The following is a 47,872-nucleotide window of genomic DNA, read 5'->3' as shown; positions in this document are numbered from 1 at the left end:
GGAGGTGCTGGAACTGACCGCGCCGGTGGAGACGCCGGCCAAGGGTCTGATCATCGAAGCGCGCCTCGACAAGGGGCGCGGCCCCGTCGCGTCCCTGCTGGTGCAATCCGGAACGCTGCGCAAGGGCGACGTCATGCTCGTCGGCGCGACCTTCGGTCGTATCCGCGCGATGCTGGACGAGAACGGCAAGCCGGTCGACGAGGCCGGGCCTTCGATTCCGGTCGAAATTCTCGGTCTGTCGGACGTTCCGGCAGCGGGCGACGAGGCGATCGCACTCGCCGACGAGAAGAAGGCGCGCGAAATCGCGCTGTTCCGTCAGGGCAAGTTCCGCGAGGTGAAACTCGCGAAGCAGCAGGCCGCGAAGCTCGAAAGCATGTTCGAGCAGATGGGCGAGGGCGAAGTCAAGACGCTGCCGCTGATCATCAAGGCGGACGTGCAGGGCTCGCAGGAAGCGCTGGTACAGGCGCTGAACAAGCTCTCGACCGACGAAGTGCGGGTCAATACGATCCATGCCGCCGTCGGCGCGATCAGCGAGTCCGACGTCAACCTCGCCCAGGCGTCGGGCGCGGTGATCATCGGCTTCAACACGCGTGCCGATGCCGGTGCCCGGAAGCTCGCCGAGACTTTCGGTGTCGACATCCGCTACTACAACATCATCTACGACGCGGTCGACGAAGTGAAATCGGCGCTGTCGGGGATGCTGGCGCCGGAGCGGCGCGAGAACGTCATCGGTCTCGTCGAGGTGCGTCAGGTGTTCAAGGTGCCGAAGGTCGGTTCGGTGGCCGGCTGTTACGTCCTCGAGGGCATCGTCAAGCGCGGTTCGCAGATCCGCGTGCTGCGCGACCATGTCGTGATCCACTCCGGCGAGCTGGAATCGCTGAAGCGCTTCAAGGACGACGTCAAGGAGGTTCGTGCGAGCTTCGAATGCGGCCTGTCGATCCGCAACTTCAACGATGTCCAGGAAGGCGATCAACTGGAAGTGTTCGAAATCCAGGAAATCGCACGGACCCTTTAAGCAATGGCCAAGGAGTTTTCCCGAAGCCAGCGCGTGGCGGAGCAGATCCGCCGCGAGTTGGCGGAGCTGATCCGGTTGGAGGTGAAGGATCCCCGTGTGGGATTCATCACGCTGACGGACGTCGAAATCACACCCGATTACGCCCACGCGAAGGTGTTCTTCACTTCGATGCGCGGCGAGGAAGGACTCGACGAAATCCTGGTCGGCCTGCGTCGCGCGAGCGGTTTTCTGCGCCGCGAGCTCGGCAAACGGGTTCGCATCCATACGTTGCCCGAGCTGCACTTCCAGTACGACAGTTCGGTGGAGCGGGGCAGTCGCATGTCGCAGCTGATCGACGAGGTGGTTCGCGAGGATGATGCGCGCCACAAGGACGATGCGGAAAGCTGAGCCGTTTTGAAAGCATCCAAGCAATTCCGGCATCAGCGCCGGATTGTCGACGGCGTTTTGCTGCTCGACAAGCCACAGGGGATGACCTCGAACGCGGCGCTGCAGACCGCGCGGCGTCTGCTGAACGCGGTGAAGGCGGGCCACACCGGCACGCTCGACCCGATGGCGACTGGACTCCTGCCGCTGACGTTCGGCGAGGCGACGAAGTTTTCGCAGATCCTGCTCGACGCCGACAAGGAATACGAGGCGACGGTCCGGCTGGGGATCGAAACCGATACGGGCGATGCCGAGGGGACGCAGATCGCGACCGCGCCGGTGGAGGTGACCGAGGACGCGATCCGCTCGGCGCTCGGTCGTCTGACCGGCGAAATTGAGCAGATCCCGCCGATGTACTCGGCGCTGAAGCGCGACGGCAAACCGCTTTACGAATACGCGCGCGCCGGAATCGAGGTGGAGCGTGCGGCGCGGAAGGTGACGATCCACGCGCTCGAACTTCTTGCGGTCGGTCCGGACTGGTTTTGGGTTCGCGTCGCCTGTAGCAAGGGGACCTATGTGCGCACGCTGGCGATCGATCTCGGCCGAATCCTCGGTTGCGGCGGCCATCTCACCGCGCTGCGGCGTACCCGTATCGGGCCGTTCTCGATCGACCGCGGGACGACACTCGATGCACTCGAGGCGGCCGCGCCGGAGCAGCGAGATCGCTTGCTTTCCCCGGCAGACGCCCTCGTCTCGCATCTTCCGCGGATCGAGCTCGATGCCGGTCAAGGCGCGTTGTTGCTGCAAGGGCGGGTCATCGCCGCCCCAGCGGGCAGCGCCGGGCTGGCTCGCGTCTATTGCGACCAGCGCTTTCTCGGCTTGGGCGCGCGCACTGCGGACGGCAAATTGTGTGCAAAACGGCTTGTTTCGACGAACGCATCTCCTGTAAAAGTCGATAACGATTGAGTTTTAAGTCCGGCGTTCGGTATAATTCGCCGCTTCTGATTGGCAGAACGAAAAGAGTAAACACCCACATGGCTCTCGATACCGCATCCAAGTCGCAGATCGTCAACGACTTCCAGCGCGCCCAAGGTGACACCGGTTCGCCCGAAGTCCAAGTCGCGCTTCTCACAGCCCGTATCAACGGGCTGACCGGCCATTTCAAGGCCAACGCCAAGGATCACCACTCGCGCCGTGGCCTGCTCAAGATGGTCAGCCAGCGCCGCAAGCTGCTCGATTACCTGAAGGGCAAGAACGCCGACAGCTATCGCAACCTGATCGAGCGTCTGGGCCTGCGCAAGTAATTTTCCTGGCTGTGTCGAAGCCGACAGCGCCGAATAGGGCACTTTAAGCCAGCAAGCCGGTGCGGGTCCCGAGGGACCGCACCGGCTTTGTTTTTAGCCTGTCTCGTTCGCCGTCGTCGCAGTTGTCGTCCGCTGCCCCCAATTTCTTAAGGATATTCACCTTGCCTACCGCTATCAAAAAGACCTTTGCTTACGGCGACCACACCGTCACCTTGGAGACGGGTGAAGTCGCGCGTCAAGCTGGTGGCGCCGTTATCGTCAATATGGACGACACGATGGTTCTCGCGACGGTCGTCGCCGCGAAGGAAGCCAAGGCCGGACAGGATTTCTTCCCGCTCACGGTCGACTACGTCGAGAAGTTCTACGCCGCGGGCCGCATCCCGGGCGGTTTCTTCAAGCGCGAAGGGCGCCCGACCGAGAAGGAAACGCTGACCAGCCGCCTGATCGACCGTCCGATCCGCCCGCTGTTTCCGGAAGGCTTTTATAACGAAGTGCAGGTCATCGTCACGGTCCTGTCGCTGAACCCCGAAGTCGATCCCGACATGCCGGCGATGATCGGCGCCTCGGCTGCGCTCGCGATTTCCGGCGTGCCGTTCGACGGCCCGATCGGTGCATGCCGCGTCGGCTACAGTGATGGGCAGTACCTGCTGAATCCGACCGTCGAGCAACTCAAGGCTAGCGAATTGAACCTCGTCGTCGCGGGCACCGAAGCCGCGGTGCTGATGGTCGAATCGGAAGCGAAGGAGCTTTCCGAAGAGGTCATGCTGGGTGCGGTCGTATTCGGCCACCAGCAAATGCAGGCTGCGATCCGCGCGATCAACGAACTCGTCGAAGTCGCGGGCAAGCCGGAATGGGACTGGCAACCGCCGGCGAAGAACGAGCCGCTGATCGCCCGCATCAAGGAACTCGCGGGCGCCGAGCTCGAAGACGCTTTCCGCATCACGAGCAAGCAGGCCCGGACGCAGCGGATCGCCGAGATCCGCAAGAAAACAATCGCAGCCGTCACCGAGAACGTCGAAGTGCCGCCGTCCTCGAACGAGCTGAAGGACATCTTCCACGACCTCGAAGCCGGCGTCGTGCGCAGCCGCATTCTCGCCGGCGAACCGCGTATCGACGGTCGCGACACCCGTACCGTCCGGCCGATCGAGATCCGTGTCGGCGTGCTGCCGCGTACTCACGGCTCCGCGTTGTTTACCCGTGGCGAGACGCAGGCCCTGGTGATCGCGACGCTCGGCACCGGCCGCGACGAGCAGATCATCGACGCGATCGCGGGCGAATACCGCGAGAGCTTCCTGCTCCATTACAACTTCCCGCCGTTCTCGACCGGCGAGACCGGCCGTATGGGCGTCACCAAGCGCCGGGAAGTCGGGCACGGCCGCCTCGCGAAGCGCGCGCTGGTGGCGGCCCTGCCGGCCTCCGAGGATTTCAGCTACACGGTTCGCGTCGTGTCCGAGATCACCGAATCCAACGGTTCGAGCTCGATGGCCTCCGTGTGCGGCGGCTCGCTCGCGATGATGGACGCCGGCGTGCCGATGAAGGCGCACGTCGCTGGGATCGCAATGGGCCTGATCAAGGAAGGCAATCGCTTCGCCGTGCTGACCGACATTCTCGGCGACGAGGATCACCTCGGTGACATGGACTTCAAGGTTGCCGGCACCGAGAAGGGCGTGACCGCGCTGCAGATGGACATCAAGATCCAGGGCATCACGAAGGAAATCATGCAAGTCGCGCTCGCGCAGGCCGGCGAGGGGCGGATTCATATCCTCGCCCTGATGAAACAGGCGCTGGCATCGCACCGCGGGGAAGTGTCGGAGTTCGCTCCGCGCATGATCACGATGAAGATCAATCCCGAAAAGATCCGCGACGTCATCGGCAAGGGCGGCGCCGTGATCCGCGCGCTGCAGGAAGAGACCGGCACCGTGATCGAACTGCAGGACGACGGCAGCGTCACGATCTCGTCGGTGAGCGCCGACGGTGCCCAACTCGCGAAGGAAAAGATCGAGGCGATCACCGCCGAAGTCGAAGTCGGCAAGGTCTATAACGGGACCGTGGTCCGCCTGCTCGATTTCGGCGCCATCGTGAACATCATGCCGGGCCGCGACGGACTGCTGCATGTGTCCCAGATCGCCAACGAGCGGGTCAATAACGTCGCCGACTACGTCAAGGAAGGTCAGGCAGTGCGCGTCAAGGTGCTGGAGACGGACGAGCGCGGCAAGATCCGTCTGAGCATGAAGGCGCTGCTGGATCAGGCTGCCGAGTAAGTCGCATTTATCATCACGAAAAAGGGACGCCGCGGCGTCCCTTTTTTTTCAAGCCGCGGCCGGCCTCCGCCGCGCGCCGGAGACTCCGGCATTGTTACTTCGCGACCTGGCGCTCGCGCATTTCTTCGAGCGTCTTGCAATCGATACACATCGTCGCGGTCGGACGGGCTTCGAGGCGCTTCAGCCCGATCTCCACGCCACAGCTGTCGCAGTACCCGTATTCGCCGGCCGCGATGCGCCCGAGCGCTTCGTCGATCTTCTTGATCAGTTTGCGTTCACGATCTCGGTTGCGCAGTTCAAGTGCGATATCGGACTCCTGGCTGGCGCGGTCATTCGGATCGGCGAACACCGTCGCCTCGTCCTGCATCGTATGGACCGTGCGCTCGATATCCCCCATCAGTTCCCGCTTGACCGATTCGAGCATGTCGCGGAAGTGCGCCAACTGCTTCTCGCTCATGTAGTCCTCGCCTTCGGCGGGAACGTAAGGCGGGAATTGCTTCTGCAGTGTATCGTCGGGCATGACTTCGACTTCCGGTTGATTGTTGAAGGAAGCGAACTAATATCAGAATCCGCATCACCGAGCAAGCAATCGGAGGGCCACCCCCGGCGACCGCCGAAGTGTCAATTGCGCAAGGGGCGAAAGCAGGCCGAAAAAGCTTGACGTTCGCCTGAGGATGCACGGTTTTGTTTTTAAAATCGCCCATTCCGGAGGCAAATACTGCTAACCCGGTTATTAAGGAGGCAATTTTTTTCGTCATGAACTCGTCAGGTGGGTTTCGACAGGCACAGCCGGAACGGCCTTGAGTTGCTGCGCCAGAAGCGGTGCCGTGGTCAGAGGATCGTGAATTTCCCGCGTGTCTTCGGTCGTGTAACGCAGCGGTAGTCGGGGCGAAACAAGACCGCAGACACTCTGCCGCGTACATCGTGCATTCTGCGTTTGACGCACTCCGATTCGATGTGTATTATTCGCGGCTCTCGGGGTGTAGCGCAGTCCGGTAGCGCGCTTGCTTTGGGAGCAAGATGTCGGGGGTTCGAATCCCTCCACCCCGACCAGCTAACCCCGATACCCGCGGGATTTCTGCCCGTAGCTCAACTGGATAGAGCACCGGCCTTCTAAGCCGGGGGTTGCAGGTTCAATCCCTGTCGGGCAGGCCAGACGTAAAGGTTTCTGAGTGCAGAATTTCTGCACTCGTGAAAGTGGCGGCATTAGCTCAGTCGGTAGAGCACTGGATTGTGGCTCCAGGTGTCACCGGTTCGATCCCGGTATGTCGCCCCATGTAATCAAGCGCTCAGCGCACATACGTATCTACATTGATTGTAGATCGTTCGACAAAAGCGGGCCCGCCAGTGAGCGGGCCCGCTTTTTTTTTGCGGGGGTTCAGCGCCGGACGAGCGGTTCGCCAATGCGACCGACGGAACCGACTGCATGGGTCGGGGCAACGGCGGCCCTCACGCTGGCGCGTGCAGGGGTCGCAACGGCGGTGTCTCCGACAAGGACGTACGGAGGCCGAGCCTGCGGCGCGGGGAGGGCGGCGGGGTACGGCCGGCCGATGCCCGACTCCGCCAAGGCGCGACGAACCGCGCCTGATCGTGCGGCGTGTGCTGCTTCCGGCTTTTTCGCGATGAAGGTGTTCCGTGGCACTTGGCTGGCGAGCGTCAACAGCTGATCCATCGCTCAACGCCAGCGGATTCCATCGGCCGCAAACACAACGACCCTCGCCACGCGCGACTCCCGTGACCCCGAGAATTACTCGGATCCCATCGCTCATTTCAACAACGCCTCGGCGTTCGAAAATCCGTGCCCAGGCCCTCGACCAGCGGGCCGAGAGCGGGCCGCATTGGCCCGCGGCGCATGCAACGCCAATTCGGTCTCTCTTTGTTTCCATTACGAGACTCCCGATGGCGAGAAAGTAGAATCGCTCGCCGCGACGCTGTCGCCGGGAATTCGTTTGGATTGATGAGAAGCGTATGAATAAATCGATGATGTTGGGGCTCGGGCTCGGCGCGTTGGGCGTGACTGCAGGGGGCGCCGTCGCCACCTACAGTCTCGTGGACTTCGAGCCGAAGTATGCCGAAGTGCTGGCCGTGGAGCCGCTCAAGGAAACAATCCGCACTCCGCGAGAAGTCTGCGAGGAGGTCGCCGTCAGTCGCCACAAGCCGGTCAAGGATCAACATCAGGTCGCCGGAACGGTGATCGGCGCCTTGGCAGGCGGCCTGCTCGGCAATCAGATTGGCGACGGTAGCGGCAAGAAGATCGCCACCGTTGCCGGGGCGGTCGCCGGCGGATATGCGGGCAACAGGGTGCAAGAGAACATGCAGGCCAGCGATACCTACACCACGACGGAAACCAAGTGCAAGACGGTGACCGACACCAGCGCAAAGGTCGTGGGCTATGACGTCGAATATCGACTTGGGGAACAAGTCGGACATGTGCGCATGGATCACGAGCCTGGCCCTCGGATTCCCGTTCAAGACGGCCAATTAGTCCTCACCGCCGGGCAGAGCGCGGCTGGGCAATAGTGTGGCGGTGCCGCGCGGCACCGGTTTCAAGCTCCCCCCGATCGTGTCCGCGGATGGGCGCCCGAGTTCTCTCGGCAGCCCGTCATGATCGGCGAGCTTCAACATGACCTCCTGCCTTCGACCGGCGGGACATCGATTCTCGCTTGCGGGTCGCCGAAACCATTCGGCAGGACCCGGCGGGTCGGACGCCGACGAGGAGGGTAATGGTGTGCCACCGGCAAGGAGGTGGGGCGCTACCCCCTCGTGCTGACGCTCGCGCGCCAGTCGCCGGTTGACCACCGCACGCTCACCCCCGCCGGTGCAGACTTCCACAGACCGAGCCCGACGGCTTTGGCCCGCACTCTGCGGGCGTGTGCGGCAGTTCGCCCGAAGGCCCGCGCGAGGCCACCTCACATAGCAAGCCGAATCCAGGGAATCGATTCATGACTCGGTGATGGTCGCCGGTGGAAGCCGCGGTCGACCCCGAGCCGGCGGACGTTCGTGGGGACGCGGAGCCCGCTCTGTTGCCGACACCGTGGACCGGATCCACGTGTCCGGGCGTGACAGCGTCGTGACACAGTGTCCTGATGCGGGGCCGGGCTGTACCGCCGAGGCTGTCGTGCGTGGCCTCCCCAGCCGTGGACCGAAGCTTGCTGTTGACTCTGCAAACGAGTGCGCCATATCCGGGCGTCCTTTAGCCGAACCTCAATTCGGATCGAGCCATGACGTTTGCACCCATTACCGCCACGATGCGTCCTGCGGCTGCTGCGCCGGTGTTTGTCGAGGCCCCGGCGCGGCTGCACCTCGGCTTCCTCGATCCGAGCGCGTCGCTCGGCCGCCGGTTCGCGAGCCTCGGCCTCGTGATCGACGGCATGAGCACGCATCTTTCGGTCGCCCGCGCCGCTTATGACGTTGTGGAGGTGCCTCAATCGTGCGGCGACGCGACGCGCGAACGCCTCGCCCGCCATGTCGATTTGTTGAAGCGCGAAACCGGCCTGCGATCGCCGCTGCATGTGATGCTGCACCGCGCGCCGCCGGTACACGCGGGTTTGGGATCGGGCACGCAGCTCGCCCTGGCCGTCGGGCGCGCGTTTGCCGCGTGTCACGGCCTCGAACTCGAAACCCGCCGTGTCGCGGCGCTGCTCGGGCGCGGGGAACGTTCCGGCGTCGGGATTGCCGGCTTCGACCGCGGCGGCCTGCTGCTCGACGGCGGCCCCGGCGCCGCCGGCACGGTTGCGCCGTTGCTCGCTCAGGCCGTATTTCCGCCGCGCTGGCGGGTACTGGTGGTGCTTGACGATCGCCTCGACGGCCTCCACGGCAGCCAGGAAAGGGCCGCGATGGACCGACTCGCGCCATTTCCGCGCGAACTTGCCGCCGAGCTCTGCCACCAGGTGGTGATGCGGCTGCTCCCCGGCGTCATGGAGGGCATGTTCGAGCCCTTTGCGGACGGCATATCGACGGTGCAGCGGATGATCGGCGACTACTTTGCGCCGGCGCAGGGCGGGTCGATGTACACCAGCGCGAGCGTAGGGCGATTTCTCGAGTGGATCCGTCCGCGATATTGCGCGGGCATCGGGCAGAGCTCCTGGGGGCCGACCGGTTTCGCGGTGCTGCCGTCGGCCGAGCGGGCCGCCGAGGTCATAGCCGCCGCCCGCGCTGCGGGTGCGATGGACCCTGCGCTGCGCGTCGTCGTCGTCGCCGGCCGAAATCGCGGCGCGCTGCTCGAGCACCATTCGGCCCGGAAAAACAGCCAAGGCGCAGCCCTGCGCTGCTGACCGCACATTCTCGATTTCATCGATTTCCTTTAGCCGACGGACACGACCATGGAACGCCGCCACATCCTCCATATGTTCACCCCCAGCCGCCAGATGAGCCCGTTCGACATCAACATGGCGGTCGATGCCGGCTACGACGTCGTGACCCCGTATTGCGGCGTGACTGCGGACGAGATCCGCGGCCTGACGCAGGACGCGATCTTTTCGCGCGGGCCGAAAGGGGTGAAGGCCACGGGCATCTTCATCGGCGGGCGCGACGTGCTGCTCGCGGCCGACATGCTCGACACTGCGCGTGCCGCGATGGTGCCGCCGTTCGAAGTGTCTGTGCTGGCCGATCCGAGCGGCTCCTACACGACCGCCGCAGCGCTCGTCGCCTGCGTCGAGCAGCAGCTGCGGCGTGCGCACGATACCGGCTTCGACGGCAAGCGGGTGCTGATCCTCGGCGGCGCCGGCACCGTCGGTCGCATCGCGGGGGTGCTCGCGGCCGGGGTCGGGGCGCGAGTCGCACTCGCCCATCACGCCAGCCTGGTGCGGGCCGAGGAAGCCGCGCGGGCGACCGGCGCGCGCTTCGACTGCAGTTTGGTCGGGGTGGACGCGAGCATGCCTGCCGCGCTGGCCGCGGCGCTCGCAGAGGCCGACGTGGTGCTGGCGACCGCGGCCGCGGGCGTTCAGGTGGTCGGCGCCGAGGAAAGGGCAGGCGCCGCGCGGCTGTTGGTCGCCGCGGACGTCAATGCGGTGCCGCCCGAAGGGATTGCCGGGGTCGGGGTGATGGACGACGGCAAGCCGCTGCCCGAAGGGCGCGGCGTCGGCATCGGCGCGTTGGCGGTCGGCAACGTCAAATACCAGGTGGAGCATCGGTTGCTGACCGCGATGCGCAACGCCGACAAGCCCTGCTATTTCGGTTTTCGTGAGGCTTTCGCGGTCGCGCGCGAGGTGGTCGCGGAAAAGGGGTGACGGCAGGCCGACGGAGGGGATGAGCATGCTCGCGCCGATCGCCGTCGCCGCGCTGTCGGTGCGGATACTCGCTGAGGCCGTGCGTGACGGCGGCTATCGAACGGTTGCGCTCGATCTCTTCGGCGACGTGGACACCCGCCGCGCCGCGCAGGCATGGTTGCCGCTCGGCGCCGCGGCGACGCTGTCGATCGACGGCGACGCGCTGCTGACCGCCTTGCACCGACTGCGCGCCTGTGGCGCCGCGGGATGGATCGCGGGCAGCGGCTTCGAGGCGAATCCGGAACTGCTCGCTGCCGGGGCGCAGATTCTGCCGCTGATCGGCAATCCGCCCGACGTCGTCGCCCGCGTGCGCAGTCCCGCCGAGTTCTTCGGCCGTCTTGCCAAGCTGCGGATTCCCCATCCGGAAACGCGTCGCGACTGCCCGCCGTCGCCGCTCGGTTGGCTGCGCAAGGACTTCGCGAGCAGCGGAGGCCGGGAAGTGAGATCGGCGCTGCCGGAGCGCTTCGACCTGACCGCCAGTGCGGGGCCGAATTGCCCGCAGGGAGCGGGGGTTCATTACCAGCGCATCACGCCCGGCATACCGATGTCGGCGCTATTCGTTGCCGACGGGCGGCGTGGCCGGCTGATCGGCGTCAATCGGCAAATCGTGCGGAAGCTCCGCGACCGGCCTTATGTCTTTCGCGGCTGCGTCGGTCCGGTGCCGGTGGCGTCGGACGTGAGACGCAAGCTCGAAGACTGGGTCGATGCGCTCGCGGCGGACTTCGGCGTGCGCGGCGTGAACGGACTCGACTTTCTCCTCGACGGCGACCACCCGTCGGTACTCGAACTCAATCCGCGGCCGCCGGCAAGCATTGCCCTGTACCGCGACGCGCTCCGGGGCGGGTTGTTGCGCGCGCATGTCGTCGCGTGCCTCGAAGGCGAACTGCCGGACGTGCGAGACGTGTCGAGCAGCGGTTGGACGTCGAAGACGCCGGCAAGGATCGCAATGACGGGCGCGGCACGGGCGACGGACCCGTGCGCTGCGACGGCTGGCGCGCAGGCGCTCCACCGCGGCTTCGAAGTGGTATTCGCGCGTCGCCCCTGCATCCTCGCCGACGCAGCGTCCGCTGCACTCGCGCGGCTCGACTGGTGTCACGACCTGCCGGCAGCGGGGACGCGTTTCGAGCCCGGCGATCCGGTGTGCACCGTGTCGGCAGCGGACACGACTGTCGGCGGCGTGCAGGCGCGGCTCGCGCGGCGCCGGCGACTCATGCCATCCTTACTGGAGCAAGCCGATGAAGGAAGCAGCGAAGGGCTTCGTGCCCACCAGCTTGAGTGTCAATGAACGCGCGGCGCCGCTGGTCGAGGGGCTGATCGCGGCGGCGACCGAACTGCGGATCGGCGTCGAGCGCCTCGAAAACGGCGTGACCGTCGTCGACGCCGGCATCGCGGTGCGCGGCAGCGCCGCCGCCGGTGTCGCGATCGGGGAGATCTGCATGGGCGGTCTCGGCCAGGTGCGGCTCGCGACGACGGGTGGGACGGGCGCAGCCGATGGCGGCTGGCCGACCTGGCTCGAAGTCGCGAGCGCGCAGCCGATCCTCGCGTGCCTCGCGAGCCAGTACGCCGGCTGGAGCCTGTCCGCGAGCAAGGAAGAGGGGGGCGGAAAGAAGTTCTTTTCGCTCGGCTCGGGTCCGGCCCGCGCGCTGGCCGCGCGCGAGGCCTTGTTCGACGAGCTGCGCTACCGCGACCGCGCGCCGGCCGGCGTGCTGGTGCTGGAGGTCGACCGCATGCCGCCGCCGGTCGTCGTGGACAAGGTCCTGCGCGACTGCGAACTCGCCCCCGATCAGCTCACGCTCATCCTGACGCCGACCAGCAGCCTCGCCGGCTCTGCCCAGGTGGTCGCGCGCGTGCTCGAAGTCGCGCTGCACAAGGCGCACGAACTCGGCTTTCCGCTCGCGGACATCGTCGGCGGCAACGCTCGCGCTCCGCTGCCGGCGCCGAGTCCGGACAGCGGCGTCGCGATGGGGCGCACGAACGACGCGATCCTCTACGGCGGCCAGGTCCACCTCACCGTCGCCGGCGGCGACGACGCCGCGCGCGACCTCGCCCGCCGTTTGCCGTCGTCGAACTCGCGCGACTACGGGCGCTCGTTCGCCGACGTGTTCCGCGATTACGACTACGATTTCTACCGCATCGACCCCGCGCTTTTCGCGCCGGCCGAAGTGTGGGTGAGCAGCCTCGAAAGCGGTCGCACGTGGCATGCGGGCGGCACTGACATCGCGCTCCTGCGCCGCCTGTGGCTGGACGAGGCATGAGCGCAGTCCACAGCCGCCGCGTCGCGATCCTCACCGACGAAACCGGGTGGCATACGAATCGCCTGCGCCGGGCGCTCGCGCGGCGCGGTTTCGAGGGCCGTTGCGCAGATCTGGAGGCCTGCCGCTTCGATACGTCGCGGACGGGGACCGGCCTCGCGATTCCGGGTTTCGGCCGTGCGCTGCCGGCCGCCGCGATCGTCCGCGGCATCGCGGGCGGCAGCCTGGAGCAGGTGACCAAGCGCCTCGGCATTCTGCACGCGCTGCGCGAGCTGGGGGTGCCGGTATACAACGACGCCCGCGCGATCGAGCGCAGTGTCGACAAGTCGATGACGAGCTTCCTGCTGCATCGCGCGGGCGTCGCGACGCCGCCCGCGTGGGCGTTGGAGTCGGAGGTCGAGGCGCGGCGCCTCGTGATGACCGAGACCGCCGCCGGACGCGGCCTCGTGCTCAAGCCGTTGTTCGGCTCGCAGGGCAAGGGGCTGCAGCGGGTCGGCCTCGTCGACGGCGTTCCGGTGCCGCTGCCAGACCTCTGCGGCTACGGTCGCCTCGCGTACCTGCAGCGCTTCGTGCCGCAGCAGGAAGGACTGGACGCGCCCGGTTTCGACTGGCGTGTTCTCGTGATCGGCGGACGCGCGCGGGCGGCGATGCGGCGCGTCAGTGCGCACTGGGTGCGCAACGTCGCGCAGGGCGCGCGCTGCTGTGCGGCAGCGCTCACACCGGCGCTCGCGACCCTCGCCGAAGGGGCGGCCGCGGCGCTCGGGATGGACTACGCCGGCGTCGACCTCGTGCCCGACGGGGCCGCGCCGCTCGGCGCCCAGGTCCTCGAAGTCAACGGCGTCGCGGCTTGGCGCGGTCTGCAGAGCGTGACCGATTTCGACATCGCCCAGGCCATGGTGGACGACCTGCTCGAGCGCAGCCTGGGGCTCGAACTCGCGCCGGCTCCCGAACTCGCAATCGCCGGGTGAGCCGATGGATACCATCGATCGGCGACTGGCACTGGGTCGCCACGCATTTCTGTGGGCCTGCGGCCTCGACGTCGCGGTACGCAAGCCGGGCAACGTGAGCCGAGCGTCGGCGGGACACGGCATGTCGGCCGACACGTTCATCGCGAGCGCCTGTGCCGCGGCGGGTCCGCTTTTCGAGCGCGGGCGCCCGGTCGGCGAGCGGATCGAGGCGGCGGTTGCGGCGTCGTGGACCGAGGTCGGCTGCAACACGAATCTCGGCATCGTCCTGCTGTGCGCGCCGCTCGCGGCGGCGCTCGAGCGCTTGCGCGACCGCGCGTCGTTCCGCCACGAGCACGCCCCCCGCGACGGCGGCGCCGCAGCGAACGACGAAGCTTTCATCGACGGGAAAGCGCTGCGGGGGGCCATGAACGCGGTGCTCGCGGCTCTCGACGTCGACGACGCGCGCGCGGCCTACCGCGGGATCGCGCTCGCGAACCCCGGCGGGCTCGGCCGTGCCGAGGCGCAGGACGTCGCCGAGGCGCCGACGATCGACCTCCGCGCTGCGATGACGCTCGCTGCGGAGCGGGACAGCATTGCCCGCCAATATGCCCGCGGTTACGGCGACGTCTTCGACTGCGGATTCGCGGCGCTGCAGCACGGCGGGGACACGCCGCGCCCTGTCGGTGCCGTGGTACAGCGAGTGTTCCTGAGCTTTCTCGCGCGCTGGCCCGATTCACACATTGTGCGAAAAGTCGGGCTCGCGGCGGCGCAATCTGTCACGCGGGATGCGTCGGCGTGGCTCGCACGCGTGAGCGCGGATGCCTCCGTCGGCGAGGACGCAGCGTTCGCCGAATGGGATGAGGCGCTCAAGGCCGGGGGAATCAATCCGGGCACGAGCGCCGACTTGACCGTCTGCACCCTGTTCGCGGCCGCGCTCGCGTCGCCACGGCTGATCGGCAGCGAGCCGTCGAACACCTGGCACGGAACGTGTGTTCCTCCGCTCGACCTCGGTTCGTTACCGACGTTCGGTTCGGCGGTGGCGCTTCCTTCCGGGACGCCAAGGTGAAAATGCAAAGGAGATGCCGGCAATGGCAAAGATCGATCGCATGATGGTAGGTGAGTCGCTGGTTGGAGAAGGGAACGAGGTCGCGCATATCGACCTCCTCATCGGACCACGGGGGAGCCCGGTGGAAACCGCGTTCAGCAACGCACTGACGAACAACAAGGACGGCTTCACGTCGCTGCTCGCGGTCGTCGCGCCAAACCTGCTGACGAAGCCGGCGACGGTGATGTTCAACAAGGTCACGATCAAGGGCGCGAAGCAGGCAGTGCAGATGTTCGGTCCGGCGCAGCGCGGAGTTGCGATGGCCGTCGCCGACAGCGTCGAGGACGGCACGATCCCGGTCGGCGAGGCCGACAACCTGTTCATCTGCGTCGGTGTGTTCATCCACTGGCTCGCCGAGGATGACGGGAAAATCCAGGACTACAACTATCGGGCAACTCGCGAGGCGATCCGGCGCGCGGTGACGGGTCAGCCGAGTGCCGAAGAGGTCGTCGCGCGCAAGGGCATCGTGGAGCACCCCTTCGCGGCCCACGCGTGAGGCGTGGCACGGGCTAGGGGGCGCGAGCCCCCCGAAGCCGTCTAGAAAGTTCCCGACCGCGCGAACGCCGGCGGCACCGGGATCTTCCAGTCGAAGCCGAAAAATTCCGCCGTCTTTTTTTTGCGTCTTCCGCGTTATTCACCCGGCGACCAAACATCGTTCGCGCCAAGCCTGTCGGAGCACCGTTGGCGCGAGCGTGCTTCGACCGGCGCGGGGCAAAGGGAATCTTCGGTTGCCGGATTAATAGTCCCGACGTCCCTGCGGGATCAGACCGGTGGCGAGGAGATGGAGCACTTCCGCCGGCTTCGCTGCGGGTTGCGGCGGCTCGGGGCGCCGTCGTTCGATGATCACGCCGACGCCCTCGACGTCGTCGAACTTGGCCGGCTTGGTCACGGACACGCGCAGCCAGTGAGCGCCGAAGCGGGTCAGCAGAAGGTCGGCGATCGCCTCGGCGAACGCTTCGAGAAGCTGGAAGCGGTGGGTCCGGAGCATTTCGCGCAGCGCCGCACGCACTTCCCCGTAGTCGATCGTGTCGCCGATGCGGTCCGTGCTGCACGCCGCGCTGCGTTGCAGCCCGGCGGCGAGGTCGATGCGAACCGGTTGCGGCGCGTGAAGCTCGTCTTCGCAGATGCCGATGATCGTGCTGCCGCGAAATCCGTCGATGAAGATGATGTCCATCGCGGGCTGGGCGTCGGTCGCCGTCGAGGGGGCGGGGCAGGCGGGCAGCCGCTGCATTGGGTGAGGTGCGTTCAAGGTGGCGAGCTCCTGCGTCGGGTTGTCGGAACATTGTTCGATTCGACCGAATCGACGTCCCCGAAAATCAAGAGCGAGAAACAGGCCAGGAGGTAGGGGTAGGGCGAGGGAATACTCCCCCGGAGGCATGGCCCGCGCTTCGGTGGGCGACATATAGTCGGTTCCGAAGGTTCGCCGGATCACGTCGCTGCGCTCGGGCAGCACGTACGCCTTTCGGGGTGACATCCGGAGGCCGGCGGCTCGCGGCAAGTCGATGGGCGCGTAGACGCCTTGCGCGAGCAGTCAGCGAAACGCCCCAAGAAAGGAGGAGCTGTGACGGTCTCGACGATGCTTGAACCCAAGGGGCACGCGCAGCGGGTGTACGACGTCGTGGATGGTCGCGGGCGGGGAGACACCACCGATCTCGTGACGAGTTCGTGGGCGCGCTGCGTGAGGGACTATCGCCTCGATCCGGCCAAGCCCGCCCGGCCGGACGTGCTGGGCGAACACCGGCTCGAAGAACACCGCGCCCGCGCCGCCGACGTGATCGAATGCGCAAAGCTCGAGATGACGACGTTGTACCAGCAGCTCGGCGACCGCGAGTGCGCGGTGGTGCTGGTCGACACCGACGGCGTGATCCTGCACATGGTGGCGGCTCCCGATTTCTCGCGGGAAATGGGCCAGCTCGGCTTCTGCCCGGGCGCGATCTGGACCGAGGCGGCGGTCGGCACCAACGGCATGGGCACCTGCCTCGTCGTGCGCGAGCCGGTCGCCGTCCGCCAGCAGGATCATTTTTACGGGACCTATACGTCGCTGACCTGTTCCGCGGTACCGATTTTCGATCCGGAGGGCGCCCTCGTCGCGGTGCTCGATGTCACCAGCCGTTCGCCGTTGATGCAGCAACATTCGCTGGTGCTGCTCGGCATGACCGCGCAGATGATCGAGAACCGGCTGCTCGATCGGCGCTTCCAGGATGCCTGCCCGATTCATTTTCACAGCCGGCCGGAGTTCGTGTACACGCTCCACGAAGGCAAGCTCGTCGTCGGCGACGACGGCGGCATTCGCGCCGCAAACCGCAGCGCATTATTCCAGCTGGGCTTCAGCTCAGTACCCGAGATCTGCGGTAAGCAGCTCGACGAGCTGTTCCAGACGACGCTCCCGGAGATCCTCAACCGCAGCGCGCGCAGCTCGTTCCACCCGGTGCCGATTTTCTGCGCCGGTCGCTCGAACCGGTTCTTCGCCGTTGCGCAGCAGCCGGCCAGGCTCAACGCAGCGACGGTGGAGCGCCCCGCGAAGTCGGCGCCGGCGCCGGCTCGCGTCATCGACGACGGCGGGGCACAGCAGTTCGGCGACGACCGCATCCTGTCCCAGCTGCAACTCGCGACCCGCGTCATCGCGAAGCGGATCCCGGTGCTGCTGCACGGCGAGACGGGCGCGGGCAAGGAGGTTTTCGCGCACGCTCTTCACAAGGGCAGCCCTTATGCGGCGGGCGCCTTCGTCGCCGTGAATTGTGCATCGCTGCCGGAAAGCCTGATCGAGAGCGAACTCTTCGGTTATCGGGCCGGCGCCTTCACCGGCGCCCAGCGCAGCGGCCGGCGCGGCAAGATCCTGCAGGCAGATCGCGGCACGCTGTTTCTTGACGAGATCGGGGACATGCCGCTCGCGCTGCAGGCCCGGCTGCTGCGCGTCCTCGACGAGCGGCAGGTCTCGCCGCTCGGGTCGGAGGAGATCATCGCCGTTGACTTTCAGCTCGTCAGCGCAAGCCACCGCGATCTGCCGAAACTCGTCGCCGACGGGATGTTTCGCGAGGATCTCTACTATCGCCTCTCCGGCCTCGACGTATCGCTGCCGCCGCTGCGAGAGCGCCGCGATAAGCGGGAACTGCTCTACCGGCTGCTCGAAGAGGAGGCGGGCGGCAGCCGGATGGATATCGACCCGGACGCCGAGGCTTTGCTGATGAGCTACTCGTGGCCGGGCAACCTCCGTCAGTTGCGCCACGTGCTGCGCACCGCCGTCGTGCTAGCCGGCGCAGAGCGCCTGACGCTCGCCGCTCTGCCCGCGACCCTGCGCCAGCGGGCCGCGGAGCGGGCCGAGGTCGACGTCGGAGCGGTGCCGCCAGCGCGCCTTCCCCCCTACGTCCCCGCATCCGCGGCGCCCGATGTCGCGTTGCGACCGCTAAACCCGGTTCAGGCAAGCGAGCGCGCGGTATTGCTCGGCCTGCTCGAAGACCAACGCTGGAACGTAAGCAATGTCGCCAAAGCACTCGACATCAGCCGCAACACCCTTTACCGCCGGCTGCACCGCCTCCGCATCCCCCTTTCCCACAGCGAGTCGGCCGCCGGCTGATCGTGAAGCCGACGCGGAAACCGGGGTCCGCGCGACGGGCGGCACCGCGGGCGACTCGTCCCGCCGCAGCCGCTTCGCGTGGACGGTCACCGGCTCCGGCCACTTCCTCGCGGAAACGCTGGAGCTCGCATTCCGCTTGCCGCAGGTGGATTTCTTCCTCTCCGCTGCCGCCGAGGAGGTGCTGCCGCTTTACGGCTACCCGGTGGACGTGCTCAAGGAACGCTTCCGTGTCTTCCGCGACAAGGGCGCGAGTTCCGTGCCGGTCGGCATGCTCTACGACGACGTGTACCACACGGTCGTCGTCGCGCCGGCGACGAGCAACACGGTGGCCAAATGCGCGTTCGGCATCTCCGACACCTTGCCGACGAACATGTTTGCGCAGGCCGGCAAGCTGGCGATTCCCGGAATCGTGTTTGCGTGCGACAGCGAACCGGTCGTCATCACGAAGAGCCCGCGCGAATGGGTCGAGCTGCGGCCGCGGAACATCGACCTCGACAACGTCGCCCGGCTCCGGTCGATTGATCACTGCACCGTCGTGGAATCCCTTGCAACCCTGGAGCAAGCCCTCAACGCGCGTCTTGCGCAGCTGACTGAAATGAACCATCCGCCACGCTCGCTTCATTCGGGGAGAGACGACTTTGCACCGCCGGCCCGTCCGGCAGGCACGGCGGGTTGCGCCGCGGAGCCCCTGCCTCACTCCCCCGAGGTGGCTCAGGCTTCCCTCGCGGCGGACCGGCGGGAGCCCTGAAATGGAGCACATTGTCTTCCTGACGGGACGGCTTGCGCAGCCCAACCTCGAACGGGTGCTCGCCGGCATGGCGTCGCCGCCGTTCACGTGGGAGGTGCGGGAGATCGGTCTGCAGGTGGCGGGGCTGATGACGGCTGACATGATCCGCCGCCGCATCGCGACTGCCCCCAACGCCAACCGGATCCTGGTCCCGGGGCGCTGCCGCGGCGATCTGGCGGCGTTGTCCGCGCATTACGGTGTACCGGTGGAGCGCGGACCGGACGAACTCAAGGACATTCCGCGTCATTTCAATCGCACCGTCGACGCGAGCCGGCTCGACGACTACGACATCGAGATCTTCGCCGAGATCGTCGACGCGCCGCGCCTGGGGCTTTCCGCGATCCTCGACCGCGCCGCGAGTCTCGCCGCCGACGGCGCGAACGTCATCGACCTCGGTTGCCTGCCGGCGACCCCGTTCCCCCACCTCGCGGACGCGGTCGGCGCGCTGAAGGCGGCCGGCTTTCGTGTCAGCGTCGACTCGCAGGACACCGACGAGCTGCTGCGCGGCGGTCGCGCGGGCGCCGACTACCTCCTCAGTCTGACGCTCGACACGCTATGGATCGCCGACGAGGTCGCGGGGACGCCGGTGCTGATTCCGCGCGAGCCGGCCGACGAGGCGTCACTGTATGCGGCGGTCGAGGCGATGGAGCGCCGCGGGCGGCGCTTTCTCGCCGACGCGATCCTCGACCCGATCCCGTTCGGCCTGCTCGCGTCGCTGTGCCGCTACCAGCGCCTGCGCGAGCGCTTCCCGGACATCGCGATCATGATGGGCGTCGGCAACGTCACCGAACTGACCGAGGCCGATACCAGCGGCATCAACGCCGTGCTCTTCGGCATCGCTGCCGAGTTGCGCGCGGGGGCCGTGCTGACGACGCAGGTGAGCACCCACGCGCGGCGGGCCGTGCGTGAAGCCGACGTCGCGCGGCGCGTGATGTACCAGGCGCGCGAGACGAGCTCGTTGCCGAAGGGCATGACCGAGGCACTGATGACGGTGCACGGCAAGTACCCGTTTCCCGATTCGCCGGAAGAGATCGCGGAGACCGCCCGGAGCGTGCGCGATCCGAGCTTCAGGGTTCAGGTCTCCGAGCGCGGGCTGCACATCTACAACCGCGACGGGCACTACGTGGATACCGACCCGTTCGCGCTTTATCCGCGTCTCGGCGTCGAGGCCGATGGCGGGCACGCGTTCTATCTCGGCGTCGAGCTCGCTCGCGCGGAAATCGCGTGGTCGCTCGGCAAGCGCTACAGCCAGGACCAGTCGCTCGACTGGGGCTGCGCGATCGCCCGCCCGGCGGACGACCGCCTGCGGCAGTGCGCGCCCGGGACGACTCGGCGCACCGCGTCGTCGGCGGCGAACCCGCCCGAACACGTGACGGAGGCTTCATGGTCTACGAAACCCTGGTGACGACCCTCGACGCGGACGGGCGCGTGCACTTCGCGCCGATGGGCGCGCGCTACGCGGGTGACGAGGTCGTGCTGATGCCGTTCCGGCCTTCGGCGACGCTCAACAACATTCTCGCAAGCGGCCACGCGGTGCTCAACCTGACGACCAACGTGCGCGTCTTCGCCGGCTGCGTCACCGGCCGCCGCGACTGGCCGACGCTTCCGGCCGAGCGCATCCTCGGCCGGCGGCTTGCCGTCGCGCTCGCGCACGTGGAACTGCGGCTGTTGCGCTGCGACGACGATCCCCAGCGGCCGGTGCTGCACCTCGCGCGCGTCTGGGAGCGCAGCCATGCGCCGTTCCAGGGTTTCAATCGTGCGCAGGCGGCCGTCATCGAAGGGGCGGTGTTGATCAGCCGCCTGCGGCTGCTCCCGGCCGAAAAGATCGATGAAGAGATGGCCTACCTGCAGATCGCCATCGACAAGACCGCAGGGCCGTCGGAGCGCGAAGCATGGAGTTGGCTGCGCGCCGCCGTTGCCCGGTTCCGCGCCCCCGCGTGCGGGGCGGCCGGGACCCCGAGCCTTTCCGCGACAGCAGCGGTAACAAGCGCCGCGGCGGGCGTGGCAGGGGTGCTCGCATGATCCGGCTCCTCGCCAGCGTACGTGACGTAGCCGAAGCCGTCGCCGCCGTCGGCGGCGCGGACTTCATCGACCTTAAGGAGCCTCGTGCCGGCGCGCTCGGTGGTCTGCCGCACGCGCGCGTCCGGGAGGTCGTCGCCGCGCTGAGACATATCCGGCCCGATGTGCCCATCAGCGCGACGATCGGAGACCACCCCGCGGAGGAGCTGGCGCGGATCGATGCATTGGTCGCCGCCGTCGGCAACTGCGGCGTCGACTACGTCAAGGTCGGCGTCGCCGGCGGGAACGCGCAAGCGCAGCACGCGCTCCTCGAGCGACTCGCCGCGGCGGCGCCGGCGGTCGTCCCGGTGTTCATCGCGGACCGGGGGCTCGACTTCGACGTGGTCGAGCAGGCCTGCAGGCTGCCGTTTCCGGCACTGATGGCCGATACGGAAGACAAGCGCGCCGGCAGCCTGTTCGACTGTGTCGCGGTCGCCGATCTCGCGCGCTTCGTCGCGCTCGCGCATCGCGCCGGCAAGCTCGTCGGGCTTTCCGGTGCGCTGCGCGAGGAGCACCTTCCCGACCTCGCCGCCCTCGTACCGGACTTCGCCGGTTTTCGCGGCGCGCTGTGCGAAGGCACACGGGAGGCGAAGCTCGCCCCCGGGAGGCTCGCGCGGTTGCGCGACGCATTGCGAGCCGCGACCCCGATCGGCGGCCGCGAGCCGATGCTCATTGAACCGTCTTAGGCGAGATCACACCACCGTTTCGCCGATCAGCAGTTCCCGCAGCCGCGCGACTTCCGTGCGTTCGAGCAGGTGGATCGGGTAGGGTGCGGCCGCGGCCAGCGTCGGGAAGCGGCGGTCGACGATGCCGTCGGCGGCGAGGGCGCCCCACTCGGCGTCGCTCGGGGTCGTCAGCGGGACCGGGCAGGATTTCACGAGGATCGCGCGCTCCGCATTGAGGCGGTTCGCGAGCCACAGCGCCAGGCTGTCGGACGTGACGTCCCAGGTCGTCAGCTCGTCGGCCTCGCGGCGCAGCAGTTGGAGCGGCATCCACAGTCCGACCCGCCCGCTGCGCACCGCGCGCTCGAGTTCGTGCTCGTCGGCGGCGAGAACCAGATCGGGGCAAAGCCCGTGGAGCATGAACGCGAACTGGCCCATGCCGAGGACAGCCATGTTGTGCGCGGCGACGTCGTCGAACTGCCACACCTGCTGCGCGCGCCGTGCTTCGTCGGTGTAGCCGCCGCCCCCCGGGACAATGACCACGCGCCCGCCACCGAGGTCGTTGAGCTGCCGGAGCCAGTCGGCCAGCAGGCGGTCCTTCGCGAGGCTGCCCCCGATCTTGACTACCCACATCGCGAGCTCCAGCGGTCGAGGAGCAGCGCGACAGCGACGCTTGGCGCGCACGTATCGGACCATCGGGCGGCCTCGCCCGCCGTGGTCGCGTCGAAGCCGGCCACGCGGTGGAAAGGGACGAACGGGCGCCCGGTGCGCGCGGCGAGCTCGCGGGCGAGGAACAGGCCGCAACCGGCGCCGACGACAGGAGCGGCCGTGGGCAGGTCGGCCTCGCGGGCGACGCGGGTGAGGTGCGCGGCGATTTCGGCGAGCAGCGCTTCGCGCCAGTGCCCGGCAAAACCAGTCCACTCGGCGAGTTCGGCATCCCGGGCGTCCATTCCGATCATCCGCGCGAGGCGGCGACAGGAGGCGGCGGCATCCTTGTCGCCCCCGTCGGCTGCCGGATGCTGGTCGTGCTCGGCGTCGAGCTCGCCGGTGAGGCGGAACACGTCGGCGGTGGTCGCGAAGAACTCGTTCATCACGTTGACGCGCCGCGAGCCGAAGGCGATCTGCGGCGCCAGCGCACAGAGCGGCGTGCGCGCGACGCCCAGGTAGACGAGCTCCCCGCTCGCGAGGCGGTCGGCGTCGCTGCGGCCGCGGGGCCGCGGCTCGCCGTCGCGGATCGTGATGAGGTCGGTCGTGGTGCTGCCGATGTCGGCGAGCAGCGCGTCGGGATGCCGGGCCGTGATCTGATGCGCGGTCGCGAGCCAGTTGGCGGATGCGATGTCGCGCCAGCGGCTGGGCGCTTCGGCCTCCGTCAGCCAGCCCGCCGGCCCGGTAAAGAAACGCGTCGCCGGGCCGAGGCGCGTGCCGATCCGCTCGACCAGCGCGGCAACTCCGGCCTCTCGGTCCGGAAACAGGTCGGTCATCTCGGCGGTCATCGTGACGCCATGAAGCGCGCCGTCGAGGTTCGGCCAACGCACGCGTGCGGCGTCGATCGCCGCGTCGAGATGCGCGAGCCCCTGCCACAGCGGCGCCGGCCATTGCGCCACGTCACGGACGCGGCCGCCGAGCGTCAGGCTGGCCTTCACGTGGGCCCCGCCGACGTCCCATCCCAGCACCGGAGTGCGAGGTTGCCGTGACTCAATACTCGACAAGGCCGATAGGCTCCGGTTGATGCGCGCGCAGGATTTCGGCCGCGAGATTGCGACCGAGCGCGGCGGACAGCCCGACGTACGCGCACGTCAGGCGAGGATTCACTTCGATGACGGTCGCCTCGCTGTCGCCGGCAAGATCGCCGGGAACGTCGGCGGCGGCAGGGCGCCAGACCAGATCGACTCCGACGTACCCGGCGAGCCCCGGAATCGCTACTGCGATGCGCTGCGCGAGCGCGGCGAGCGTTTGCCCTGCCGCGCTATGCAGCGGCATGACGGCGACGTCGACCCCGTGGTAGGCGAGAGCGCCGTCCGCACTAATCGCGATGTGTTGCCGGTTGATGCTCAACAGCTCGGCCCGGCGCTCCGAGCACCGCAGCGAAAGGCTCAGCGGAACGCCGTCGATCCACACTTCGGCGGTACTCGCGAGGCCCTGCGCGCGACGTGCGAGCAGATCGTTGCGGGCAGGCGCGAAGTCGGCGTGCAGCCGGATACGTTCGCCGCCGGCCCCGTCGTCGGGCTTGACCACCCACTGTCCGGCGGACCCGGGCTCGGGTCGGCCCGGCGACCAAGCGTGCGGGACGCGGATTCCATGCGCCGCAAGGCGCTCGCGGGTCGCGGTCTTGGATGCGGCGAGGCGGATCGCCGGCAGTGTGCAGCCGACCCAGCGTCCGGGGGCGACGGCGAGAGCGAGGGCGCCAAGCAGTCCATCGCCCTCGGGGGCGACGACCCAGACGCGGTCGTGGCGGCGCGCCTCGCGAGCGAGGAAATCCGCCGCCGGAAGCGGGCGGCCTTCGGCATCGGCGAGGACCGCGCGGACACGTGGGAGGCTCGCCGGAAGCGGCGCGTGCCGTGTCGCGACGCAGGACACGATGACGTCGTCGAGTTGCTGAAGGTCCGCGAGCAGCGCGTCGCGCATCGCCACGCCCTGTGCGAGCAGGCCCGAGTCCGGCGGCGCGGAGGCGCACGTCGCCGCAAGCCCGCCGCCGCTGATACATTCGTACACCAACACTTTTTTCTTCGCGCTCATGCAAGTCATTCCCGTCATGGACCTTCTTGCCGGCCAGGTCGTGCGCGCGGTCCGGGGCGATCGCAGCGCCTACCGGCCGGTGCGTTCCGAACTGTGCGACGGCAGCGAACCGCTCGTCGTGGCGCGCGCGCTGCTCGACCTCACCGCCTCCGAAACCCTCTACATCGCCGACCTCGACGCGCTGAACGGCGGCGCGCTGCAGACCGGCGTCCTCGCCGCGCTGCTGTCGGCGCTGCCGCAGACGACGATCTGGCTCGACGGCGGTTTTCGTGGCGCCCGCGAATTCGCCGCGCTCGCACGAAGCCTCGGCACCGCGGCGCAGCGCGTCACGCCGGTGTTCGGCAGCGAATCCCTCGCCAGCGCCGATGCGGCGCGCGCCTGCTTCATCGACCCGCAACGCGCGATCCTCTCGCTCGACCGGCGCGGCGACCAACTCCTCGATCCCGCCGCGTGCTGGGCTTCCGACGCGTTGTGGCCTGACCGCGTGATCGTCATGACCCTCGAACGTGTCGGCGCCTTCGCCGGCCCCGACCTCGAGACGTTCGCGGCGATCCGCCGCCGCGCGCCGCGGGCTTCACTGATCGGTGCCGGCGGCATCCGGGACGAGGCAGATCTCGCGGCCGCTGCGGCCGCCGGCGCCGACGCGTGGCTCGTGGCCTCGGCGCTCCACGACCGGCGGCTCATCCCGCAGGCATCGTCTCGCTGACCGTTTCGCTGCGCCGCACGCCCGACATCTGCGCCGTCCTTTCGCCCGATTCAATACACGATCCATGCCAGGCGCAGCGTCGGCGCCTGGACGTGCGCCGACGCTCCGGCGCAGTCGCTTCGGCACCGACTGTGCGCAATCGAGAGCACTCTGTAACGGGGCAGTCTGTCACCGCGCCGCCACGTTTCGGGCGACACCGTGACGCTTTCCCGCGCCGGCCCGCGCGTACCGCCTCCGTGACGCGGCACAATCCCGTGTCTTCCGGGCCGCCGCCGCCCAATAGCCGCCCCATGGCACGTGAATCGACGAACGCAAAAAGGGCCGCGATTGCGGCCCTTGCTTCAGTGCTGCGGAACGCCGCGATCCTTACGGCGATGCCCTCACCGTGTCCGTCACACGCAGGTACTTGCATTCGGGGTGGTCGTAGTACTTCGCCCGGTCGCACGCGTCCTTCATGCAGCGGTAGAGGGAGAACTGGGTGCGCGGCCCGCACAGCACCCGCGGATCGTTCGACGCCTTCTCGACGACCTTCTCCGGAGGCGGTGCTTCGTCGGCGACGACGGGAGACTCCGGCGGCGATGCGGGGACCGGTGCGTCCGCGACGGTCGGCGCTTCCGCCGAAGCGGGTTCGGCCGGCGCCGCTTCCCGCGCGGCGGTGCCGGGCGACGGCAACAATCGTTCTGCCGCCGCGCCGGGCGGCCCCGATTCAGGAGCTTGCGCCGGCCGTTCCGACGGGACGGTCGCCGGGGGAGTGAGGACGGGGGCGGGCCGTCCATCCGGTTCCGGGGCGAGTGCGAGGGAGGGCAGTGGCCCCTTCGCGTCGCGGTAGTCCGACCACAACATCCAGCCGCCCGCCCCCAGGACGACGAGCACCGCCACTGCGACAACCACGAACAAGGCGCGGCGCCGGCCGCCCGCTTTCGCTTCGCCCCGCAACTGCGGGGATCGGGCGAAGTCCTCGGGATTCGTGTCGACTCCCGATTGCGACAATTCGCCGAACTCGGCCGGATCGGGGCTTAGGGCGGCCTCCAGCGCCGACAGCCACGCGTCGTCATCGGTGTCGTCGCGGGCCAAGCGCGGAGTTTGTCCAGCAGGCGACACGACTCGGGACTGCGGTTCCCGCGCCGACGGCGTCTGCAATTTCGGTGCGGTTTCCGCGGGCGCGGTCTCCTGACGCTTCCGGGCCTCGATGCATTCGGCCTTCGTGGGATTCGGGGAAACCACGAACGGCGCGGTCTCCTCCCCGGAGGACGTGAGCGGGGGCGACGCGGTGCGCCGCTTCGCTTTCTCGATGGCGGGCGGCACGCCGAGGGATTTGCCGGAGCTCCGGCCGCCGAGCAGGGCACGCCGGAATTCGGCCACGCTCTGGGGCCGCTCCTGGGGTCTGACGTTGAGGGCGCGTTCGATCGCCGAGACGAAGGCGACGCTGTAGTTCAGTTCCGGAAAGCTGCGGCCGATTCGGTCCACCACCTGGAACAGGGGCTCCATCTGGTCGTCCACCGCGCGTACCGTGGAGGCCATCGGGGACTCGCCACTGACGCAGTAGTAGGCGACCGCGGCGAGCGCGTAGAGATCGGTCCATGGCCCCTGCCGCAGCTGTGTCGATTCGGCGTACTGCTCGATCGGCGCAAAGCCGGGGTTGAGGATGACGGTGGCCCCCTCGGTCCGATCGCCGACGATGTGGCGCGCGGCACCCGAATCCAGCAGCACCGCGCGGCCATAAGCTTGCAGCAGGATGTTCTGCGGCGAGATGTTCCGGTGATGGCAGGAGGCCCCATGCAGAACGTCGAGCGCGTCGAGCAGCGGCAACAGCAGGTCGCGCAGCCAGGCTTCGTCCGGCGGGTGAGTCATGGCGCGGCACGCAACCTCGACCGTGACCCCCTCGTAGTAGGGCATCGCCATGTAGGCGGTGCCGTTCGCCTCCCAGAAGCGATACACCCGCACCAAGGCCGGGTGGTCGAATCGCGCGAGCAGGCGAGCCTCGCTGACGAAGGACTCGAGGCCCCGCGCGAAGGTGGCCGCATGCCCCTCGGAACGCAGCGTCACCTCGATTCCCTCGCCCCGGGACGCCAGGGCCGCGGGCAGGTACTCCTTGATCGCGACCTGGCGCTCCAGGCCGTGGTCCATCGCCAGATAGACGATGCCCGATCGCCCCTCGCCCAACACGGACAGAATCTCGTACTCGGCAAACCGGGTACCGGGCGACAAGGCGTCGCGGCTCGGTCCCATCCGGTGGTGCGTCGGCTCCGCAGCGGCGCGGGGACCACTGGAAGGGCGGAATCGGGAAGTAGCGGCTCTGTTCATGGGGCAACCGGCGAGACTGGGTCATCCGAGGCGAACCGCGCAGACGTCGGATTGAGCGTTGTCGCCGCGAATCTATCCGTCGGCGGGAGGCCAAGCGTGCTTGACGCGGTGCAACAAGGGTACGCGGCTTACGTGAGATCGGCGGGGGTTTCTTATTCTTTTTCACAAATTCGGTCCGTACCCGAAAGCTCGTGCACCCACCAAATAACTGGAGGGCATGTAGCGACACGGGAGCCGGCGACGCCTGCCCGGAAAGATCAAGGGGGCCGCGTGGCCAGTGGTGCCAGGTATGTTAAACGCATAGAGCGGATCGAGGAAATTGCGGTAAGCCGGCGAACGAATCTTCGCGCTATGGCCGGGTCGGCGATCGCCATTGTCTCGGTCGTCTGCCGTCGTGCGCCGACGACTCGCCGCTGCCCCGCTTCGCGCCCGCCGAGGACTGCGCGCGGCTCGACGGCGTGACACTGTGTCCCGACGCTGCGCTGCGCGGCCCTCACACACTGTTGAGGCGGGCGACGAGAAGGGCGCGGCGCGCGGGCGGATGACGCGTCGCTGCCCGGTGGCATACGGCTTGCGTTGTGACGGCCATGACTGCCATCTCTGCTACCGACTCCCCGACCGCGCCGACGGGCCAGCCCTGGACCTGTCCGTTCTGCCCGCTGTCGTGCGACAGTCTTCACATCGCCCCGGCAGCGCGTCCGACGCTCGTAGACAGCGACTGTCCGCGCGCGGCGGCCGCGCTCTCGCACTTCGCCGCGTCATCGGCGTCGGCGGTGCCGCGACGTGACGGGCGACCAGCGGACCCGTCCCGCGCGATCGCAGCCGCCGCCGCGATCCTCGCCGCGAGCCGCCAGCCGCTCTTCGGCGGTCTCGCGACCGATGTCGCGGGGATGCGCGCGCTATACCGTCTCGCTGATGCGAGCGGTGCGATCCTCGACCACGCGAACGGCGACGCGCTGATGCATTCGACGCGGGCGCTTCAGGATCGCGGGGTGTTCTACACGACGCTCGCCGAGATCCGCAACCGCGCCGACCTCGTCGTCTGCCTTGGGACGAACGCGGTCGATCATTACCCGGAATTTTTTCGGCGGACCGCCGCCGCGCCCGGCGCCCCCGCGCGACAAGTGGTCCTTGTCGGCGCGGCGGTTGACCGTGCCACCCCGGGGCTCGGCGGCTGCACGATCGAGGAGATCCCGCTCGTCGGCGACATCTTCGACACCGCGGCGCTGCTGGCCGCGCGCATTGCGGGCCGCGGCACCGCGGTGTCCGATCCGGCGCTGGACGCCCTCGTCGCGGGGATGCAGGCGGCGCGCTACACGGTGATCGTGTGGGAGTCCGGCAGCTTGCCGGAGCATGGTTCGCTCGTCGCCGAGACGATTCAGCGCATCGTCAATGCGCTGAACCGCACGACGCGCGCGGCTGCGTTCTGCCTCGGCGGGGGCAACGGCGGCTATACGGCGAACCAGGTCACGACTTGGCTGTCGGGCTTGCCATTGCGGACCGGCGTCCATGCCCGCGGGCTGGCGCACGAGCCGCAGCGCTACGCGGCTGAGCGTCTCGTCGCCGATCGCGCCGTCGATGCGCTGCTGTGGGTGTCGAGCTTCGGGCCCGAGCTCGTGCCGCCCGAGAGCGACCTGCCGCTGGTCGTCCTCGGCCATCCCGACCTGCAGGGCGCGCTCGGCGATCGCATGGACACGGTGTTCATTCCGGTGTCGACGCCGGGCATCGGCTCGCCGGGCCACCTCTTCCGCGCCGACGGCGGCATCGTCGTGCCACTGACGCCGATTTACGCGGACACGCTGCCGACGGTCGCACAGGTCGCCGCCGACCTCGCTCGCGCGCTCGCCGCGCGCCGCAAACCCGAACAAGGAGTCGCGCGATGAGCACGATTCGACTGCGCGGCGGCCGCGTCTACGACCCGGCCAACGGCATCGACGGCGAGATCCGCGACGTCGGCATGCGCGACGGGCGCATCGTCGCGCTGCATCCCGAGGAGCGCGTGGATCGCGACTACGATGTCTCGGGCATGGTTGTGATGGCAGGTGGTATCGACATGCATTCGCACATCGGCGGCGGCAAGGTGAACCTCGCGCGCATGTTGCTGCCCGAAGACCATCGCGCGAATCGGGCGCCGGAGAATCCGCTCGAGCTCGCCTCGAGCGGTTGCTGCACGCCGGGTACGCTCGCGACCGGTTACCGCTACGCCGAGATGGGCTATACCGCGGCGTTCGAGCCGGCGATGGCCGTGTCGAACGCGCGCCACGCGCACATGGAGATGGGCGACACGCCAATCCTCGACCATGGCGCGTACGTGATGCTCGGCAACGACGAGCTGTTCCTGCGGATGCTCGCCGAGCGGCAGGACTTCGAGCGCATCCGCGATTACGTCGGCTGGACGATCAAGGCAACGCGCGCGATGGGCGTGAAGGTCGTCAATCCGGGTGGCATCTCGGCATTCAAGTTCAACCAGCGCAAGCTCGACGTCGACGAGGATCACGCGCACTGGCGCGTGACGCCGCGCGAGGTCGTGCAGGTGCTCGCCCGCGCGGTGCACGAGCTCGGCGTGCCGCAGCCGCTGCATATCCACGCAAGCAACCTCGGCGTCCCGGGCAACATCGAGTCGACGCTCGCGACGATCGCGGCGCTCGACGGGCTGCCCGGGCATCTCACCCACGTGCAGTTCCACAGCTACGGCAACGAAGGCGCGCGCAAGTTTTCGTCGGCGGCACGGCGGCTCGCCGAGACGGTGAAGGCGCATCCGAACGTCAGCATCGACGTCGGCCAGATCATCTTCGGCCAGACGGTGACCGCGTCGGGCGACACGATGCGGCAGCACGCGAACGCCGACCTCGGCAGCCCGCGCAAGTGGATCGGCGCGGACATCGAATGCGACGCAGGCTGCGGCGTCGTGCCGTTCCGCTACCGCGAGCAGAGCTACGTGAACGCGCTGCAGTGGGCGATCGGCCTCGAACTCTTCCTGCTGATGGACGACCCGTGGCGCGTCGTGCTGACGACCGACCACCCGAACGGCGGCCCGTTCACGAGCTACCCGCACCTGATCCGCCTGCTGATGGACAAGTCGTTCCGCGACGAGCAGCTCGCGAAGCTGCACCCGGACGTCGCGGCGACCGCGGAGTTGCGGGAGATCCGGCGCGAGCTGTCGTTGTACGAGATCGCGATCATGACGCGCGCCGCGCCGGCGCGGCTCCTCGGCCTCGTCGATCGCGGGCAGCTCGGTCTCGGCGCGGCGGCGGACATCGCCGTCTATCGGGACGACGCCGATCGCGAAACGATGTTCGCCGCGCCGGAGTACGTGTTCAAGGACGGTGAACTGGTCGCCCGGGGCGGGCGGATCGAGGCGACGCCGGTCGGCGGCACGCACTTCCTCGAGCCGGAGTTCGACCGCGGCATCGAGCGCGAGCTGGCGCGCTACAGCGCCGAGCACCTGTCGACGAGCTGGCGCCACGCGGAGATCGGACGCGACGAACTGTGCTCGTGCGCCAACGGCGGCCGGCTGCTGCCGTGCCGACTTCATGGCCGGGGAGGGTCGAAATGAACGGCAACCCACGCCGCGCGATCGCGGCGCGACTGAAGGCGCCGCTGGTGGAGGCCGGCGGGGGCGGTGCGGGATCCGCGCCGACCGCATCGGTATTCGAAAGAAACGGCGTCGTCGTCGACGACACGTTCGCCGAAGCCTTCCCGATGAAAGCGACGCGCGTCTTGATCACGGCCCACAACGCGACCTGGGCGCGTCATGCGGCGGTGGCGATGACCGGTTTCGCGACGTCCGTGATCGCGTGCGGCTGCGAGGCCGGTATCGAGCGGGCGGTCCCGGCGGACGAGACGCCCGATGGCCGTCCAGGCGTCGCCGTGCTGCTGTTTTCGATGTCGGGCAAGGAGCTCGCGAAACAGCTCGAGCGACGCGTCGGGCAGTGCGTGCTGACCTGCCCGACGACCGCGATCTACGCCGGGCTCGACGACGGCGGCGCAGAGCGGCTCGCGCTCGGCAAGAACCTGCGCTTCTTCGGCGACGGCGGGCAGATCTCCAAGATGATCGATGGCGCCCGCTATTGGCGCGTGCCGGTGATGGACGGCGAGTTCGTCGCCGAGGAGACGACGCCGGTCGTGAAGGCGGTCGGGGGCGGCAACCTGCTGATCCTCGCGCGCGACACCGAAGCCGCGCTCGGCGCCGCCGAAGCGGCGGTCGCGGCGATGTGCGAACTGCGCGGGGTGATCATGCCGTTTCCCGGCGGGGTCGTGCGCTCGGGCTCGAAGATCGGCAGCAAATATGCGTCGCTGCCCGCGTCGACCAACGATGCGTTTTGCCCGTCGCTCGCGCCGCTGGCGAAGAAGACCGAACTGACCGCCGACATCGGCTGCGTGATGGAAGTCGTCATCGACGGGCTGGCCGCCGACGACGTCGCCGCAGCGATGCGGGTCGGCATGGAGGCGATCCTCGCGCGCGGCGCGGCGGCCGGCGTGCGGCGCATTTCCGCCGGCAATTACGGCGGCAAGCTCGGCCCGTTTCTCTACCCTCTGCACAAGCTGCTCCGCGGGGAGGGCGTATGACGACGCACAACAACTCAGGTGCCGCCTCGTTCCGGCTGCGGTTGCGCACGCAGCCGACGCTGCGCCTCGAACTCGCCGGGCTGACGCCGCTCGCGGTCGCCGGCCAGAGCGCCGTCGAACTCGCGCGACGGCCGCTGTGGCACGGCAACGAGGCCGTGCCGCTAGGTGAATGGTTCGACGTCGAACCGATTCCCGGCGACGACGCGACACTCGTTTTCGAGGGCGATGTGTCGCGCTGCGACGGCATTGGCCGGGACCTCGACGGCGGGCGCATCCGGGTCGAGGGCGACGCCGGCGACTACGTCGGCGCCGGCATGCGGGATGGCGAGATCGTTGTCGCCGGCGGCGCCGGCATGCTTGCCGCGTGCGAGATGGCCGGCGGCAAGCTGGAAGTCGGGGGCAACGTCGGCGACTACGCCGCGAGCGCGCTGCCCGGCGACATGGACGGCATGCGCGGCGGGCTTTTGATCGTCCGCGGCGACGCCGGCGCACGCTTTGGCGACCGTATGCGCCGCGGCACCGCGCTGGTGTTCGGCGCCACAGGCGATTTCCTCGCGTCGCGGATGGTCGCCGGCACGATCGCCGTCGCCGGCGAAGTCGGCGCGCATTGCGGCTATGGCATGCGCCGCGGAACGCTGGTCTTCGCCGGTGCGCAGCCGGAGCCGCCGCGGAGTTTCGTGGCAACGCCGCACGACATCGGCGTGATTTGGGTGCTGCTCGTGCGCAGCCTCGCGAAGCACGGCGGGCCGTTCGCCGGGCTCGCGGTCAGCCGCCCGCGCCGACTCGTCGGCGACCTGGCCGCGGACGGCAAGGGGGAATGGCTGCTGCCTGGCTGATTTTCCGACTGCCGCGGCCTGCCGCACGGTTCACTCCATCGAATCCTGAAAGGAGCATTCCCATGAACAGCGACTACGTTTTTCACGCTGGCGAAGCGACGGTGTTCGCCGCCGAAGGGCAATACACCGACGCGATGCCCGAAATCCTGATCGGTCGCACCGAGGGCCCGGTCGGACAGGCCTTCGCGAACATGATGGCGCAAAGCAAGGGTCACACCGCAATGTTCGCGATCCGCGCCTGCAACCAGATGATCCGGCCGGCGACGATCCTCGTGCCGAAGGTCACGTTGCGCGACAGCGCGAACATCGAGCTGTTCGGCGGCGTGGTGCAGTCCGCGACCGCCGACGCGGTCGTCGACTGCCTGATCGAAGGCGTCATCCCGAGAGAGCATGCGAACGATCTGTGCATCATCAGCCTCGTCTGGATCGACCCGCGCTGCGCCACGCACGCCGAGCTCGACAAGAAGGACATGTACCGCACGAATTACGAGGCGACGAAGCTGGCGATCCGTCGCGCGCTCGCGAACGAGCCGAGCGTCGATGAGCTGATCGCGAACCGCCACCGCATCCGCCACGACATGGACGACTGGAGCTGACGCCAGCGGCTCGCCCGCCCGGCGACTGCCGTTCGGGCTGAGCGTCGAGGCCCTGGCAGTGCTTCCACAAGCCCGTCCGAGCTTTGCCGAAGAGATCCTGGCGAACGGAGGTATTCACCGGCGCGGCGGCAGCCGGAGGCGGTTCGGGCCGCGTTCGTAGAGGTCCCTGGCAGCGCCCTTCGTCAGGCGAAGGGCGCACGGCGGTGAATCATTCCCTCGCAGGAGGAATTCGAATGCCCTGTTTTGCGCTGCTCGATGACTGCAATGCCACGGCGACACACCCGACGAGCCGGCTCTACACCGGCTTCGTCGCCGAGCACCGCTGCATCGACCCCAAGCGGCTCGACGCCGTCTGGCGGGGGGTCGAGCGCGATCTCGCGGTCGGCCGCCATGCTGTCGTGCTCGCCGACTATGAATGGGGCGTGCGCCTCAATGGCCTCGCCACGAGAGCGCCCGACGAAGGCGGGGCGTTGCGCGTGCTGATCTTCGAGCGGCTCGCGCAGCTCGCGGCCGACGAGGTCGAAGACTGGCTGCTCGCGCAGGACGCAGACGACCGCGCGGGCTACCCGTACGACGGCGAGCACCGCGCGCCTGCGGCTATCCTCGCGCCGCGCGCGAGCGTCGACCGCGCGGCGTTCGATGCGGCGATCGCGCGCATCCATCATGTGATCGGCGAAGGGGAGACCTACCAGGTCAATTACACCTACCGCCTCGACTTCGACGTATTCGGTTCTGCGGTGTCGCTGTACCGCCAACTGCGTGAGCGCCAGCCGGTTGCGTACGGCGCGTTCATCGCGCTGCCGCCCGGCCCCGGCCCGAGCCACGTGCTGTCGTGCTCGCCCGAGCTCTTCCTGCGTCACGACGCCGGCCGCGTCGTCACGCGGCCGATGAAGGGCACGTCGCGACGTTCGCCCGTCGTCGAAGGCGACAGCGAGCTTGCGCGCCTGCTCGCGGAGGACGAGAAGAACCGCGCCGAAAACCTGATGATCGTGGATCTGTTACGGAACGACCTCGGCCGCATCGCGACGGTCGGAAGCGTGCGCGTGCCGGCGCTGTTCTCGATCGAACCCTATGCGACGGTGTTCCAGATGACCTCGACCGTCGAGGCGGAACTCCCCGACGACGTCGACTTTCCGGCGATCCTGCGCGCGCTCTTCCCGTGCGGCTCGATCACCGGCGCGCCGAAGCGCCGCACGATGCAGCTGATCGGCGAGCTCGAGAGCACGCCGCGCGGTCTCTACACGGGCTGCATCGGCTGGATCGACGCGCCGCGTCCCGAGCGCGCAAAGGCAGCATGCGGCGACTTCTGCCTGTCGGTCGCGATCCGCACGCTGACGCTCGACGGCGCCACCGCCGGCACCCTGCGGCGCGGGCGAATGGGCGTCGGCGCAGGGATCGTCAGCGACAGCACGGCGGCTGAGGAATTCGCGGAGTGCGCGTTGAAGGCGCGCTTCCTGACCGGCCTCGCGAGCGAAGGCGTGGTCGAGCCGGGCCCGGGCGCGGCGCCCGCCCGCACGTTCCCGGGGCGTCGCGATGACGAAAGGATGTCCGAAACAACGATGGCGGGCGGCTCGTGAGCGGACGCCGTCTCGCCCTCTTCGATCTCGATCTGACGCTCATCCCGTACGACAGCGGGATGGCGTGGCTGCGCTTCCTGATCGCGCGCGGCGTGCTGGAAGCGGACGTGGCCGAGCATTACCTGCAAGGCTGTCGCGCGTACCTGCGCGGTGCGTTGTCGGTGCGGGCGCTGCACCGCGTCGCGATGACACCGCTCGCGCGCTTTCCGCGCGAGCAGCTCGACGCGCTGCGGAACGATTTCGCCGCCGGCCTCGCCGACGAGATCCCCGTCTGCGCCCGCGCGCTGGTGGCATCGCACCGCGCGAAAGGGGCGCAGTGCGCGCTGGTGACGACGACGAACGATTTCGTCGCGGCGCCGTTCGCCCGCGAGCTCGACGTCGACCACCTGCTCGCGAGCCGCGCCGAGGTGTGCGACAACCGATTTACCGGTGAGATCGCGGGCGAGCTCTGTCATGGCGTGACGAAGATCGCCCGCGTCGAAGCGTGGCTTGCGGAGCAGGGACTCGCGTGGGACGCGTTTGTGCACACGACGTTCTACTCGGATTCGATCAGCGATCTGCCGCTGCTGACCCGGGTTGCCGAGGCCGTCGCGGTGCGCCCGGACCCCGCGCTGCGCCACGAGGCGCAAGTCCGGGGCTGGCGGATCGTCGAGGATCTCGACGATGCGAGCTGATGCAAGGGGGCAACGGCAGCGTCACGTGCTGCAGCGACACGGCCGGCCCGCCCCGTCCGCCGCGCGCGAAGAGGCCCGCGCGCGAGCGAGGCTCGCAGCGACATTCAGGAACGAAGTCGGCAAGCCACGGGCACCGGGACGCGCCCGATGAACGCCGTCCTTAACTTGGCGCTGCGCCGCTGGCAGCTCGATGACGCAGAGGCGCCGGGGTGCCGGATGCTGGAGCGCCTCGCCCAACGCGATGGCACGCCGCTCTACGTTCATTCCCGGCCGCTCATCGAAGCGCGGGTCGCCGCGCTGCGCGCCGAACTTCCCGACGGTCTCGCGCTGCTGTACGCGGTCAAGGCCAACCCCGATCCCGCCGTCGTGGGCTGCGTCGTGCCGATCGTCGACGGCTGCGACGTCACGTCCGCGACTGAAATCGCCGTCGCGCTGCAGGCAGGCGCCGAGGGTCATGCGCTCAGTCTCGCCGGCCCTGGCAAATCGGATGCCGAACTCGCGGCGGCAGTCGCGGCGAACGCGCTGGTCGTCGTCGAGTCGCCGGGCGAGGCACGCCGCCTCGCGGCTTTCGCGGCAAGCGGCGTTCGCCCGCGCGTCGCGCTGCGGATCAATCCGCCGTTCACCCTCGCGGCTGATGCGCGGATGGGCGGCGGGTCGCGGCGGTTCGGCGTCGACAGCGAACAGGCCCCGCAAGTGCTCGCCGAGATCGGGCGATTGCCGCTGGCGTTCGAAGGCTTCCACGTCTTCGCCGGCTCCGGCTGCCTCGATGCGCGTGCGATCGCCAAGGCGCAGCAGGCGACGCTGGAACTCGCGTGCGAGCTCGCAGCGTTCGCACCCGCGACGGTGCGCGTGCTCAACCTCGGCGGCGGTTTCGGCGTTCCGTGCTTCGAGGGGGACGAACCGCTCGCGCTGGCGACTCTGGGCGCCTCACTGCGCGCGCTTGCGGCCGACGCCGTGCGACGGCTGCCCGGCGTGCGCCTCGCACTCGAACTCGGGCGCTACCTCGTCGCCGAGGCTGGTCTGTACCTGACCCGCGTCCTCGACCGCAAGGAATCCCGCGGCCGCGTATTCCTAATCGTCGACGGCGGGGCGAATCACCATTGGCATGCGACCGGCGCGCTCGAAGGGCGGCGCCACCTGCACTTCCCGCTCACGGTCGTCGGCGGCGAAGGGCGCGCGGTCGAGCGGGTGACGCTGTGCGGGCCGCTGTGCGCGCCGCACGACACCTGGGCGGAGGACATCGCGCTGCCGGCGGCTGTTCCGGGCGACCTCGTCGCCGTGTTCCAGTCCGGCGCCTATGGCGCGAGCGCGAGCCCGCAGGCCTTTCTCGGCAAACCCCCTGCGGTCGAACGGCTCGTCGAATGGCCAGCGCGTCAGCCGGCTGACGCGCGCATCGAAACGTCCCCCCACCGGCGGCAGGAGACCGAACATGCTTGAAGAGCGCAACCCCGACGACGCCTGGGCGCCGACCCCTTTTAACGACGTGGCGCGCGAGTTGCCGACGCCCAGGACAGTCAGGACGCCGAAAGGGGCGAAACCGGCTGCGACGCGACGCAAGTCTGCTGCCACCGCGGACCGCCCCACGCGCAGGGAGGCCGAGGCGGCGGTGCGAACGCTGCTGCGCTGGGCGGGGGACGATCCCGGACGGGAAGGCCTGCGCGACACGCCCGCCCGGGTCGCGCGCGCGTTCGAGGAGTTCTTCGCCGGCTACGCGATCGACCCGGCCGCGCTGCTCGCGCGCACCTTCGAGGAGGTCGAGGGCTACGACGAAATGATCGTGCTGCGGGACGTGCGCGTCGAGAGCTACTGCGAACATCACATGGTGCCCATCATCGGTCGCGCTCACGTCGCATACTTGCCGCGTCGGCGCGTCGTCGGCATCTCGAAACTCGCGCGGCTCGTCGACGCCTACGCAAAACGCCTGCAGATCCAGGAGAAGCTGACGGTGCAGATCGCGGACACGCTGCAGGACGTGCTGCAGCCGAAAGGCGTCGCGGTCGTCATCGAAGCGACCCACCAATGCATGACGACGCGCGGTGTGCACAAGCCTGGCGTTGCGATGATCACCAGCCGCATGCTCGGCGCGTTCCGCGACGATGCCAACACGCGACGCGAGTTTTTCGCGCTGGTCGGCGGCAACGGCTCGCACACGTCGAGCGGTGACTGAGCGCCGCGCCGTCGCAGCACAGGGCGGGCCGCGCGAAATGCTTTTCGAGCGCGAACGCGACGCGGACTCAGGCGGCCAGCGCCCGCAGCCGCTCGGCGCCTTCCTCCTGGAAATAATCGAGCAGCGCGACGAGCGCGGGGGTCGGCGGACGGCCCTCATGCACCAGCACGTTCCACACGCGCATGACCGGCGTGCCGACCACATTGAGCCGCACCAGTCGCCCGGCGGAGAGTTCCATCGCGAAGGCCTGGTGCGAAAGGAACGCGATCCCCATGCCCGCCATCGCCGCCTGCTTGAGCGTCTCGTTGCTGCCCATCTCGTCGGCACGCACGGCCTTGACGCTGTGCGCGCGCAGGAAGCGTTCGAGGTGCGCGCGCGTGCCCGAGCCCTGTTCGCGCAGCAGCAGGCGCTCGCCGGCGAGTGCGCTCGGCGGGATCCGTTCGCGCTCCGCCAGCGGATGATCGGGCGCCGTGACGAAGGACAGCGGATGCGGCGCGAACGGAATGCGACGCAGCGGCAGGCCGCTCGGCGGCTCGCCGGTGATCGCGATGTCGGCGCGTTGCTCGCGCAGCATCTTGTGGACGACTTCGCGATTGCCCACGGTCAGGCGAAAGCTGACGTCGGGGTAACGGCGCCCGAATTCCGCGAGCAGGTATGGCACGAAATATTCGGACGTCGTGATCGCCGCGACCTCGATCGTGCCGGCCGGCACGTCGCGTTGCGCCTTCAGCTGCAGCTCGGCGTATTCGAGCGCGTCGAGGGCGAGCCGCGCCTGGCGCACCAGGATCGCGCCGGCCGACGTGAGGTGGATCTGCCGGCGGCCGTCGACGAGCACTTCACCGACGATTTCCTCGAGTTCCTTCAACTGCATCGACACCGCGGGCTGCGTGATGTGCAGCAGGTGGGCCGCCGCGGTGAAGCTGCCCGAATCGGCGACGGCGACCAGTGCGCGCAGCTGGCGGAGGGTCAGGCGTTGGGCAAGCCGCATCACGAATCCTTATCTCAATATCGTCATAGATTCGATTGGAGCTTATTCAGATAAATCCTTAATGTCTATTCCACGGACAACGGAATCCGGACCGAAGAGGAGAACAGGACATGGGCGCACCGGAAGCTGCGGAAAAGATCATCGACCCGAAGAAGCGCTATCGCGCGGGCGTGTTGAAGTATGCGCAGATGGGTTACTGGGACGGCGACTACGAACCGAAGGAGACCGACGTGCTCGCGGTGTTCCGCGTGACCCCGCAGGACGGCGTCGACCCGATCGAGGCGGCGGCGGCGGTCGCCGGCGAATCCTCGACCGCGACCTGGACGGTCGTGTGGACCGACCGCCTGACGGCGTGCGACCGCTACCGCGCGAAGGCGTACCGCGTCGATCCGGTGCCTGGGCAGCCGGGCCAGTACTTCTGCCACGTCGCGTACGAACTCGACCTGTTCGAGGAAGGCTCGATCACGAACCTCACGGCGTCGATCATCGGCAACGTGTTCAGCTTCAAGCCGATCAAGGCCGCACGCCTCGAAGACATGCGCCTGCCGGTCGCGTACGTGAAGACTTTCCGCGGCCCGCCGACCGGCATCGTCGTCGAGCGCGAGCGCCTGAACTGCTTCGGCCGCCCGCTGCTCGGTGCGACGATCAAGCCGAAGCTCGGCCTGTCGGGCAAGAACTACGGCCGTGTCGTCTTTGAGGCGCTCCGCGGCGGCCTGGACTTCACGAAGGACGACGAGAACATCAACTCGCAGCCGTTCATGCACTGGCGCGACCGCTTCCTGTACTGCATGGAAGGCGTCAGCCACGCGGCGGCCGACACCGGCGAGGTCAAGGGGCATTACCTCAACGTCACGGCCGGCACGATGGAGGAGATGTATGCCCGCGCCGAGTTCGCCAAGTCGCTCGGTTCGACGATCGTCATGGTCGACCTGATCATCGGCTGGACCGCGATCCAGTCGATGAGCAACTGGTGCCGTGCGAACGACATGATCCTGCACATGCACCGCGCCGGCCACGGCACCTACACCCGGCAGAAGAACCACGGCATTTCGTTCCGCGTGATCGCGAAGTGGCTGCGGCTGGCCGGCGTCGATCACCTGCACGCCGGCACCGCGGTCGGCAAGCTCGAAGGCGACCCGATGACGGTGCAGGGCTACTACAACGTGTGCCGCGAGATGAAGAACGCGATCGATCTGCCGCGCGGCCTGTTCTTCGAGCAGGACTGGGCGAGCATCCGCCGCGTGATGCCGGTCGCGTCCGGCGGCATCCATGCCGGACAGATGCATCAGCTGCTCGACCTCTTCGGCGACGACGTCGTGCTGCAGTTCGGCGGCGGCACGATCGGCCACCCGATGGGCATCCAGGCCGGCGCCACCGCGAACCGGGTCGCGCTCGAATCGATGGTGCTCGCGCGCAACGAAGGCCGCGACATCCTCGCCGAAGGCCCCGAGATCCTGAAAACCGCGGCCCGCTCGTGCGCGCCGCTGCGCGCCGCGCTCGATACCTGGGGCGAGGTCACCTTCGAATACACGTCGACCGACACGTCGGACTTCGTGCCGACGGCGAGCGTCGCCTGACCCCCCGACCCCGACCGAGGAGAGACCAACATGAGAATCACCCAAGGCGCCTTTTCCTTCCTGCCCGACCTCACCGACGCGCAGATTTCCGCGCAGATCGACTACTGCCTGCGCCAGGGCTGGGCGGTCAGCATCGAGTACACCGACGATCCGCATCCGCGCAACACCTACTGGTCGATGTGGGGCCACCCGATGTTCGACCTCGCTGACGCTGCCGGAGTCATGGGCGAGCTGGCCGAATGCCGCGCGGTGCACCGCGGCTGCTACATCCGCATCAACGCGTTCGATTCGACGCACGGCTGGGAGACGGTGCGCATGTCGTTCATCGTCGATCGGCCGGCGGACGAGCCCGGATTCCGGTTGATCCGTCAGGAAGGCGAAGGTCGCGTCGTGCGGTACACGCTCGAGAGCTACGCCGTCGCCCGTGCCCCCGAGGGCGTCCGCTACCCCGGCTGAAGTCCGCGCCGTCCGCCGCCCGTTGCGTGCGGGCGGCACCTACTGGTCGCGAAGGAGGATTCGAAGATGAACGCTGTCGAGCAGCAGGCTCCGGGCCTGCCGGAAAACGCCGTCGCGACGGTGGACCTCGCCGCGGAGTACCGCGACGCCGGTGTCGCCGAGGTGCTCGACAGTCTCGAGCGCGAACTGGTGGGCCTGTCGCCGGTGAAGCGCCGCGTCCGCGAGATCGCCGCGTTGCTGCTCGTCGATCGCGCGCGCCGCAAGATCGGGCTTGCGACCGAGCCGCCGTCGCTGCACATGAGCTTCACCGGCAACCCGGGCACCGGCAAGACCACCGTCGCGATGCGCATGGCCGAGATCCTGCTGCGGCTCGGCTATGTGCGCCGCGGCCACGTCGTCGCGGTCACCCGCGACGACCTCGTCGGGCAGTTCATCGGCCACACCGCGCCGAAGACGAAGGACGTGCTCAAGCGCGCGATGGGCGGGGTGCTGTTCATCGACGAGGCCTACTACCTGTTCCGCCCGGAGAACGAAAAGGACTACGGCCAGGAGGCGATCGAGATCCTGCTGCAGGTCATGGAGAACCAGCGCGACGACCTGGTCGTGATCCTCGCGGGCTACGCCGACCGCATGGAGCGCTTTTTCGAATCGAACCCGGGGCTGAAGTCGCGCGTCGCACACCACATCGATTTCCCGGACTACTCGAACGGCGAACTCGGCGAAATCGCCGCGACGATGCTGGGGCAGTGGAACTACCGGCTCGATGCCGCGGGCCGCGGGGCGTTCGACGAATACATCGCGTTGCGCCGCGCCCGCCCGCACTTTGCGAACGCCCGCAGCGTACGCAACGCGCTCGACCGCATGCGCATGCGCCAGGCGCTGCGGCTCTTCGAATCCGGAGCGACGGTCGACGCGGCTGCCCTCACGACCCTGACCGAAGCCGACGTCCGCAGCAGCCGCCATTTTCTGCCGGCATCGCCCTGACCCCGGGCGGGTGAGCCCCGAAGCCGTCCCATCCGCCTGTGTCCGGCCGGAAGTGCGCCGGATGCGCGGCCCGGAGATGCGCCGAATGCATCCGGACCGGAGATCAGCGGATAACGCTTCTGTGCTCTGCCCTGCGAGTTGAACGCCGACGCCGTCCGAACCGATTTTTGACCTCTGCGGAGCCGCAGCCATGTTCGACATTGAACGCACGACGCTCACCGAATACCTGATCGCACAACGGCGCAGCCACCCTGGGGCGACCGGCGAATTCAACGCGCTGATCCTGCAGGTCGCGCAAGCCTGCAAGGCGATCTCGCGCGCCGTCGCGCAGGGCGCGCTCGCCGGCGTGCTCGGCTCGCTCGACACCGAGAACGTGCAGGGCGAGACGCAGAAGACGCTCGACGTGCTCGCCGACCGCATCTTCCTGCGCGCGACGCACTGGGGCGGCGAGCTCGCGGGCATGGTGTCGGAAGAGAACGACGCGCCGATCGCGCTGCCCCCGGGGGGCACGCGCGGCAAATACCTGCTGGTGTTCGATCCGCTCGACGGTTCGTCGAACATCGACGTAAACGTGTCGGTCGGCTCGATCTTTTCGATCCTGCGCGCGCCGACGCCGGGCGAAGACGCGCGGGCCGTGGACTTCCTGCAGCCGGGCACGCGCCAGGTCGCCGCCGGCTACGCGATCTACGGGCCCTCGACGATGCTCGTGCTGACGGTCGGCGACGGCGTCGCCGGCTTCACGTTCGACCCGGCGCTCGGCGACTTCTTCCTGACCCACCCGGCGCTGCGGATTCCCGAGACCACGCGCGAGTTCGCGATCAACGCGTCGAACACGCGCTTCTGGGAGCCGCCGGTGCGCCGCTACGTCGACGAGTGCCTCGCGGGCCGCAGCGGTCCGCGCGACGCCGACTTCAACATGCGCTGGATCGCGTCGCTGGTCGCCGAGACGCACCGCATCCTGATGCGCGGCGGGGTGTTCCTGTACCCGCGCGACCGCAAGGATCCGGCCAAACCGGGCCGGCTGCGCCTGCTCTATGAGTGCAACCCGATCGGGATGATCGTCGAACAGGCGGGCGGCCGCGCGTCGACCGGCGAACGGCGCGTGCTCGATGTCGTCCCCGAGAGCCTGCATCAGCGCATCGGCTTCGTTTTCGGGTCGCGCGACGAGGTTGAGCGGATCGAGCGTTATCACGCCGAACCGGTCCCGCCGCGCGACGAGGACAGCGACTTGCCGCTATTCCACGCGCGCAGCCTGTTCCGGCAGCACTGATTTCTCATCGCCACAGGGGGACGCCATGTCCGAACGCCATCCCATCGTCGCCATCACCGGCTCGTCCGGCGCCGGCACCAGCACCGTCCAGCGCACCTTCGAGGAGATCTTCCGGCGCGAGAAGGTCAGCGCCGCGATCGTGGAGGGCGACAGCTTCCACGCCTTCGACCGCCTGGAAATGCGCAAGCGCCTCGCCGAGCTCGAAGGCGTGCCGAACAACCACTTCAGCCACTTCGGCGCGGAAGCGAACCTTTTCGCCGAGCTCGAACAGCTGTTCCGCAGCTACGCCGAATCGGGCCGCGGCCTGCGGCGCAAGTACCTGCACAGCGCCGAGGAGGCCGAACCCTACGGCCAGCCGGCCGGCACCTTCACCGCGTGGGAAGAGATTCCCGCCGGCAGCGACCTGCTGTTCTACGAGGGCCTGCACGGCGCGACCGTCACCGACAAGGTCGACGTTGCACGATTCCCGGATCTCCTGATCGGCGTCGTGCCGGTGATCAACCTCGAATGGATCCAGAAGCTGCACCGCGACAAGAACATGCGCGGCTACTCGACCGAGGCGGTCACCGACACGATCCTGCGCCGCATGCACGACTACGTGCATTACATCGTCCCGCAGTTCGCGCGCACGCACGTCAATTTCCAGCGTGTGCCGATGGTGGATACGTCGAACCCGTTCATTGCGCGCGCGGTGCCGACGGCCGACGAGAGCATGGTCGTGATCCGTTTCGCCGATCCCAAGGGCATCGACTTCCCGTATCTGCAGAACATGATCCACGGCAGCTTCATGAGCCGCGCGAACACCATCGTCGTCCCCGGCGGAAAGATGGAACTGGCGATGCAGCTGATCTTCACTCCCTTCATCTGGCGCCTGATGGAACGGCGCAAAAAGGTGCTCTGAAATGAACAAGCCGATTGAAACCTCGATGCTCGAAACCAGGACCCTCGAGTCCGCGCTGCTAGACGTGAAGTGCGCGAACGCGCTGCGCTTTCTCGCGATCGACGCCGTCGAACAGGCGAACTCCGGTCACCCCGGCATGCCGCTGGGCATGGCCGAGATCGCCGTCGCGTTATGGACGCGCCACCTGCGGCACGACCCCGCCGACCCGCAGTGGCCGGACCGCGACCGCTTCGTGCTGTCGAACGGTCACGGCTCGATGCTGCTCTATGCGCTGCTGCATCTGACCGGCTACGACCTGCCGATCGATGAGCTGAAGCGCTTCCGCCAGCTGCATGCGAAGACGCCCGGCCACCCGGAGCACGGCCTCACGCCGGGCGTCGAGACCACGACCGGGCCGCTCGGGCAGGGGCTCACCAACGCGGTCGGCGTGGCGCTCGCCGAGAAGCTGCTGGCGAGCGAATTCAATCGCCCGGGGCACGACCTCGTCGACCACCGCACCTGGGTGTTCCTCGGCGACGGGTGCCTGATGGAAGGCGTGAGCCACGAGGCGGCGTCGTTCGCCGGCGTGCAGCGGCTGTCGAAGCTGGTCGCCTTCTGGGACGACAACCGCATTTCGATCGACGGCGACGTCGGCGGCTGGTTCGGCGACGACACGCCGGCGCGCTTTCGGGCGTATGGCTGGAACGTCGTCGAACACGTCGACGGCCACGACGTCGAGGCGGTCGACGGCGGGATCCGCGAGGCGCTCGCGAACATCGGCAAGGACGCCGGCCCGACCCTGATCTGCTGCCGCACCACGATCGGTCGCGGCAGTCCCGCGCGCGCGGGTACCGCGGCCGCGCATGGCGCGCCGCTCGGCAAGGACGAGATCGCCGCCACGCGTGCCGCGCTCGACTGGCCGCATCCGCCGTTCGAAGTTCCGGCCGAGGTGCGCGCCGCGTTCGACGCGCGTGCGGCGGGCGCTGTATCGCGTGCGAAATGGAGCGAGCGGCTCGCCGCCTACCGTGCGCAGTGGCCGGAGGTCGCAGCGGAGTTCGCGCGGCGCGTCGAAGGCGATCTGCCCGCCGACTTTCCGGCGCTCGCGGAGGCCATGCTGCAAGGCGTGCAGAGCGAAGGTCCGGAGGTCGCCACGCGCAAGGCGAGCCAGCAGGCGATCGCGCGGCTCGCTCGTGCGCTGCCGGAGCTGCTTGGCGGCTCGGCCGACCTCACGCACTCCAACCTGACCGACTGGCCGGGCTGCGGGGCAGTCCGTGCCGACGCGCCGGGGCGCCACATCAACTGGGGCGTGCGTGAATTCGGCATGGCCGCCGCGCTCAACGGCATCGCGCTGCATGGCGGATTCCTGCCGTTCGGGGCCACTTTCCTCGTGTTCTCGGACTACGCGCGCAACGCCATCCGGATGAGTGCGCTGATGAAGCAGCGGGTGATTCACGTGATGACGCACGACTCCATCGGCCTCGGCGAGGACGGCCCGACGCACCAGCCGGTCGAGCACCTGCCGTCGCTGCGCCTAATTCCGCACCTCGACGTCTGGCGCCCGTGCGACGCGGCCGAGACGCAGGCGGCGTGGAATGCAGGCGTGCAGCGCAGGGATGGGCCGAGCCTCCTCGCGTTGTCGCGCCAGAACTTGCCGAACCAGGCGCGCAGCGGCGAGCAGCTCGCGGCGATCGCGCGTGGCGGCTACGTGCTCGCCGACGCGGCGGTCGGCGCGGCCGGCAGACCCGCGGTCGTGCTGATCGCGACCGGCTCCGAAGTCCCGCTCGCGATGGCAGCGCGCGAGCGCCTGGCTGCCGACGGGATCGGCGCGCGCGTCGTGTCGATGCCCTGCACGAGTCGCTTCGATGCGCAGGACAGGAGTTGGCGGGCCGCCGTCCTGCCGCCCGGGATTCCGCGCGTCGCGGTCGAAGCCGCGCGCTCGGACGGCTGGTGGAAATACGTCAGCGGCGCGGATTGCACGCGCGGCGACGTCGTCGGCATCGATCGCTTCGGCGAATCGGCCCCGGCCGGCGAACTCGCGGCCCTTTTCGGGCTGACGCCCGAGCGGGTTGCCGACGCGGCGCGGCGCCTGATCGGGGGCTAAATCGGTGTTGGGCGGAAAACGAGGCCGCCGCCGGACCCGCAATCGGCGTAGGGCGGAAGAGCGAAGCGCCTTCCGCCGAATGTCGGATGCCGGCCGGGTCGATGCCGCCGACAACGCCTTCGGCTCATTCGCCCAGCGCCGCGCGCCGGCTCGTGTTGGCACTTGACTGAGGAATTCGTTTCACCATCGAGGAGACTCCAGTGACTATCCGGGTTGCAATCAACGGCTACGGCCGCATCGGGCGCAATGTGCTGCGCGCCCACTACGAAGGCGGGCGGCGACACCCGGTCCGCATCGTCGCGGTCAACGCCCCGCGCGGCAGCGCCGAAGCCAACGCGCACCTGACGCGTTACGACAGCGTGCAGGGCGCGTTCCCGCATCCGATCGCGGTCGACGGCGCGGACTGGGTCGTCGGCGACGACCGCATCCGCGTCGTGGCCGAGCGCGACCCGTCGCGGCTGCCGTGGCGTGAGCTCGGCGTCGACGTCGTGCTCGAATGCACGGGCCGCTTCCGGTCGAAGGAGGGCGCCGCGCCGCATCTGGACGCGGGCGCCGGCAAGGTGCTGATCTCCGCGCCCGGCGAGGACGTCGACGCGACCGTCGTCTACGGCGTCAATCACCGCGCGCTGCGTCGCGATCATCGCGTCGTGTCGAACGCGAGCTGCACGACGAACTGCCTCGCGCCGATCGTGTCCGCGCTGCACCGGCCGCTCGGCATCGTGCGCGGGAAGATGACGACGGTGCATTCCTACACCAACGACCAGGTCCTGCTCGACGTCTTTCACGAGGACCCGCGCCGGGCGCGCAGCGCGACGCAGTCGATGATCCCGACGAAGACCGGGGCCGCCGCCGCGGTCGGCCTCGTGCTGCCCGAACTCGCCGGCCGGCTCGACGGCTACGCGATCCGCGTGCCGACGCCCAACGTCTCCTTCACGGACTTCACGTTCATTGCCTCACGCGCGACGACGAAGGACGAGGTGAACGACCTCGTCTGCGAAGCCGCGCACGGCGCGCTGAAGGGCGTCCTCGCGGTGAACGACCTGCCGCTGGTGTCGTGCGATTTCCGCCACAACCCGCACTCGAGCATCTTCGACGCGACCCTCACCCGGGCCGATCACGAGCTCGTCACGGTGACCGCGTGGTACGACAACGAATGGGGGTTTTCGAACCGCATGCTCGATACCGCCGTCGCGATGATGGAGGCCGACTGACATGTCCGATCGATTTCTGCGTCTCGATGACGTGCCGCTAACCGGCCGTCGCGTGTTCATCCGCGCGGACTTCAACGTCCCGTTGACCGAGGACGGCCAGGTCGCCGACGACACCCGAATCCGCGCGACGCTTCCCGGCATTCGCCGCTGCCTCGACGCCGGTGCCGCGGTCGTCGTGACGTCGCATCTCGGACGGCCGACGGAAGGGGCGCTCGGTCGCGCCGACTCGCTCGCGCCCGTCGCCGACTGCCTCGCGCGACTCCTCGGCCGTCCGGTGCCGCTCGTCGCCGATTGGGTCGACGGGCGTTTCGCCGTTCGCTCCGGCGAACTCGTCCTGCTCGAGAACTGCCGCGGCAACCGCGGCGAGAAGGCCGACGCGCCCGAGCTCGCGGCGCGCATCGCAAGCTGGATCGACGTCTATGTGAACGAGGCCTTCGGCACCGCGCATCGCAGGGAATGCACGCTGCATGCGCTCGCGCTGGCGGCGCCGCTCGCCTGCGCCGGGCCGCTGCTCGCGGCCGAGCTCGACGCGCTCGGCCGCGCGCTGGCGCAGCCTGCCCGCCCGCTGATCGCGATCGTCGGCGGCTCGAAAGTGTCGACGAAACTGACGATCCTCCAGAGCCTCGCGGACAAGGTCGATGCCCT

General features: G+C 68.5%; 43 protein-coding genes and 3 tRNA genes (1 of these 46 running past the window's edge). 39 read left to right on the top strand and 7 right to left on the bottom strand.

The window, feature by feature from the left end; all coding sequences use genetic code 11:
• The 5 genes from infB to pnp all read left to right on the top strand — a co-directional run.
• The coding region (gene infB / locus V6M37_RS13270; protein ID WP_332674017.1) for a translation initiation factor IF-2 at positions 1-1,015 on the top strand (1,015 nt) is incomplete at its 5' end.
• A 3-nt stretch (positions 1,016-1,018) separates the two neighbouring features.
• Positions 1,019-1,402, top strand: coding sequence for a 30S ribosome-binding factor RbfA (rbfA, locus tag V6M37_RS13265; protein ID WP_332674015.1), 384 nt, complete (start codon positions 1,019-1,021; stop codon positions 1,400-1,402).
• A gap of 6 nt (positions 1,403-1,408) precedes the next feature.
• The gene (gene truB, locus V6M37_RS13260) at positions 1,409-2,344 is read left to right on the top strand and encodes a tRNA pseudouridine(55) synthase TruB (RefSeq protein WP_332674013.1); all 936 of its coding nucleotides are present in this window, start codon (positions 1,409-1,411) and stop codon (positions 2,342-2,344) included.
• A gap of 68 nt (positions 2,345-2,412) precedes the next feature.
• Complete coding sequence (gene rpsO, locus V6M37_RS13255; protein ID WP_011239109.1) at positions 2,413-2,682, top strand: 30S ribosomal protein S15; 270 nt, start codon at positions 2,413-2,415, stop codon at positions 2,680-2,682.
• A 161-nt stretch (positions 2,683-2,843) separates the two neighbouring features.
• On the top strand, positions 2,844-4,943 hold the full coding sequence (gene pnp, locus V6M37_RS13250; RefSeq protein ID WP_332674007.1) for a polyribonucleotide nucleotidyltransferase: 2,100 nt from the start codon (positions 2,844-2,846) through the stop codon (positions 4,941-4,943).
• 94 nt (positions 4,944-5,037) lie between these two features.
• On the opposite strand, the gene dksA is transcribed toward pnp, so the two are convergent.
• Positions 5,038-5,463: an RNA polymerase-binding protein DksA gene (gene dksA, locus V6M37_RS13245; RefSeq protein WP_332674005.1), complete on the bottom strand. Its 426-nt coding sequence runs from the start codon at positions 5,461-5,463 to the stop codon at positions 5,038-5,040.
• A gap of 456 nt (positions 5,464-5,919) precedes the next feature.
• On the opposite strand from dksA, the gene V6M37_RS13240 reads away from it, so the two are divergent.
• The 11 genes from V6M37_RS13240 to fae (V6M37_RS13190) all read left to right on the top strand — a co-directional run bounded on the left by V6M37_RS13240 (position 5,920) and on the right by fae (V6M37_RS13190) (position 15,010).
• Positions 5,920-5,996 (top strand) — tRNA-Pro (locus V6M37_RS13240).
• Between the two features lie 25 nt (positions 5,997-6,021).
• Positions 6,022-6,098 (top strand) — tRNA-Arg (locus V6M37_RS13235).
• A gap of 45 nt (positions 6,099-6,143) precedes the next feature.
• Positions 6,144-6,219: transfer RNA gene (locus V6M37_RS13230), tRNA-His, on the top strand.
• A 692-nt stretch (positions 6,220-6,911) separates the two neighbouring features.
• A complete protein-coding gene (locus tag V6M37_RS13225; protein ID WP_332674004.1) occupies positions 6,912-7,463 on the top strand; it encodes a glycine zipper 2TM domain-containing protein in 552 nt (183 codons plus the stop codon).
• A gap of 701 nt (positions 7,464-8,164) precedes the next feature.
• The gene (locus V6M37_RS13220) at positions 8,165-9,217 is read left to right on the top strand and encodes a beta-ribofuranosylaminobenzene 5'-phosphate synthase family protein (RefSeq protein ID WP_332674003.1); all 1,053 of its coding nucleotides are present in this window, start codon (positions 8,165-8,167) and stop codon (positions 9,215-9,217) included.
• Positions 9,218-9,265: 48 nt separating this feature from the next.
• Positions 9,266-10,171: an NAD(P)-dependent methylenetetrahydromethanopterin dehydrogenase gene (locus tag V6M37_RS13215; protein WP_332674002.1), complete on the top strand. Its 906-nt coding sequence runs from the start codon at positions 9,266-9,268 to the stop codon at positions 10,169-10,171.
• 25 nt (positions 10,172-10,196) lie between these two features.
• Positions 10,197-11,495 (top strand): ATP-grasp domain-containing protein, encoded by a 1,299-nt coding sequence (locus tag V6M37_RS13210; protein ID WP_332674000.1) that lies wholly within the window; start codon positions 10,197-10,199, stop codon positions 11,493-11,495.
• Complete coding sequence (gene mch / locus V6M37_RS13205; protein WP_332673999.1) at positions 11,446-12,465, top strand: methenyltetrahydromethanopterin cyclohydrolase; 1,020 nt, start codon at positions 11,446-11,448, stop codon at positions 12,463-12,465. Before V6M37_RS13210 ends, mch begins: the two co-directional genes overlap by 50 nt.
• Positions 12,462-13,430 (top strand): ATP-grasp domain-containing protein, encoded by a 969-nt coding sequence (locus V6M37_RS13200; protein WP_332673998.1) that lies wholly within the window; start codon positions 12,462-12,464, stop codon positions 13,428-13,430. The genes mch and V6M37_RS13200 overlap by 4 nt, the downstream gene beginning before the upstream one ends.
• Positions 13,431-13,434: 4 nt before the next feature.
• The gene (locus V6M37_RS13195) at positions 13,435-14,475 is read left to right on the top strand and encodes a triphosphoribosyl-dephospho-CoA synthase (protein ID WP_332673997.1); all 1,041 of its coding nucleotides are present in this window, start codon (positions 13,435-13,437) and stop codon (positions 14,473-14,475) included.
• A 22-nt stretch (positions 14,476-14,497) separates the two neighbouring features.
• Positions 14,498-15,010 (top strand): formaldehyde-activating enzyme, encoded by a 513-nt coding sequence (gene fae / locus V6M37_RS13190; protein WP_332673996.1) that lies wholly within the window; start codon positions 14,498-14,500, stop codon positions 15,008-15,010.
• A gap of 240 nt (positions 15,011-15,250) precedes the next feature.
• Here the strand turns inward: fae (V6M37_RS13190) and V6M37_RS13185 are convergent, their stop codons facing one another.
• Entirely contained in the window at positions 15,251-15,967 is a 717-nt protein-coding gene (locus V6M37_RS13185; RefSeq protein WP_332673995.1) for a dihydroneopterin aldolase, read from the bottom strand.
• A gap of 123 nt (positions 15,968-16,090) precedes the next feature.
• Between V6M37_RS13185 and V6M37_RS13180 the strand changes: the two genes are divergently transcribed.
• Genes V6M37_RS13180 through V6M37_RS13160 form a run of 5 tightly spaced genes read left to right on the top strand, consistent with a single transcriptional unit; the run spans position 16,091 to position 21,619 of the window.
• On the top strand, positions 16,091-18,088 hold the full coding sequence (locus tag V6M37_RS13180) for a sigma-54-dependent Fis family transcriptional regulator (RefSeq protein WP_332673994.1): 1,998 nt from the start codon (positions 16,091-16,093) through the stop codon (positions 18,086-18,088).
• Positions 17,991-18,836 carry a flavoprotein gene (locus tag V6M37_RS13175; protein ID WP_332673993.1) on the top strand — a complete coding sequence of 282 codons (846 nt, stop codon included), beginning with the start codon at positions 17,991-17,993 and terminating at the stop codon, positions 18,834-18,836. Before V6M37_RS13180 ends, V6M37_RS13175 begins: the two co-directional genes overlap by 98 nt.
• Before the next feature lies 1 nt (position 18,837).
• Entirely contained in the window at positions 18,838-20,280 is a 1,443-nt protein-coding gene (locus V6M37_RS13170; protein ID WP_332673992.1) for a DUF6513 domain-containing protein, read from the top strand.
• Positions 20,259-20,897 (top strand): DUF447 domain-containing protein, encoded by a 639-nt coding sequence (locus tag V6M37_RS13165; RefSeq protein WP_332673991.1) that lies wholly within the window; start codon positions 20,259-20,261, stop codon positions 20,895-20,897. The genes V6M37_RS13170 and V6M37_RS13165 overlap by 22 nt, the downstream gene beginning before the upstream one ends.
• Entirely contained in the window at positions 20,894-21,619 is a 726-nt protein-coding gene (locus V6M37_RS13160) for a (5-formylfuran-3-yl)methyl phosphate synthase (protein WP_332673989.1), read from the top strand. Before V6M37_RS13165 ends, V6M37_RS13160 begins: the two co-directional genes overlap by 4 nt.
• A gap of 6 nt (positions 21,620-21,625) precedes the next feature.
• Here V6M37_RS13160 and V6M37_RS13155 read toward each other — a convergent pair whose 3' ends face one another.
• From V6M37_RS13155 to V6M37_RS13145, 3 genes are read right to left on the bottom strand one after another with little or no spacing between them, the layout of a single operon-like run.
• A complete protein-coding gene (locus V6M37_RS13155) occupies positions 21,626-22,228 on the bottom strand; it encodes an amino acid kinase family protein (protein WP_332673987.1) in 603 nt (200 codons plus the stop codon).
• Positions 22,219-23,268, bottom strand: a complete 1,050-nt coding sequence (locus V6M37_RS13150; RefSeq protein ID WP_332673986.1) for a hydantoinase/oxoprolinase family protein — start codon at positions 23,266-23,268, stop codon at positions 22,219-22,221. Before V6M37_RS13150 ends, V6M37_RS13155 begins: the two co-directional genes overlap by 10 nt.
• A gap of 22 nt (positions 23,269-23,290) precedes the next feature.
• Complete coding sequence (locus V6M37_RS13145) at positions 23,291-24,331, bottom strand: ATP-grasp domain-containing protein (RefSeq protein ID WP_332673984.1); 1,041 nt, start codon at positions 24,329-24,331, stop codon at positions 23,291-23,293.
• Here V6M37_RS13145 and V6M37_RS13140 point away from each other — a divergent pair.
• Positions 24,330-25,037 (top strand): HisA/HisF-related TIM barrel protein, encoded by a 708-nt coding sequence (locus V6M37_RS13140; protein WP_332673981.1) that lies wholly within the window; start codon positions 24,330-24,332, stop codon positions 25,035-25,037. The genes V6M37_RS13145 and V6M37_RS13140 overlap by 2 nt on opposite strands.
• A gap of 366 nt (positions 25,038-25,403) precedes the next feature.
• On the opposite strand, the gene V6M37_RS13135 is transcribed toward V6M37_RS13140, so the two are convergent.
• Positions 25,404-27,266, bottom strand: a complete 1,863-nt coding sequence (locus V6M37_RS13135; protein ID WP_332673980.1) for a serine/threonine protein kinase — start codon at positions 27,264-27,266, stop codon at positions 25,404-25,406.
• A gap of 662 nt (positions 27,267-27,928) precedes the next feature.
• On the opposite strand from V6M37_RS13135, the gene V6M37_RS13130 reads away from it, so the two are divergent.
• The 9 genes from V6M37_RS13130 (at position 27,929) to folE (ending at position 37,760) form a co-directional block, all read left to right on the top strand.
• Entirely contained in the window at positions 27,929-29,224 is a 1,296-nt protein-coding gene (locus tag V6M37_RS13130; protein WP_332673978.1) for a formylmethanofuran dehydrogenase, read from the top strand.
• The gene (locus V6M37_RS13125) at positions 29,221-30,897 is read left to right on the top strand and encodes a formylmethanofuran dehydrogenase subunit A (RefSeq protein ID WP_332673976.1); all 1,677 of its coding nucleotides are present in this window, start codon (positions 29,221-29,223) and stop codon (positions 30,895-30,897) included. The genes V6M37_RS13130 and V6M37_RS13125 overlap by 4 nt, the downstream gene beginning before the upstream one ends.
• A complete protein-coding gene (gene fhcD / locus V6M37_RS13120) occupies positions 30,894-31,910 on the top strand; it encodes a formylmethanofuran--tetrahydromethanopterin N-formyltransferase (protein WP_332673974.1) in 1,017 nt (338 codons plus the stop codon). Before V6M37_RS13125 ends, fhcD begins: the two co-directional genes overlap by 4 nt.
• The gene (locus tag V6M37_RS13115; RefSeq protein WP_332673971.1) at positions 31,907-32,746 is read left to right on the top strand and encodes a formylmethanofuran dehydrogenase subunit C; all 840 of its coding nucleotides are present in this window, start codon (positions 31,907-31,909) and stop codon (positions 32,744-32,746) included. The genes fhcD and V6M37_RS13115 overlap by 4 nt, the downstream gene beginning before the upstream one ends.
• Positions 32,747-32,808: 62 nt before the next feature.
• Complete coding sequence (fae, locus tag V6M37_RS13110; RefSeq protein WP_332673968.1) at positions 32,809-33,342, top strand: formaldehyde-activating enzyme; 534 nt, start codon at positions 32,809-32,811, stop codon at positions 33,340-33,342.
• Between the two features lie 233 nt (positions 33,343-33,575).
• The gene (gene pabB, locus V6M37_RS13105) at positions 33,576-34,919 is read left to right on the top strand and encodes an aminodeoxychorismate synthase component I (protein WP_332673965.1); all 1,344 of its coding nucleotides are present in this window, start codon (positions 33,576-33,578) and stop codon (positions 34,917-34,919) included.
• Positions 34,916-35,593, top strand: coding sequence for an HAD family hydrolase (locus tag V6M37_RS13100; RefSeq protein WP_332673963.1), 678 nt, complete (start codon positions 34,916-34,918; stop codon positions 35,591-35,593). Before pabB ends, V6M37_RS13100 begins: the two co-directional genes overlap by 4 nt.
• Positions 35,594-35,740: 147 nt before the next feature.
• Complete coding sequence (locus V6M37_RS13095) at positions 35,741-37,030, top strand: alanine racemase (protein ID WP_332673960.1); 1,290 nt, start codon at positions 35,741-35,743, stop codon at positions 37,028-37,030.
• Positions 37,023-37,760 carry a GTP cyclohydrolase I FolE gene (gene folE, locus V6M37_RS13090; RefSeq protein ID WP_332673958.1) on the top strand — a complete coding sequence of 246 codons (738 nt, stop codon included), beginning with the start codon at positions 37,023-37,025 and terminating at the stop codon, positions 37,758-37,760. Before V6M37_RS13095 ends, folE begins: the two co-directional genes overlap by 8 nt.
• 67 nt (positions 37,761-37,827) lie before the next feature.
• Here the strand turns inward: folE and V6M37_RS13085 are convergent, their stop codons facing one another.
• The gene (locus V6M37_RS13085) at positions 37,828-38,748 is read right to left on the bottom strand and encodes a LysR family transcriptional regulator (RefSeq protein ID WP_332673956.1); all 921 of its coding nucleotides are present in this window, start codon (positions 38,746-38,748) and stop codon (positions 37,828-37,830) included.
• Between the two features lie 110 nt (positions 38,749-38,858).
• On the opposite strand from V6M37_RS13085, the gene V6M37_RS13080 reads away from it, so the two are divergent.
• The 8 genes from V6M37_RS13080 to V6M37_RS13045 all read left to right on the top strand — a co-directional run.
• On the top strand, positions 38,859-40,325 hold the full coding sequence (locus V6M37_RS13080; protein ID WP_332673955.1) for a form I ribulose bisphosphate carboxylase large subunit: 1,467 nt from the start codon (positions 38,859-38,861) through the stop codon (positions 40,323-40,325).
• A 30-nt stretch (positions 40,326-40,355) separates the two neighbouring features.
• Positions 40,356-40,781, top strand: coding sequence for a ribulose bisphosphate carboxylase small subunit (locus V6M37_RS13075; protein WP_332673952.1), 426 nt, complete (start codon positions 40,356-40,358; stop codon positions 40,779-40,781).
• 66 nt (positions 40,782-40,847) lie between these two features.
• Positions 40,848-41,765 (top strand): CbbX protein, encoded by a 918-nt coding sequence (gene cbbX, locus V6M37_RS13070; protein ID WP_332673950.1) that lies wholly within the window; start codon positions 40,848-40,850, stop codon positions 41,763-41,765.
• A gap of 190 nt (positions 41,766-41,955) precedes the next feature.
• Positions 41,956-43,035 carry a class 1 fructose-bisphosphatase gene (locus V6M37_RS13065; protein ID WP_332673948.1) on the top strand — a complete coding sequence of 360 codons (1,080 nt, stop codon included), beginning with the start codon at positions 41,956-41,958 and terminating at the stop codon, positions 43,033-43,035.
• Positions 43,036-43,060: 25 nt separating this feature from the next.
• Entirely contained in the window at positions 43,061-43,936 is an 876-nt protein-coding gene (locus V6M37_RS13060; protein WP_332673946.1) for a phosphoribulokinase, read from the top strand.
• Between the two features lie 25 nt (positions 43,937-43,961).
• The gene (tkt, locus tag V6M37_RS13055) at positions 43,962-46,016 is read left to right on the top strand and encodes a transketolase (protein ID WP_332674021.1); all 2,055 of its coding nucleotides are present in this window, start codon (positions 43,962-43,964) and stop codon (positions 46,014-46,016) included.
• A gap of 200 nt (positions 46,017-46,216) precedes the next feature.
• Entirely contained in the window at positions 46,217-47,227 is a 1,011-nt protein-coding gene (gap, locus tag V6M37_RS13050) for a type I glyceraldehyde-3-phosphate dehydrogenase (protein WP_332673943.1), read from the top strand.
• A gap of 1 nt (position 47,228) precedes the next feature.
• Positions 47,229-47,872: the 5' portion of a phosphoglycerate kinase gene (locus tag V6M37_RS13045; protein WP_332673941.1), read on the top strand. Its footprint extends 601 nt past the window's final position; the window shows 644 of its 1,245 coding nt (coding positions 1-644); its start codon is at positions 47,229-47,231; the stop codon falls past the right edge of the window.

Origin of the sequence: Aromatoleum sp. (assembly GCF_036675785.1) — a bacterium.
Lineage (GTDB): Bacteria > Pseudomonadota > Gammaproteobacteria > Burkholderiales > Rhodocyclaceae > Aromatoleum.
The sequence above is the reverse complement of the archived record's forward strand: the minus strand, read 5'-3'. Positions and strand labels throughout refer to the sequence as shown.

Excerpts from the sequence above, each read along its gene's own strand:
- rbfA (WP_332674015.1), top strand. The coding sequence starts at position 1,019 with ATGGCCAAGGAGTTTTCCCGAAGCCAGCGCGTGGCGGAGCAGATCCGC.
- rpsO (WP_011239109.1), top strand. The coding sequence starts at position 2,413 with ATGGCTCTCGATACCGCATCCAAGTCGCAGATCGTCAACGACTTCCAG.
- dksA (WP_332674005.1), bottom strand. The coding sequence starts at position 5,463 with ATGCCCGACGATACACTGCAGAAGCAATTCCCGCCTTACGTTCCCGCC.
- V6M37_RS13225 (WP_332674004.1), top strand. The coding sequence starts at position 6,912 with ATGAATAAATCGATGATGTTGGGGCTCGGGCTCGGCGCGTTGGGCGTG.
- V6M37_RS13220 (WP_332674003.1), top strand. The coding sequence starts at position 8,165 with ATGACGTTTGCACCCATTACCGCCACGATGCGTCCTGCGGCTGCTGCG.
- V6M37_RS13215 (WP_332674002.1), top strand. The coding sequence starts at position 9,266 with ATGGAACGCCGCCACATCCTCCATATGTTCACCCCCAGCCGCCAGATG.
- V6M37_RS13210 (WP_332674000.1), top strand. The coding sequence starts at position 10,197 with ATGCTCGCGCCGATCGCCGTCGCCGCGCTGTCGGTGCGGATACTCGCT.
- mch (WP_332673999.1), top strand. The coding sequence starts at position 11,446 with ATGAAGGAAGCAGCGAAGGGCTTCGTGCCCACCAGCTTGAGTGTCAAT.
- V6M37_RS13200 (WP_332673998.1), top strand. The coding sequence starts at position 12,462 with ATGAGCGCAGTCCACAGCCGCCGCGTCGCGATCCTCACCGACGAAACC.
- V6M37_RS13195 (WP_332673997.1), top strand. The coding sequence starts at position 13,435 with ATGGATACCATCGATCGGCGACTGGCACTGGGTCGCCACGCATTTCTG.
- fae (WP_332673996.1), top strand. The coding sequence starts at position 14,498 with ATGGCAAAGATCGATCGCATGATGGTAGGTGAGTCGCTGGTTGGAGAA.
- V6M37_RS13180 (WP_332673994.1), top strand. The coding sequence starts at position 16,091 with ATGCTTGAACCCAAGGGGCACGCGCAGCGGGTGTACGACGTCGTGGAT.
- V6M37_RS13175 (WP_332673993.1), top strand. The coding sequence starts at position 17,991 with ATGTCGCCAAAGCACTCGACATCAGCCGCAACACCCTTTACCGCCGGC.
- V6M37_RS13170 (WP_332673992.1), top strand. The coding sequence starts at position 18,838 with ATGGAGCACATTGTCTTCCTGACGGGACGGCTTGCGCAGCCCAACCTC.
- V6M37_RS13165 (WP_332673991.1), top strand. The coding sequence starts at position 20,259 with ATGGTCTACGAAACCCTGGTGACGACCCTCGACGCGGACGGGCGCGTG.
- V6M37_RS13160 (WP_332673989.1), top strand. The coding sequence starts at position 20,894 with ATGATCCGGCTCCTCGCCAGCGTACGTGACGTAGCCGAAGCCGTCGCC.
- V6M37_RS13155 (WP_332673987.1), bottom strand. The coding sequence starts at position 22,228 with ATGTGGGTAGTCAAGATCGGGGGCAGCCTCGCGAAGGACCGCCTGCTG.
- V6M37_RS13140 (WP_332673981.1), top strand. The coding sequence starts at position 24,330 with ATGCAAGTCATTCCCGTCATGGACCTTCTTGCCGGCCAGGTCGTGCGC.
- V6M37_RS13145 (WP_332673984.1), bottom strand. The coding sequence starts at position 24,331 with ATGAGCGCGAAGAAAAAAGTGTTGGTGTACGAATGTATCAGCGGCGGC.
- V6M37_RS13135 (WP_332673980.1), bottom strand. The coding sequence starts at position 27,266 with ATGGGACCGAGCCGCGACGCCTTGTCGCCCGGTACCCGGTTTGCCGAG.
- V6M37_RS13130 (WP_332673978.1), top strand. The coding sequence starts at position 27,929 with ATGACTGCCATCTCTGCTACCGACTCCCCGACCGCGCCGACGGGCCAG.
- V6M37_RS13125 (WP_332673976.1), top strand. The coding sequence starts at position 29,221 with ATGAGCACGATTCGACTGCGCGGCGGCCGCGTCTACGACCCGGCCAAC.
- fhcD (WP_332673974.1), top strand. The coding sequence starts at position 30,894 with ATGAACGGCAACCCACGCCGCGCGATCGCGGCGCGACTGAAGGCGCCG.
- V6M37_RS13115 (WP_332673971.1), top strand. The coding sequence starts at position 31,907 with ATGACGACGCACAACAACTCAGGTGCCGCCTCGTTCCGGCTGCGGTTG.
- fae (WP_332673968.1), top strand. The coding sequence starts at position 32,809 with ATGAACAGCGACTACGTTTTTCACGCTGGCGAAGCGACGGTGTTCGCC.
- pabB (WP_332673965.1), top strand. The coding sequence starts at position 33,576 with ATGCCCTGTTTTGCGCTGCTCGATGACTGCAATGCCACGGCGACACAC.
- V6M37_RS13095 (WP_332673960.1), top strand. The coding sequence starts at position 35,741 with ATGAACGCCGTCCTTAACTTGGCGCTGCGCCGCTGGCAGCTCGATGAC.
- folE (WP_332673958.1), top strand. The coding sequence starts at position 37,023 with ATGCTTGAAGAGCGCAACCCCGACGACGCCTGGGCGCCGACCCCTTTT.
- V6M37_RS13085 (WP_332673956.1), bottom strand. The coding sequence starts at position 38,748 with ATGCGGCTTGCCCAACGCCTGACCCTCCGCCAGCTGCGCGCACTGGTC.
- V6M37_RS13080 (WP_332673955.1), top strand. The coding sequence starts at position 38,859 with ATGGGCGCACCGGAAGCTGCGGAAAAGATCATCGACCCGAAGAAGCGC.
- V6M37_RS13075 (WP_332673952.1), top strand. The coding sequence starts at position 40,356 with ATGAGAATCACCCAAGGCGCCTTTTCCTTCCTGCCCGACCTCACCGAC.
- cbbX (WP_332673950.1), top strand. The coding sequence starts at position 40,848 with ATGAACGCTGTCGAGCAGCAGGCTCCGGGCCTGCCGGAAAACGCCGTC.
- V6M37_RS13065 (WP_332673948.1), top strand. The coding sequence starts at position 41,956 with ATGTTCGACATTGAACGCACGACGCTCACCGAATACCTGATCGCACAA.
- V6M37_RS13060 (WP_332673946.1), top strand. The coding sequence starts at position 43,061 with ATGTCCGAACGCCATCCCATCGTCGCCATCACCGGCTCGTCCGGCGCC.
- tkt (WP_332674021.1), top strand. The coding sequence starts at position 43,962 with ATGCTCGAAACCAGGACCCTCGAGTCCGCGCTGCTAGACGTGAAGTGC.